The 54,338-nt window shown below is 64.1% G+C and carries 62 protein-coding genes and 2 tRNA genes (2 of these 64 only partly in view); 29 read left to right on the top strand and 35 right to left on the bottom strand.

Annotated elements, in window-relative coordinates; genetic code table 11:
• Positions 1-177: 177 nt before the first annotated feature.
• On the bottom strand, positions 178-417 hold the full coding sequence (locus KBY75_RS06770) for a hypothetical protein (RefSeq protein WP_254936241.1): 240 nt from the start codon (positions 415-417) through the stop codon (positions 178-180).
• Positions 418-551: 134 nt separating this feature from the next.
• On the opposite strand from KBY75_RS06770, the gene groL reads away from it, so the two are divergent.
• The gene (gene groL, locus KBY75_RS06775; protein ID WP_255023428.1) at positions 552-2,213 is read left to right on the top strand and encodes a chaperonin GroEL; all 1,662 of its coding nucleotides are present in this window, start codon (positions 552-554) and stop codon (positions 2,211-2,213) included.
• A gap of 11 nt (positions 2,214-2,224) precedes the next feature.
• Here groL and KBY75_RS06780 read toward each other — a convergent pair whose 3' ends face one another.
• From KBY75_RS06780 to KBY75_RS06805, 6 genes are read right to left on the bottom strand one after another with little or no spacing between them, the layout of a single operon-like run.
• Complete coding sequence (locus tag KBY75_RS06780) at positions 2,225-2,899, bottom strand: N-acetylmannosamine-6-phosphate 2-epimerase (protein WP_255023429.1); 675 nt, start codon at positions 2,897-2,899, stop codon at positions 2,225-2,227.
• Positions 2,900-3,325: a hypothetical protein gene (locus KBY75_RS06785; protein ID WP_255023430.1), complete on the bottom strand. Its 426-nt coding sequence runs from the start codon at positions 3,323-3,325 to the stop codon at positions 2,900-2,902.
• An 11-nt stretch (positions 3,326-3,336) separates the two neighbouring features.
• Positions 3,337-4,182, bottom strand: coding sequence for an ABC transporter permease (locus KBY75_RS06790; RefSeq protein ID WP_254935942.1), 846 nt, complete (start codon positions 4,180-4,182; stop codon positions 3,337-3,339).
• The gene (locus KBY75_RS06795; RefSeq protein WP_255023431.1) at positions 4,182-5,222 is read right to left on the bottom strand and encodes an ABC transporter ATP-binding protein; all 1,041 of its coding nucleotides are present in this window, start codon (positions 5,220-5,222) and stop codon (positions 4,182-4,184) included. The genes KBY75_RS06790 and KBY75_RS06795 overlap by 1 nt, the downstream gene beginning before the upstream one ends.
• Positions 5,223-6,206 (bottom strand): heme o synthase, encoded by a 984-nt coding sequence (locus KBY75_RS06800; protein WP_255023432.1) that lies wholly within the window; start codon positions 6,204-6,206, stop codon positions 5,223-5,225. It lies immediately after the preceding gene.
• Positions 6,199-7,161 (bottom strand): COX15/CtaA family protein, encoded by a 963-nt coding sequence (locus KBY75_RS06805; protein WP_315859067.1) that lies wholly within the window; start codon positions 7,159-7,161, stop codon positions 6,199-6,201. Before KBY75_RS06805 ends, KBY75_RS06800 begins: the two co-directional genes overlap by 8 nt.
• A gap of 195 nt (positions 7,162-7,356) precedes the next feature.
• On the opposite strand from KBY75_RS06805, the gene KBY75_RS06810 reads away from it, so the two are divergent.
• The 4 genes from KBY75_RS06810 (at position 7,357) to KBY75_RS06825 (ending at position 10,927) form a co-directional block, all read left to right on the top strand.
• The gene (locus tag KBY75_RS06810; RefSeq protein ID WP_255023433.1) at positions 7,357-8,199 is read left to right on the top strand and encodes a cytochrome c oxidase subunit II; all 843 of its coding nucleotides are present in this window, start codon (positions 7,357-7,359) and stop codon (positions 8,197-8,199) included.
• Between the two features lie 9 nt (positions 8,200-8,208).
• Complete coding sequence (gene ctaD, locus KBY75_RS06815; RefSeq protein ID WP_254935939.1) at positions 8,209-9,831, top strand: cytochrome c oxidase subunit I; 1,623 nt, start codon at positions 8,209-8,211, stop codon at positions 9,829-9,831.
• Positions 9,828-10,436, top strand: a complete 609-nt coding sequence (locus KBY75_RS06820) for a cytochrome c oxidase subunit 3 (protein ID WP_254935938.1) — start codon at positions 9,828-9,830, stop codon at positions 10,434-10,436. The genes ctaD and KBY75_RS06820 overlap by 4 nt, the downstream gene beginning before the upstream one ends.
• 125 nt (positions 10,437-10,561) lie before the next feature.
• Entirely contained in the window at positions 10,562-10,927 is a 366-nt protein-coding gene (locus tag KBY75_RS06825) for an AbrB family transcriptional regulator (RefSeq protein ID WP_255023473.1), read from the top strand.
• A 24-nt stretch (positions 10,928-10,951) separates the two neighbouring features.
• On the opposite strand, the gene KBY75_RS06830 is transcribed toward KBY75_RS06825, so the two are convergent.
• Together KBY75_RS06830 and KBY75_RS06835 are read right to left on the bottom strand one after the other, a co-directional pair.
• A complete protein-coding gene (locus KBY75_RS06830) occupies positions 10,952-11,527 on the bottom strand; it encodes an HdeD family acid-resistance protein (RefSeq protein ID WP_255023474.1) in 576 nt (191 codons plus the stop codon).
• Positions 11,528-11,576: 49 nt separating this feature from the next.
• Positions 11,577-12,242 (bottom strand): riboflavin synthase, encoded by a 666-nt coding sequence (locus KBY75_RS06835; protein WP_255023475.1) that lies wholly within the window; start codon positions 12,240-12,242, stop codon positions 11,577-11,579.
• A gap of 61 nt (positions 12,243-12,303) precedes the next feature.
• On the opposite strand from KBY75_RS06835, the gene KBY75_RS06840 reads away from it, so the two are divergent.
• Together KBY75_RS06840 and KBY75_RS06845 are read left to right on the top strand one after the other, a co-directional pair.
• Positions 12,304-12,873, top strand: a complete 570-nt coding sequence (locus tag KBY75_RS06840) for a bifunctional nuclease family protein (RefSeq protein ID WP_254935936.1) — start codon at positions 12,304-12,306, stop codon at positions 12,871-12,873.
• A complete protein-coding gene (locus KBY75_RS06845) occupies positions 12,857-14,008 on the top strand; it encodes an aldo/keto reductase (protein ID WP_255023434.1) in 1,152 nt (383 codons plus the stop codon). Before KBY75_RS06840 ends, KBY75_RS06845 begins: the two co-directional genes overlap by 17 nt.
• On the opposite strand, the gene KBY75_RS06850 is transcribed toward KBY75_RS06845, so the two are convergent.
• The 5 genes from KBY75_RS06850 to topA are packed head-to-tail and all read right to left on the bottom strand — an operon-like array spanning position 14,005 to position 20,042.
• A complete protein-coding gene (locus tag KBY75_RS06850) occupies positions 14,005-15,042 on the bottom strand; it encodes a twin-arginine translocation pathway signal (protein ID WP_255023435.1) in 1,038 nt (345 codons plus the stop codon). The two genes, KBY75_RS06845 and KBY75_RS06850, sit on opposite strands and share 4 nt — an antisense overlap.
• Before the next feature lie 10 nt (positions 15,043-15,052).
• Positions 15,053-16,186 carry a nicotinate-nucleotide--dimethylbenzimidazole phosphoribosyltransferase gene (locus KBY75_RS06855; RefSeq protein WP_255023436.1) on the bottom strand — a complete coding sequence of 378 codons (1,134 nt, stop codon included), beginning with the start codon at positions 16,184-16,186 and terminating at the stop codon, positions 15,053-15,055.
• A 21-nt stretch (positions 16,187-16,207) separates the two neighbouring features.
• On the bottom strand, positions 16,208-16,870 hold the full coding sequence (locus KBY75_RS06860; RefSeq protein ID WP_254935933.1) for a DUF2232 domain-containing protein: 663 nt from the start codon (positions 16,868-16,870) through the stop codon (positions 16,208-16,210).
• Entirely contained in the window at positions 16,870-17,325 is a 456-nt protein-coding gene (locus KBY75_RS06865) for a hypothetical protein (protein WP_254935932.1), read from the bottom strand. The genes KBY75_RS06860 and KBY75_RS06865 overlap by 1 nt, the downstream gene beginning before the upstream one ends.
• Positions 17,325-20,042, bottom strand: a complete 2,718-nt coding sequence (topA, locus tag KBY75_RS06870) for a type I DNA topoisomerase (RefSeq protein ID WP_255023437.1) — start codon at positions 20,040-20,042, stop codon at positions 17,325-17,327. Before topA ends, KBY75_RS06865 begins: the two co-directional genes overlap by 1 nt.
• 110 nt (positions 20,043-20,152) lie before the next feature.
• Here topA and KBY75_RS06875 point away from each other — a divergent pair, with 110 nt between their 5' ends.
• Together KBY75_RS06875 and KBY75_RS06880 are read left to right on the top strand one after the other, a co-directional pair.
• A complete protein-coding gene (locus KBY75_RS06875) occupies positions 20,153-21,712 on the top strand; it encodes an NAD(P)H-quinone oxidoreductase subunit N (RefSeq protein WP_255023438.1) in 1,560 nt (519 codons plus the stop codon).
• A gap of 36 nt (positions 21,713-21,748) precedes the next feature.
• The gene (locus KBY75_RS06880) at positions 21,749-22,423 is read left to right on the top strand and encodes an ABC transporter ATP-binding protein (protein ID WP_255023439.1); all 675 of its coding nucleotides are present in this window, start codon (positions 21,749-21,751) and stop codon (positions 22,421-22,423) included.
• 7 nt (positions 22,424-22,430) lie between these two features.
• Here the strand turns inward: KBY75_RS06880 and KBY75_RS06885 are convergent, their stop codons facing one another.
• The 5 genes from KBY75_RS06885 to KBY75_RS06905 all read right to left on the bottom strand — a co-directional run bounded on the left by KBY75_RS06885 (position 22,431) and on the right by KBY75_RS06905 (position 26,652).
• The gene (locus KBY75_RS06885; protein ID WP_255023440.1) at positions 22,431-23,552 is read right to left on the bottom strand and encodes a M23 family metallopeptidase; all 1,122 of its coding nucleotides are present in this window, start codon (positions 23,550-23,552) and stop codon (positions 22,431-22,433) included.
• 42 nt (positions 23,553-23,594) lie between these two features.
• Positions 23,595-24,302, bottom strand: a complete 708-nt coding sequence (locus KBY75_RS06890; protein WP_255023441.1) for a biotin--[acetyl-CoA-carboxylase] ligase — start codon at positions 24,300-24,302, stop codon at positions 23,595-23,597.
• Positions 24,299-25,492: an aminotransferase class I/II-fold pyridoxal phosphate-dependent enzyme gene (locus KBY75_RS06895; protein WP_255023442.1), complete on the bottom strand. Its 1,194-nt coding sequence runs from the start codon at positions 25,490-25,492 to the stop codon at positions 24,299-24,301. The genes KBY75_RS06890 and KBY75_RS06895 overlap by 4 nt, the downstream gene beginning before the upstream one ends.
• Positions 25,479-25,799 carry a thioredoxin gene (gene trxA / locus KBY75_RS06900; protein WP_255023443.1) on the bottom strand — a complete coding sequence of 107 codons (321 nt, stop codon included), beginning with the start codon at positions 25,797-25,799 and terminating at the stop codon, positions 25,479-25,481. Before trxA ends, KBY75_RS06895 begins: the two co-directional genes overlap by 14 nt.
• Positions 25,800-25,878: 79 nt before the next feature.
• Entirely contained in the window at positions 25,879-26,652 is a 774-nt protein-coding gene (locus tag KBY75_RS06905; RefSeq protein ID WP_255023476.1) for a PspA/IM30 family protein, read from the bottom strand.
• An 87-nt stretch (positions 26,653-26,739) separates the two neighbouring features.
• Between KBY75_RS06905 and KBY75_RS06910 the strand changes: the two genes are divergently transcribed.
• The gene (locus tag KBY75_RS06910; RefSeq protein WP_254935924.1) at positions 26,740-27,288 is read left to right on the top strand and encodes a DUF721 domain-containing protein; all 549 of its coding nucleotides are present in this window, start codon (positions 26,740-26,742) and stop codon (positions 27,286-27,288) included.
• Here KBY75_RS06910 and KBY75_RS06915 read toward each other — a convergent pair.
• From KBY75_RS06915 to KBY75_RS06935, 5 genes are all read right to left on the bottom strand, one after another.
• Positions 27,282-29,060: a glycosyltransferase family 39 protein gene (locus KBY75_RS06915; protein ID WP_255023444.1), complete on the bottom strand. Its 1,779-nt coding sequence runs from the start codon at positions 29,058-29,060 to the stop codon at positions 27,282-27,284. The genes KBY75_RS06910 and KBY75_RS06915 overlap by 7 nt on opposite strands.
• A 95-nt stretch (positions 29,061-29,155) precedes the next feature.
• The gene (locus tag KBY75_RS06920; protein ID WP_254935922.1) at positions 29,156-29,545 is read right to left on the bottom strand and encodes a type II toxin-antitoxin system VapC family toxin; all 390 of its coding nucleotides are present in this window, start codon (positions 29,543-29,545) and stop codon (positions 29,156-29,158) included.
• 8 nt (positions 29,546-29,553) lie between these two features.
• Positions 29,554-29,802: a type II toxin-antitoxin system Phd/YefM family antitoxin gene (locus KBY75_RS06925; protein WP_094559700.1), complete on the bottom strand. Its 249-nt coding sequence runs from the start codon at positions 29,800-29,802 to the stop codon at positions 29,554-29,556.
• A 59-nt stretch (positions 29,803-29,861) separates the two neighbouring features.
• Positions 29,862-30,938, bottom strand: coding sequence for a glycosyltransferase (locus KBY75_RS06930; protein ID WP_255023445.1), 1,077 nt, complete (start codon positions 30,936-30,938; stop codon positions 29,862-29,864).
• Positions 30,938-31,873, bottom strand: coding sequence for a DMT family transporter (locus KBY75_RS06935; protein WP_254935919.1), 936 nt, complete (start codon positions 31,871-31,873; stop codon positions 30,938-30,940). The genes KBY75_RS06930 and KBY75_RS06935 overlap by 1 nt, the downstream gene beginning before the upstream one ends.
• 58 nt (positions 31,874-31,931) lie before the next feature.
• Here KBY75_RS06935 and sppA point away from each other — a divergent pair, with 58 nt between their 5' ends.
• From sppA to KBY75_RS06990, 11 genes are all read left to right on the top strand, one after another.
• The gene (gene sppA / locus KBY75_RS06940) at positions 31,932-32,744 is read left to right on the top strand and encodes a signal peptide peptidase SppA (protein WP_255023446.1); all 813 of its coding nucleotides are present in this window, start codon (positions 31,932-31,934) and stop codon (positions 32,742-32,744) included.
• Positions 32,741-33,118 (top strand): chorismate mutase, encoded by a 378-nt coding sequence (aroH, locus tag KBY75_RS06945; protein WP_255023447.1) that lies wholly within the window; start codon positions 32,741-32,743, stop codon positions 33,116-33,118. Before sppA ends, aroH begins: the two co-directional genes overlap by 4 nt.
• 88 nt (positions 33,119-33,206) lie before the next feature.
• A complete protein-coding gene (locus KBY75_RS06950) occupies positions 33,207-33,800 on the top strand; it encodes a DUF2808 domain-containing protein (protein WP_254935916.1) in 594 nt (197 codons plus the stop codon).
• Between the two features lie 112 nt (positions 33,801-33,912).
• A complete protein-coding gene (rpmH, locus tag KBY75_RS06955; protein ID WP_006170261.1) occupies positions 33,913-34,050 on the top strand; it encodes a 50S ribosomal protein L34 in 138 nt (45 codons plus the stop codon).
• 5 nt (positions 34,051-34,055) lie between these two features.
• Positions 34,056-34,439 carry a ribonuclease P protein component gene (gene rnpA, locus KBY75_RS06960; protein ID WP_254935915.1) on the top strand — a complete coding sequence of 128 codons (384 nt, stop codon included), beginning with the start codon at positions 34,056-34,058 and terminating at the stop codon, positions 34,437-34,439.
• Complete coding sequence (locus KBY75_RS06965) at positions 34,436-34,843, top strand: PH domain-containing protein (protein WP_254935914.1); 408 nt, start codon at positions 34,436-34,438, stop codon at positions 34,841-34,843. The genes rnpA and KBY75_RS06965 overlap by 4 nt, the downstream gene beginning before the upstream one ends.
• A 53-nt stretch (positions 34,844-34,896) precedes the next feature.
• Positions 34,897-36,024, top strand: coding sequence for a membrane protein insertase YidC (gene yidC, locus KBY75_RS06970; protein WP_254935913.1), 1,128 nt, complete (start codon positions 34,897-34,899; stop codon positions 36,022-36,024).
• A gap of 3 nt (positions 36,025-36,027) precedes the next feature.
• Positions 36,028-36,567: a DUF177 domain-containing protein gene (locus tag KBY75_RS06975; RefSeq protein ID WP_254935912.1), complete on the top strand. Its 540-nt coding sequence runs from the start codon at positions 36,028-36,030 to the stop codon at positions 36,565-36,567.
• Between the two features lie 10 nt (positions 36,568-36,577).
• The gene (locus KBY75_RS06980) at positions 36,578-38,077 is read left to right on the top strand and encodes an AAA family ATPase (protein WP_254935911.1); all 1,500 of its coding nucleotides are present in this window, start codon (positions 36,578-36,580) and stop codon (positions 38,075-38,077) included.
• Between the two features lie 69 nt (positions 38,078-38,146).
• Positions 38,147-39,136: a hypothetical protein gene (locus KBY75_RS06985; RefSeq protein WP_255023448.1), complete on the top strand. Its 990-nt coding sequence runs from the start codon at positions 38,147-38,149 to the stop codon at positions 39,134-39,136.
• Positions 39,137-39,307: 171 nt separating this feature from the next.
• Positions 39,308-39,481 carry a hypothetical protein gene (locus tag KBY75_RS06990; RefSeq protein ID WP_254935909.1) on the top strand — a complete coding sequence of 58 codons (174 nt, stop codon included), beginning with the start codon at positions 39,308-39,310 and terminating at the stop codon, positions 39,479-39,481.
• On the opposite strand, the gene KBY75_RS06995 is transcribed toward KBY75_RS06990, so the two are convergent.
• On the bottom strand, positions 39,478-40,257 hold the full coding sequence (locus KBY75_RS06995) for a mechanosensitive ion channel family protein (protein WP_255023449.1): 780 nt from the start codon (positions 40,255-40,257) through the stop codon (positions 39,478-39,480). The genes KBY75_RS06990 and KBY75_RS06995 overlap by 4 nt on opposite strands.
• A 122-nt stretch (positions 40,258-40,379) precedes the next feature.
• Between KBY75_RS06995 and KBY75_RS07000 the strand changes: the two genes are divergently transcribed.
• Both KBY75_RS07000 and KBY75_RS07005 read left to right on the top strand, forming a co-directional pair.
• Positions 40,380-41,534, top strand: coding sequence for an aminotransferase class V-fold PLP-dependent enzyme (locus KBY75_RS07000; protein WP_254935907.1), 1,155 nt, complete (start codon positions 40,380-40,382; stop codon positions 41,532-41,534).
• A 71-nt stretch (positions 41,535-41,605) separates the two neighbouring features.
• Positions 41,606-41,926, top strand: coding sequence for a hypothetical protein (locus tag KBY75_RS07005; RefSeq protein WP_254935906.1), 321 nt, complete (start codon positions 41,606-41,608; stop codon positions 41,924-41,926).
• Positions 41,927-41,952: 26 nt separating this feature from the next.
• Here the strand turns inward: KBY75_RS07005 and aqpZ are convergent, their stop codons facing one another.
• From aqpZ to yidD, 4 genes are all read right to left on the bottom strand, one after another.
• Positions 41,953-42,681, bottom strand: a complete 729-nt coding sequence (aqpZ, locus tag KBY75_RS07010) for an aquaporin Z (RefSeq protein WP_255023450.1) — start codon at positions 42,679-42,681, stop codon at positions 41,953-41,955.
• Between the two features lie 132 nt (positions 42,682-42,813).
• The gene (locus tag KBY75_RS07015) at positions 42,814-44,304 is read right to left on the bottom strand and encodes a UDP-N-acetylmuramoyl-L-alanyl-D-glutamate--2,6-diaminopimelate ligase (RefSeq protein WP_255023452.1); all 1,491 of its coding nucleotides are present in this window, start codon (positions 44,302-44,304) and stop codon (positions 42,814-42,816) included.
• Positions 44,305-44,331: 27 nt separating this feature from the next.
• Positions 44,332-44,661 (bottom strand): glutaredoxin family protein, encoded by a 330-nt coding sequence (locus KBY75_RS07020; protein WP_255023453.1) that lies wholly within the window; start codon positions 44,659-44,661, stop codon positions 44,332-44,334.
• A complete protein-coding gene (yidD, locus tag KBY75_RS07025) occupies positions 44,661-44,924 on the bottom strand; it encodes a membrane protein insertion efficiency factor YidD (RefSeq protein ID WP_254936208.1) in 264 nt (87 codons plus the stop codon). Before yidD ends, KBY75_RS07020 begins: the two co-directional genes overlap by 1 nt.
• A 197-nt stretch (positions 44,925-45,121) precedes the next feature.
• Here yidD and rpsD point away from each other — a divergent pair, with 197 nt between their 5' ends.
• On the top strand, positions 45,122-45,730 hold the full coding sequence (gene rpsD, locus KBY75_RS07030) for a 30S ribosomal protein S4 (RefSeq protein WP_254935903.1): 609 nt from the start codon (positions 45,122-45,124) through the stop codon (positions 45,728-45,730).
• A gap of 207 nt (positions 45,731-45,937) precedes the next feature.
• On the opposite strand, the gene trpC is transcribed toward rpsD, so the two are convergent.
• The 5 genes from trpC to KBY75_RS07055 all read right to left on the bottom strand — a co-directional run bounded on the left by trpC (position 45,938) and on the right by KBY75_RS07055 (position 49,541).
• A complete protein-coding gene (gene trpC / locus KBY75_RS07035; RefSeq protein ID WP_255023454.1) occupies positions 45,938-46,825 on the bottom strand; it encodes an indole-3-glycerol phosphate synthase TrpC in 888 nt (295 codons plus the stop codon).
• A 5-nt stretch (positions 46,826-46,830) separates the two neighbouring features.
• Positions 46,831-48,321: a dihydrolipoyl dehydrogenase gene (locus tag KBY75_RS07040; RefSeq protein WP_255023455.1), complete on the bottom strand. Its 1,491-nt coding sequence runs from the start codon at positions 48,319-48,321 to the stop codon at positions 46,831-46,833.
• A gap of 38 nt (positions 48,322-48,359) precedes the next feature.
• Positions 48,360-49,181 carry an RNA methyltransferase gene (locus KBY75_RS07045; protein ID WP_255023456.1) on the bottom strand — a complete coding sequence of 274 codons (822 nt, stop codon included), beginning with the start codon at positions 49,179-49,181 and terminating at the stop codon, positions 48,360-48,362.
• A gap of 19 nt (positions 49,182-49,200) precedes the next feature.
• Complete coding sequence (locus KBY75_RS07050) at positions 49,201-49,449, bottom strand: hypothetical protein (protein ID WP_254935899.1); 249 nt, start codon at positions 49,447-49,449, stop codon at positions 49,201-49,203.
• A gap of 8 nt (positions 49,450-49,457) precedes the next feature.
• Positions 49,458-49,541, bottom strand: a tRNA-Leu gene (locus KBY75_RS07055).
• Between the two features lie 153 nt (positions 49,542-49,694).
• On the opposite strand from KBY75_RS07055, the gene murA reads away from it, so the two are divergent.
• From murA to KBY75_RS07080, 5 genes are all read left to right on the top strand, one after another.
• On the top strand, positions 49,695-51,011 hold the full coding sequence (gene murA, locus KBY75_RS07060; RefSeq protein WP_254935898.1) for a UDP-N-acetylglucosamine 1-carboxyvinyltransferase: 1,317 nt from the start codon (positions 49,695-49,697) through the stop codon (positions 51,009-51,011).
• Positions 51,012-51,023: 12 nt separating this feature from the next.
• Positions 51,024-51,105, top strand: a tRNA-Leu gene (locus KBY75_RS07065).
• Between the two features lie 41 nt (positions 51,106-51,146).
• A complete protein-coding gene (locus KBY75_RS07070) occupies positions 51,147-52,343 on the top strand; it encodes an aspartate aminotransferase family protein (RefSeq protein ID WP_255023457.1) in 1,197 nt (398 codons plus the stop codon).
• A gap of 7 nt (positions 52,344-52,350) precedes the next feature.
• On the top strand, positions 52,351-53,607 hold the full coding sequence (locus KBY75_RS07075; protein WP_255023458.1) for a folylpolyglutamate synthase/dihydrofolate synthase family protein: 1,257 nt from the start codon (positions 52,351-52,353) through the stop codon (positions 53,605-53,607).
• A 180-nt stretch (positions 53,608-53,787) separates the two neighbouring features.
• Positions 53,788-54,338 carry the 5' portion of a pentapeptide repeat-containing protein gene (locus KBY75_RS07080; RefSeq protein ID WP_255023459.1) on the top strand. It continues 1 nt past the right edge of the window, so 551 of the gene's 552 nt are visible here — the first part of the coding sequence; its start codon is at positions 53,788-53,790; its stop codon straddles the right edge of the window (only 2 of its three bases are visible, at positions 54,337-54,338).
• Positions 54,323-54,338, bottom strand: the 3' end of a protein-coding gene (locus tag KBY75_RS07085; RefSeq protein WP_255023460.1) for an FAD-binding oxidoreductase. 1,364 nt of this gene lie beyond the right edge of the window; only the last 16 of its 1,380 coding nucleotides appear in the window; its start codon lies beyond the right edge, outside the window; its stop codon occupies positions 54,323-54,325. The genes KBY75_RS07080 and KBY75_RS07085 overlap by 17 nt on opposite strands.

Below are 54,338 nucleotides of genomic sequence, written 5' to 3' on the forward strand. Positions count from 1 at the left end.
GTCTGCTTTTTGGCGGTGGTGAGCTCGTAATCAGAGAAGCCGAGCTGCTTGCCACCCATTACCTCAGTCCTGGTCAGCGATTACAGGGCCATTGTCCCGCGAATGGCACTGGTTCTCCAGAGTCTCCTTAGTTCAAGACTTGGCGGTTCAAAACTTGGTGGTTCAAGACTTGATAGTTCAAGAGTTTGTGAGCGGCTGAGCCAACTCCTCGCGCAGCCGGCGAATCCGTTGCAACAGGCGCAGGCGGCGACTGCGGGCGGTGATTGTCAAAAACAGCCTCACCGGCACATAAACCAAGGCCATCAACACCCCAGCCGCCGCCACGAGCACAAACACCATGGCGTTAGCAGTGGAGCCCGGATCCAGCGAAATGGCTTCGTCCGCGCTCTCCAGTGCTGTTTGCAGCAAATCCTCCATTGCTGAACCCTATCGAGGCTGGAGCGAATAAGTAACCCAAAGCAGCAGCTTGATTCGGCTTTCCCCACCCCGCTCCGTTGGCCTGGCGGTGGTCCGCTGTGGGACCCTGGCACAACTGAGTGTTCAACGTTTTCATGGCCAAGCTGATCAGCTTTTCGGATGCCTCCCGTGGCGCCCTTGAGCGGGGTGTAAACGCTCTGGCCAACGCGGTGAAGGTCACCATCGGCCCCCGCGGCCGCAACGTGGTGCTCGAAAAGAAATTCGGCGCGCCCGAGATCGTTAATGACGGCGTCACCATCGCCAGGGAGATCGAACTCGAAGATCCCTTCGAAAACGTTGGCGCCAAGCTGATGCAGCAGGTAGCCAGCAAGACCAAGGACACCGCCGGCGACGGCACCACCACTGCCACCCTGCTGGCCCAGGCGCTGGTCCGCGAAGGTCTCAGAAACGTGGCTGCCGGCGCCAGCCCGGTCGGGTTACGCCGCGGCATGGAAATGGCCACAGCCCAGATCGTGGCGGGCATCGCCGAGAGGGCCCAGCCCGTCGCCGGTGAAGCGATTCGCCAGGTAGCCGAGGTGAGCTCCGGCAACGACGAAGAGATCGGCCGGATGATCGCCGAAGCCATGGGCAAGGTGAGCGCTGACGGCGTTATCACCGTTGAGGAATCCACCTCCTTAGCCACCGAACTGGAGATCACCGAGGGCATGGCCTTCGACCGTGGCTACAGCTCCCCCTACTTCGTCACCGACCAGGAGAGGCGCGAATGCGTCTTTGAAAATGCCCTGATCCTGATCACCGACCGCAAAATCAGCACCATCACTGACCTGGTGCCCGTGCTGGAGGCGGTTTCCAAGGGCGGCAGGCCCCTACTGATCCTGGCGGAAGAAGTGGAGGGCGAAGCTCTCGCCACCCTGGTGGTGAACAAAAACCGGGGCGTATTGCAGGTTGCAGCAGTGCGGGCCCCTGGCTTCGGGGATCGCCGCAAGGCCATGCTTGGCGACATCGCCGTACTCACCGGCGCCACGGTCGTGAGCGAAGACCAGGCCATGACCCTGGACAAGACCGGCCTAGCCGAGCTCGGTCAGGCCCGCCGCATCACCATCACCAAGGACAGCACCACGATCGTGGCCAGCGGCGAGCACCAGGCAGCGGTAGCTGATCGGGTGGCCTCAATCAAGCGCGAGCTCGACAACACCGAGTCCGATTACGACCGCGAAAAACTGCAAGAGCGGATCGCCAAACTGGCCGGAGGGGTTGCCGTGATCAAGGTGGGTGCTCCCACCGAAACCGAGCTCAAGAACCGCAAACTGCGCATCGAAGACGCCCTCAACGCCACCCGCGCTGCGGTGGAGGAGGGAATCATTGCTGGTGGCGGCTGCACCCTGTTGGAGCTGGCCGAAGGGCTGAGCAGCCTGGCGGCTAGCTGCCAGGGCGACGAGCGCACCGGCGTCGAGATCGTCAAACGGGCCCTAGCCGAGCCCGTGCGCCAGATCGCCCACAACTCCGGTGCCGATGGCGCCGTGGTGGCAGCTGAGATCCTGCGGCTGGGCAAGGGCTACAACGCCCTCACCGGCGTCTACGAAGACCTGCTGGCAGCTGGCATTCTCGATGCGGCCAAGGTGGTGCGCCTAGCCCTTCAAGATGCGGTCTCTATCGCCTCGATGCTGATCACCACCGAGGTTGTGATCGCCGATAAGCCCGAACCCGAAGCAGCCCCCGGCGGTGACATGGGAGGAATGGGCGGAATGGGTGGCATGGGTGGCATGGGTGGCATGGGCATGCCCGGGATGATGTGATCCCAGGCTGCTCAGCCGGCCAGTACATCCCGTACATAGGCAGCAACCTGCAAATCGACCCCGGTGATTGCCGTGCCCACAACCACGGCATCAGCGCCGAGGTCGAGCGCTTGGCGAGCCTGCTGGGGGCTTGATATGCCGCCCTCGCAGATCAGGCTCACCTCGGCGGGTAATTGCTGCCGCAGCAGGGGCAATAGGTCCCAGGCTGGTGGCTTCTGGCCTGAGGTTGATTCCGTGTAGCCATAAAGGGTGGTGCCGACCCAGGTGCAACCAAACTCGGCGGCACGCAGGCCATTGGCAACGCTGTCCACATCTGCCATCAGCGCAGCACCAAGCTCGCGCTGGGCGCGGGCGATCAGACCCTCCAAATTTTCACCCCCGGGGCGATGGCGCTCGGTGGCATCAATCGCCACCACATCGGCACCAGCAGCCCAAACCGCACGAATCTCCTCCCACCCCGGGGTGATGTACACCGAGCTGTCTGGATAGCTGCGCTTCCATAGGCCCACGATCAGAGCGGTTGGGCAGCGCTGACGAACAGCGCCGATGTGCTCTGGACTTTCCAGACGCACCCCAGAGGCGCCATTGCGCAAACTGGCATCTGCCATGGCGGCGATCACATCGGGATCGCGCATTGGTGAGCCCTCGGGGGCCTGCACCGACACAATCAAACCGGAGGGTTTCACTCAGCTGGCCAGGGGAAGGGCAAAGTCATTGAGCTCTTCAGCATCCGGCAACCAGGCCCGCAGGGAAGCGTGGGCAAAGGGCGCAGGGGCGGCATTGCGCGCTGCCGGAGCCAGAGCATCCTGCACAAGGGCAAGCACAGCCCGTTGCTCAACTGGTTGCTCAACTAGTTGCATAGTTGGTTGCACGCTGGGCTGAAGGTTGGTTTCCAGGCCAGCCTGGGAGCGCAGCCACTCAGCCGCCCCTACTCCTTGGCCCACACACAGAGGGCCGGCGATCAGGGCTTCGAGGGCAGCCAGCCCCCGGCGGTGCGCCCACTGCTGCACCAGACGCTGGGCCATGGCCTGATCCCGCTCTGCAACCGCCGCCAGCAAGCGGTCTCCTAAGTCGGGACGATCGGACGGGGGGAATCTGCAGGGCTGCGTCACGAAAGGACTTGCTAGGTGAGCTTGCGATCCAGAAGCGGCCGAATCAGCAGGAACAACCCGGCGGCCAGCAAGGCGAGCACCCCTAGGCAGGTGGCGCTGCTGAGCTGGCCGTAGGGGGCCTCCAGCACCACTGCGGTGAGAGAGACCTGTCCCGCATAGGCGGCACGAATCGGTTCTATCGCGAAGGTAAGGGGATTAAGGGCCGCTAGCCAGCCCAGCCAGGCCGGCATGAACGACAACGGAGCCAAAGCGGTGCTGGCAAACAGCAGTGGCAGGTTGGCCACAAAGATCACCGCAATCAGCTCAATGTGGCCTGGCAGCGCAAAAGCAAGCCCCAAACTCAAGGCTGTTACTGCAAATACCAACAACAGCAAGGTGACTAATACCAGCAGCAGCCCAGCTGCACCAGGCCAGCCGTAACCCAGCAAAGCGGCAGTGCCCATGATCGCCAGGCTCTGCACCAAGCTCAGAGTGGTGATGTAGAGCACCGAGGCGAACACGATCGAGCTCCGCGAGCGCAGTGGCGCCACTAGCAACCGGTTGAGGAAGCCGAATTCGCGGTCAAACATCAACGGCAGGCCGGCGTTAAGGGCCGCACTGAAGGCCGTGAACACGATCACCCCTGCGCCAAGGAAGCGGCCGTAGCTGATGCCGCCAGGCAGCAGGCCCGCCGGAGCCTTGGCAAACAGGGCGCCAAATAACACCAGCCAGATCAGGGGCTGCAGAACCCCCGCCACCAAGGTGGAAGGCCGGCGCTGCAGCTGTACGAACAAACGACGCGTGAGGGCCAGGGTTTCTTGACTGATCTCGGCCAAGGCGGATGCCTCGGGTTGGGGGCCTGGAAGGGTTGTGGTCATCACATGCTTGCTTTGCGTTCAGCCTTGGGATCACGGCTGCCGGCCACCGCCAGCTCCGCGTCCATCAGGGTGCGGCCGGTGGCCTGGAGATAGACATCATCGAGGCTGGGGCGGCTCTGGGCGAGGGCGAAAACCGACAGGTCGGCTGCCGCCAATTGGCGGCGCAGCTGCTCGACAACGCCGTCGTGCTCAATCACCAGATTCAGGGAGTAGCCCTGGGCCCGGTTCACCACCACCTGGCGTACCCCGGCGCATTCGTTCAGCAAGCTGCGCACCCGCTCAGCCTCGTCGGCATCACTGAATTCGCGCACCCTCAAGGTCACTCGATCGCCACCCAAGGCGGCCTTGAGCACAGCAGGAGCGCCCTCGGCGATGACCTTGCCAGCCTCGATGATCGCCAGATGGTCAGCCAGGGCATCAACCTCCTCTAAGTAGTGGCTGCTTAGCAGGACAGTTGTGCCGCCATCGCGTAGCTGGCGCAACACAGACCAGATCGCCGCGCGACTCTCGATATCAAGGCCGACGGTGGGCTCATCGAGCACCAACACCTGGGGGCTGTGCAACAGGCCAGCGGCCAGATCGAGCCGGCGCCGCATCCCGCCCGAGTAGCTACCGCACCGCCGATCAATCCACTCGGCCATGCCGAGCAGCTCGATCAGCTCGTCCATGCGCCGGTTCCGGGCAGCTGGGGCCAGGTGATAGAGATCACCCTGCAGCTGCAGCAGTTCGCGGCCGGTGAGGATCTTGTCGATTGCCACCTCCTGGGCCACGTAGCCCAACAAGCGACGCACCGCCCGGGGCTCGGCCAGGGCATCAACGCCGCCTACCCGAACGCTGCCGCTGTCAGGGGCCAGCAGGGTGCAAAGGATGCGCAAGGCGGTCGTCTTACCGGCACCGTTAGGACCAAGCAGGCCATAGAGGCTACCGGCCGGCACTTGCAGGGAAAGGTTGTCGAGGGCAACGACGGCAGTTGCCGCCTTTTTGCCCCCGTAGCGCTTGCAGAGCTGCTGCAGTTCGATCACCGACTCAAGCCGCTCCAATCAGCCGACCAATGTAGGCAAGGCAGCAAAGGGGACGTTGAACAGTTGGGGGCCCAGCAGGGCTGCCTGCGGTAGGCGGGCCAACAAAAGCAACGCACAGATGCCGAATAAATAGAAAATCGACCAGCGGAACATGGCCTTGGCCCGTTGGGGTTCGTCAGGCTGGCTGCGTAGCTGGGAGCTCAGCTGCAGCAGACGGGCGTTGAAGGGCAGCACCATCAAGCCATAAAGCAAGCCGCCTGTTGGCAGCGCCACTATCCCAAGCAGGCTGAAGCCAACGGTGGCCCAGGCGTAATGGCTGATAGCCCGGGTCGTCACCGCCACGCCCTTGACCACCGGCAGCATCGGAATGCCCACGGAGCGGTAATCGTCCTTGAGCAGCAAGGCCAGGGCCCAGAAGTGGGCTGGCGTCCACAACATCACCAGGGAAAACAACCACCAGGAAGCCCAGCCAAGGGAGCCGGTGGCAGCGGCAGCTCCCACCAAGGGCGGAATAGCTCCGGCCACCCCGCCGACCACGATGTTCTGACTGGTGCGCGGCTTGAGCAGGGCTGTGTAAAGCAGCACATAGCTGCAGAGCCCCAGCAGGGAGAGGCTGGCAGCCAGCGGATTAACGCCCATAACCAGCACCACCACCGACAGGATGGTGAGGCCAATGGCTAGGGCAAAGGCCTGGCGCTGGGCGAGACGACCAGAGGGCAGGGCCCGGCGGCTAGTGCGCTGCATGCGCCCATCGAGATCCTGTTCCCAGAGGCAATTGAGCACACCGGCCGCAGCCGAAGCCAGGCTGCCCCCCACCAGGGTGCAGATGATCGTGCTGGCGGTGGGTGCATCGCCAGAGCTGAGGGCCATGCCACCGAGGGTGGTAGCTAGCAGCAGCGGTATGAGGCGGGGCTTGGCAACTTCAAGCCAAGCTGGCAATTTCACCGAGGGGCGGATCGCCGGGGCAACGGCGATTGGAGCTGTGATCGTTGCACTAACCATGAGCCACCTCGGAAGACATTGGAGACATGGGCAAGGTCTGGCCTGATTTGCCAAGGGAGCGGGCAAGCACCGCTGCAAGCAGAGCGACCAGCAGGGCCGCCAGCAGTTGGTGGCCGATCGTCACCAGCGGCGCCTGCAGCTGGAGCTTCAAGGTCCAAATGCCCAAGCTCACCTGGGCCAGCACCAACACGGCTGCTCCCTGGGCGAGGCCGGGCAGTTGCCCCTGACCTGGAGGCAAAAACAGTGTTGCTGCTGCCAGGACCAGCACTGCAACAGCTGCTGTCATGGCGAGCTGGCGGTGAGCCAGCAGCCAGCGGCAGCCATTGCCGGCACTAAAACACTGATCTGCCGCCCACTGGCTGGCCATGGTTCCACCCAGCAGGCACTGGGCGAAGACCAGCACCAGAGCCAAGCTCGCCAGCAGCTGCCACCAAAGCGGAGGGCTGTTCGAGGCCCTATTCACCATTGCCAGACGCTGGTAGATGCCACTTGTAAGTGCAACCAGCAGCAAGGCCGTAGCGAGATGGGCAGTAACTAAGGGCGCAGCCAGAAGCTGGGTGACGGTAAGAGCCCCCAGGGCCCCTTGAACCAACACTAGAAAAAGTGCCCCAGCAGCCAGCCAGGGCAACCAAGCGGGCAGGCGGCGCCGCCAGAAAAAACTCGCTGCCGTAAGAACCAGCAGGGCTACTCCCACCACGAAAGCGTCAAGGCGGTGAAACCACTCCAAAAACACCTGCAGATTCATCTGACGACCTGGCAGGAGGCGGCCGTAACAGAGGGGCCAGTCAGGACAGGCCAGACCCGCCTCCATCACCCTGGTGGCACCGCCGATACCAACCAATGCCACCAAGGCCACCACTAGGTGGGAGGCAAGCAGGGCGAGCTTCTGGGTCAGAACAGGGTCAGGCCTGCTGCGAAAGCTTGGGGCTAGAGGTGATTGGAGATTTGTCGTCACGGAAACGACCATCCCGGAGTCCAGAGAAGCTAACCAAGTTGTTCAAAACGAGGGACTCTTAATTGCCCAGATCACGAAGTGAAAACATCAGCCCTGCTTGCAAGCGCCTGAGGCGTTGATTTGCCAACTAAGGCAAGGATCGAGCCGCACATCGCAGCCAATGCCCATAGGCTGACCAGAAGCTCAAACAGCACCGTGCCAATTCGCACCGCCCTAGCTGTGCTCACGGCCACCACAGCCCTTGTGCTGACAGGGCTTTGGGTTGGCAACAACGTCAACGTGCTGCCGCTGGGCGCCAGCAGCAACGCATCCACCTACGACGATCTATTTAAGGTTTTGTTCAGCATTGGCACCGTGCTGTTTCTCGGCATCGTGATCCTGCTGGTTTACAGCTTGTTTCGATTTAGGCGCCGCAGCGGCGATGTCAGCGATGGTCTAGCAATAGAGGGAAATTTGCCGCTGGAGATCGTTTGGACGGCCATCCCAGCAGTAGTTGTTTTGTTTGTCGGTCTATACAGCTACGACATATATGAGCGGATGGGCGGTATGGCCACCCTCAACGATCACATGGCCATGGATCAAGGGGCCATGCAGCAGGTCAGCGTTAAGAAAGGCGATACAGCTGGCCGGGTTTGGGGTGGCATTGGCGTAGCCGGCATGGATGCTGCACCTTCCGGACCGGTTTTACCTGTGGAGGTAACCGCTATGCAATTTGCCTTCATTTTTCACTATCCAGGCTCAGACATAATTAGCGGTGAGCTGCATGTGCCCACAGGTCAACAGGTGGAGTTGCGCATGGAAGCCCGGGATGTAATCCATGCCTTCTGGGTACCCCAGTTCCGGCTCAAGCAGGACGTAATTCCAGGCCAGCCAACCGTGCTCTCCTTTACCGCCACTCGGGCTGGCACCTATCCGATCATCTGCGCCGAGCTCTGCGGCCCTTACCACGGCGGCATGCGCTCCAACGTTGTAGTGCACGAGCCCGATGCCTACGACAACTGGTTGCAGCAGAACACTCCCAACCGCACCACCACCTGACGACCAGCCATGACTCTCGCCAACCCAAGCGATTTCGACGGCAACCTGCAACCCCAGGGCTGGCTGCGCTACTTCAGTTTCAGCCTCGATCACAAGGTGATTGGCCTGCAGTATTTGATTTGTGGCTTCATCTTTTATCTGATCGGCGGGGCCCTAGCTGGAGTCATCCGCACGGAACTGATAAGTCCAATCTCCGATTTTGTCAGCCGTGAGACCTACAACGAGGTGCTCACCCTTCATGGCACGGTGATGATCTTTCTTTGGATCGTGCCAGTCGTCAACGGTGCCTTCGGCAATTATCTGATTCCCTTTTATGTGGGCGCCAGAGACATGGCTTTCCCCCGTCTCAACGCTGTGGCCTTCTGGCTGATTCCCCCTGCGGGCATTCTGCTTATCAGTAGTTATTTTATCGCTGGAGCTGCTGCCCAGTCTGGCTGGACCGCCTATCCACCCCTAAGTCTCACGACCCCAGCCGCAGGCCAAGTGGTTTGGATATTGAGCGTGCTTCTGCTTGGTGGCAGCTCGATTTTTGGCGGCATCAACTTCATTGCCACCATCCTCAAATTACGGCGACCAGGACTAAAGCTGATGATGCTGCCTATGTATTGCTGGGCAATGCTAGGCACCAGCATTTTAGTTGTGCTTTCAACCCCGGTACTGGCAGGCACCCTAATTCTGCTCAGTTTCGACATCATTGCCCACACCGGATTTTTCAACCCAACCATGGGTGGAAACGTAGTGGTTTATCAACACCTTTTTTGGTTCTATTCCCACCCGGCTGTTTACATTATGGTGCTGCCAGCCTTCGGCCTGGTCAGCGAAATACTTCCCATCCACGCCCGCAAGCCTCTGTTTGGTTACACCACGATGGTGTATTCGATCATGGCGATCGTTTTCCTTGGCCTGATTGTTTGGGCTCACCACATGTTCACCAGCGGCACGCCCCCCTGGATGCGCCTGTTTTTCACGATTGCCACCTCCTTTATCGCAGTTCCAACCGGCATTAAATTCTTCAACTGGTTGGCAACTTTATGGGGCGGAAAGATTGCTCTTAATTCGGCGATGTTGTTCTCATGCGCCTTCATCGTTAATTTTGTATTTGGCGGCATCACCGGCGTTGCCTTGGCTCAAGTGCCTTTCGATATTCACGTCCACGACACCTACTTCGTGGTGGGCCACTTCCACTACATCGTTTACGGGGGCACGGTGTTTGTTATTTTCGGTTCCCTATATCACTGGTATCCGAAATTCACCGGTCGCCTGCTCAACGAGGACCTAGGCAGGCTCCACTTCCTGCTCACCTTTGTTGGTTTCAATCTCTGCTTCGCCCCCCAGCACTGGCTCGGCTTGAATGGCATGCCCCGACGAGTTGCCGAATACGACCCCGCCTTCACAACCCTTAACCAGGTGAGCAGTGTGGGCGCCCTGTTGATGGCAATCAGCACCCTGCCACTGCTTATCAATGTTGTGGTTACGGCGATAAACGGCAAAGAGGCTGGTGACAACCCTTGGAATGCCCTTACATCTGAATGGCTCACCAGTTCGCCGCCACCGGTTGAAAATTGGCATGGCGAGGCACCACTAGTGACCGAGCCCTACGGCTACGGCCAGCACCCGGAGGTAAAAGCGTGACGAGCACCACACCCCTACAGGATTCAGTAGTCGTAGAGGCTGGCCACGGCCCAGCTGGCGAGGGGCACGGAGATTTCCGCCTATTTGGCCTGGCCACCTTCTTGGTGGCAGATGGCATGACCTTCGCCGGTTTTTTTGCTGCCTATCTCACTTTCCGGGCCGTGAATCCGCTGCCAGAAGGCGGGATCTATGAGCTCGAATTGCTGCTACCCACCATCAACACGGTGGTTTTGATCATCAGCAGCTTCACCTTTCATCGCGCGGGCAAGGAATGCCGGGCCGGAAAGTTGGGGGCAAGCCGCCTCTGGCTGGCAATCACTGGCGGCCTGGGCGCGATTTTCCTGGCGGGTCAGATGGTTGAGTATTTCAACCTGCCCTTCAGCCTCACCGACAACCTTTTTGCCAGCACCTTCTACGCCCTCACTGGCTTTCACGGCCTGCACGTGACTCTTGGGGTGATCTGTATCGCCATCGTTGCTCTGCAGACCCGCCCGGGAGGACGCATCAGCGCCAGCGACCATTTCGGCTTAGAAGCAGCTGAGCTCTATTGGCATTTCGTCGATGGCATCTGGGTTGTGCTCTACGGAATCCTGTATCTGCTCTGAGGCTCCAAGTCGTCAACCGCTGGCACGGATGGCGATTTCCGTGCACACCGGGCACAATTAGTTGATATATCTGCCTAGTGCAGGCGTTTCACATGGCGGCCAGGAGCGGCGACAGCCCCGCGGACATGCTGGAAGGCAAGGCCCTTCTTGATCGGGCCCGCGCCCTGAGCAACCGCCCAGAGGACGAAATCGCTCGGGGCTGCGGTTACGTGGGTCCGAGCGGACGGGTGCTGAAAAAAAGTTTTTATCGAGCTTTGGTGGCCGCTAAGGGCTACCCGGTACCAAACAGCGTTGGCCGAACCGCCAGCAGCGGCCAAGGCAAGGGACGGCAAGCTGATTTCCGCACCCGGGTGCATGGCAACGGAAACCTGCTGATCGGCCAGGCCTACACCCGCAGGCTGGGACTGGAGCCGGGCCAGGAATTTCGGATCGAGATCAACCCAGACAACGGTTCGATCAGCCTGCTACCGCTCGAACCACAAGATCCCTAGGCCCCTCTCCCCTGGCACTCCAGCTCAGTCGTCGCCATGGAAGCTGGCGCTGAAGGCGAGCAGGTCGATACCGCTGAACAGAAAGCTGATTCCAACCAGCACCCCAATCACCCAGAGCAGCCCCCAGGCCTGCATGGTCACTATCAGCAAGCCAAGAATCAGGGTGACTATGCCGTTGAGCAAGCCCCAACCCCAGCCACTGACCCGGGTGTGACCAAGGGCCACCAGCATCGAAACCAGGCCTTCAAGGATGAAAACGATGCCGATGGCAAAGGCCAGACTGGCCACCACCAGGCCGCCCTCGAGCGGACCGCCGCGGAACTGCTGAATCATCCAGGCCCCCACCACGATGAAGAGGGTGGAAATCACCAGCCGCGAAAAGCAATACCAGCGTCCCAACTGGCGGGAGCGGGCCAGGTTGCTTACCCAACCCACGATGCCGCCCACCAGAAAGCCCACCGCCACGATCACGGTGATCCAGGCGGAAGCCAGCACCGGGAAGATCAGGGCCAGCACCCCAAGTACCAGCATCAACACCCCCTCAAACAGGGTGAAGGCCTTCAATCCCTCGCCTTTGGACGAAAACAAACCTGAGCCCATCGCTATGGCAGCAACATCACCTCGACCGTAGGCACGCCAAGCGCAGACGTCAGATCCAGCCGTGATCAGCCAGCCAGGGGGCATTGATAGGCTCCGCCGCGCCGCTGGGGCCGCTGGCAGCCAACAAACGCTCGGTGTACTTGGCCAGTAGGTCGGCCTCCAGGTTGACCCCATCCCCCACCGCCAGCTGCGCCAGGGTGGTGCTTGCCCAGGTGTGGGGAATCACGGCAATCCAGAAGCCGGCGCCATCGGGGTCGCAGCCGGCCACTGTCAGGCTGATGCCATCCACAGCCACGCTGGCCTTTTCGCACACATAGCGGCCGTAGGCGGGGTTCTGCCAGGCCAGCTCCAGGCGCCAGGAGGCGGTCTGGCGGGCGATGGCTCGCACCACCCCGAGCCCATCCACATGGCCGCTCACCAGGTGGCCACCAAGCCGGTCGGCCAGGCGCAGGGCAGGCTCGAGATTCACCCTGCCGCCCCGGTCTGCCTTAGCGGCCAAGGTGGTGCGGCCCAGGGTTTCCTCACTGACATCGGCGCGAAAGCCATCGGCCAGCCGCCCAGCAACGGTGAGACAAACCCCATCCACCGCCACGCTGTCGCCTAGGGCCAGGTCAGCTGGGGTCCAGGTAGCCCCCGGGGCTGCAGCCCACTGCAGCTGAACCCCGTGGGGCGAGCGGCGAATCACGCCTGTGGCCTGCACCAGCCCGGTAAACATCTGCTGTCCAGCCCAGGCGGATACATCCTCGCCATAATCGGGCAAAAGGCTGCGCCTAGCCATGGTTGAAATGCGCGTTGCCGGAATTGCCCTCGATGCGGCCAGTCGCAGCCCGATTGTGCTGCTACGCGATCCATCGGGCCGGCGCCAGGTGCCGATCTGGATCGATCAGGCCCAAGCCCAAAATATCCTGGCTGGCCTCAGCGAAGAACCGCCGACCCGCCCCCTCAGCCATGACCTGATGGCCGACCTGATCGACGCTGGGGGTTTGCAGCTCGACCGGGTTGTAATCCACACGATCGAAGACAGCACCTTCCGCGCCGTGCTGAAACTCAGCCCAGCTAGCGATGGGGAAATTGGCTCGGCTGGCGACCAATCATCAGCCTCAAGCATCGAAATAGACGCCAGGCCTAGCGATGCCATCGCCCTAGCCCTGCGCACCGGCAGCAGCATCTGGATGCTCGAAGAGGTCGTGGCTGATGCCTCCATCCCGGTGGATGCGGAGGCCGACGCCCAGGAGCAGGACAATTTCCGCCGCTTCCTGGACAGCACCAGCCCTGCCGACCTAGTGCGCCACCTCAAACAGGCCCCCCCAGAAGCGGACCAATCTGGGGATGAACCAACAGCCTGAAAACCAGCTGCAGCGCCCCTACGGCGCCGGGCCGGCGGTGTCGGCCTTCAGCTTGGGCACGATGCGGGCTCTGGGCAGCCCCGCCCAAATGGAAGCGGTCCTTAGGGCAGCCCTGGCCGCCGGCATCAACCACCTGGAAACAGCCCCTGCCTACGGGCCTGCCGAAACCTTCCTGGGCCAGGCCCTGGCGGCCCTGCAACGGGACAACCTGGGCCCCTCAGACGGCTGGCGCATCACCAGCAAACTGCTGCCCGGCCCCGACCTGGCCGCCGGCCAGGGGCAGTTGCGCTCAATCCTGGCCCGCCTTGGCGTGGCCCAGCTCACCAACCTGGCCGTACACGGCCTCAACCGCCCCGAGCACCTGGAGTGGGCGCTTAAGGGGCCCGGCGCCGACCTGCTGACCTGGGCCAAAGACGAAGGACTGGTGGGCCAGGTGGGCTTCAGCAGCCACGGCACTCCCGAGCTGATCGAAGCCGCCCTGAGCTCGGGGAACTTCACGTTCTGCAGCCTGCATGTGCACCTGTTTGACCAGACCCTCCTGCCCATCGCCCGCTCCGCCCTGGCCCAGGGAATCGGCGTGCTTGCCATCTCCCCGGCCGACAAGGGCGGTCGCCTCTACGACCCACCAGCGGAGCTGCTGGCCGACTGCGCCCCGTTTCACCCCCTGGAGCTGGCCTATCGCTTCCTGCTCGATCAAGGGATCTCCACCTTGAGCCTGGGGGCTGAGCAGCCGGAAGACCTGGCCTGGGCCGCTGCCATCGGCGGGCCCTCGCCCTGGCTGAGTGCCGCGCAACGCTCAGCCCTGCAGCGCCTGGATGCAGCCGGCCGCGAGCGCCTGGGGGCGGAGCGCTGCGGCCAGTGCCGCGCCTGCTTGCCCTGCCCCAACGGCGTGCCGATCCCCGAACTCCTGCGCCTGCGCAACCTGGCAGTGGGCCACGGCATGGAGGCCTTTGCCCAGGAGCGCTACAACCTGATCGGCCGCGCCGGCCACTGGTGGGAGGAGCTCAACGCCGAGGCCTGCCGCACCTGCGGCGCCTGCCTGCCCCGCTGCCCCCACGAGCTGGCCATCCCCGAGCTGCTGGCCGACACCCACCGGCTCCTCAGCGCCGCGCCGCGCCGCCGCCTTTGGGGCTAGGGCCTGGGTGCGGCCGCATCCCAGAGGTTCTGCTGGGCCAATTGCTCGGGCAGGCTGAGCGGCGGCAGGCTCCAGCAGCGGCCCAGGAGGGCATCTCCCGGCAGCAGCAACGCCGCCATCGACGTGGGGAAACGCCGGGCCACCTGCGCCAGATCGGCCTGGGGCAGGGGTGGCACCCAGCCGCGGGCCAGCAGTTGCTCCAGCAGCGGCGGCTCCAGCACCGCCCCCAGCCACTCCAGCGGCGGCGGCACTGAAGAGGCACCACCTTCAGGCCGCAGCAGCAGCTGCCAGCTGAGCGGCGCGCCGCTGTCGGGCCAGATCACCGCCAGGCGCTGGTCGCGGCGCAGCAGGGGAATCAGGCGCTGCAGCGGCAGCACCGCCGCCTCAGCATCACCGCTGAGCAGCAGATTGAGGCCGTCACGGTCGTCGTAGGCGAGGGCTTGGGCCCGCAACCGCTCCAGCCGCGCAAAATCGCCGCCCATGATCTCCAGGCTGATGCGGGGGCTGGAGGGCAACACCAACCGGCCGCTCAGGCTGGGATCAAGCAGCAACTGCCAGCCCTCCTGGCGACGGGCGGCCAGGTCGGGGCGGCTGCGCAGGGCGATCACCCAGGGGCTGTAGGCCCAGGGGAAGGCCAGCTGCGCGTCACCCAGCGGGGCAAACAGACGAGCCACCGGGGCACTGAAGGCGGCCAGACGAGCCCACAGCCGCGGCGCCTCAAAGGGCTGAAGTTGCTGCCGGCTCAGGCCACTGGCCCAGCCGTCACTGAGAGACACCAAACCGGGGGCAACCAAGCCAGGGGCCGGTCGTTCGCCAAGCTGACGCACGGCTTTTTGCACAGCAGCTGCATCAGCTACTTGGCGTGTCCGCCAAGGGGCGGGCAGTTGCTTCAGCCAGGCGGCTGGCAGGTCTGCTTCTGCCAGCAGCAGCTCGGGGCCAGCGGCGGAGCGGCAAGCGGCCAGCAAGCCAGCGCCAGCGCCCACCCCTAGCTGCAGCAGGCGGCGACGGGAGAGCACAGCGGGCGTGAATGCCATGGCAGCGACCCTAGACACCGAGCTCCAACCGGCAGGCTGCATCGCAGGCCTCCGCCAGGGCCCCTGGCTGCCGGCCCGCCAACTGCCAGAGCAGGGCCAGGCCCCCGGCCCCGACCCCCTCCTTTACGTAGCCGCGCTCGTAGTCGCGTAGGGCGGCGCTGATGCAGCCATGGAAGCGCAGGGCCGCCACCTCCAGCCGCGGCCGCACCTGCCAGCGGCCACCTATGCGCTCCAGCAGCAGGGCCAGGTTGCTGCCAGCTTCCTCGGCCACCCAGGCGGTGGTGGCCACCACCAAGCGATCCGCCAGGGCTAGCCGCTGCTCTGGCTCAGCCAGGGCTAGGGCCAGGGCCAGCACCGCCGCCATCTGGCTACCACCGGCCAGCAGCACCGGCGTACCGCGGGCCGCCGCCGCCCCCACCAGCCCAGCAGCGAAGGCCTGCATTGGATCCCCCAACGCCGCCAAAACGTTTAGGGGGTCCGCAAATGCTAGGGGGTCAGAGACTGCCGCCAGCTCTGCCGCCTCAAAACTCGCTGCAGCCAAACCCTGAGCCACGAGGGCCGCCTTCAGCCCGTGGGCCGGTTGGCGCAAGCTGCCGCTCACTAGACCCGCCGCCGCCACCCCCAGGCCCTCGAGCACCGCCAGGGCCGTGGTGGTGCCCCCTGGCACACATTCGGCCAGCAGCAACGGCTCGGCCGGATCCCAGCGCCTGCCCCAGGCGCGGCCGCGCTGCACCAGGGCCGCCACCCGGGCTGGGGCAAGGGCCTGGCCCGTGCTGAGGCAGCGGGCCGGGCCGGCACTCTCCAGCCCCGGCAGGCGCAGGTGCGGCACCGCCGCCGCGATCGCACAGCCCAGATCGAGCACCCGGGTGCGCTCCAGCAGCCCCAGCTGACTCAACACCACATGGCTTATCAGGGCCGGGCTGACCCCAGCCGGCAGGGGCGGCAGGGCATGGCAGCGGCGACCACCGGGGCCGAGCAGCAGCAATTCGGCATCGGCGGCCGCCGTGCCCAGCCGGGCCTGGGGAGAGGCCCCGGCAGCGGAAATCCCAGGCACCGCAGCCGTATCGGTGGCCGCGAGCAGCAGCAGAGTGCGGCTGCGGCGCCAGCCCTGCTCCAGGGCCTGGGTCCAGGAATCAGGGGCCATCAGGCCGCTCAGAGGGGGGCATCAGAGGGGGTCAAGGGCCACCAGGGCCCGAAGGGCATCCGGTGGCTCTGGGATGGGGGAATGCAGGCGCGGAAAAATCCAGTAGGCCACCGCATGCAGGGCCAGCACCACGATCACGTTCTGCACCCACACCAGCGCCAGGGCAGCCAGCTGCACCTGGGCCAGCTCGATCGATGCCGCCAGGCCCAGCCAGCCAGCCAGCTTCTCCAATAAACCAGCAGCAGCCGTGGTGATCAGCACCCAAAGGTTCTCGCCCACCAAAACCGAGAGCACCGCCACCCGCACCAGGAAGCCAGCTGCACCGATCAGGCTGCCAACGCCCCAGCTCAGCCACCAACTGGAGCTCCAACCGGCCCTGGCCCGCCAGCACCAGCCCAGCCACAGCGCCAGCAAGCCATAGGGGAAAACAACCAACGGCCCCCGGATCGGACCCATCAAGGCGACCAGCAATAGGGCGGTCACAACCAGGCCCTCCACGGCACAGCGCCAGCCATGACGCAACTGCAACAGGGCTAAGGGCAGGGGCAGGGCCAGCCGAAATAGGGGGCTGCCCACCGGCAGGTAATAGAGCGCCACCCACAGCAGGGCGGTGGCGGCGGCGAGATAGGCCGTATCCATCAACTGGCGGGCCTGGCCGCGGTTGAGTTGGCGCCGGGACGACATCAGCGCGGTGCCGGCGCCGGCGTGACCGTGGGGGCAGGCGCCGGCGTTGCAGCAGCTCCGACCCGCTCAATCATCTCCACCTCAAAACTGACCCCCGCCGCCCGCAAGGCTTCTGTGACCGCTTCAGCCGGGGCAGCGGGATCGGCGGAGGGCAGCTGGATCGTGATGCGATAAGGGGCTGGCTTACTGGGATTGACGACTGCTGGCTTGGCTTCTACGGGCTTGGGCTCAGCCTTTTTGGGGGAGGCAGTAGTGGGGGAGGCCGTAGTGGGGGAAGCAGCTTTGGAGGCGGGCGTGGCGGTCGCTGGATTAGGGGCAGGAGAGACCGGCTGAGCGGGCTGGGCCGGGGGCGCTGAGAAGCTGCGGGCCAGCTGGTCGCCGAAGCGGGTGCCACTGCAGCCAGCCAGCGCTAGGGCGCAAAGCAGCGACCCAAAGGTGCGGCCGGCGCCTGCCATCAGCTGTCCGCCGCCCTGATCACCCGCACCGCGCTGGCGCGCAGCCGGCCGGTCTTGGTGGTGCTGGGAGCTTTCTTTGCCGCAGGAGCCTTAGCTGCAGGTTTTTTAGCTGCTGGCTTTTTAGCTCCCGGCTTCCTGGCCGCAGCTTTGCCAGTAGCTGCCTTAGCGGCCAGCAGCTCAACCGCCTGCTCCAGGGTGATGGTGTCGGCGGTGGTGCCCTCCGGCAGCGAAGCATTCACCTTGCCCTGCTTGACGTAGAGGCCGTAGGGCCCGTCAAACAGTTGGATCGCCTCCTCGTCGCCCTCGGGGACACCGATGTCCTTGAGGGCCGTGCGGCCGCCACGGCCCTTCTTGGGCATGGCGAACAGCTCCAGGGCTCGGTCAAGGCCAACCACCAGTACGTCGTCCTCAGCCTTGAGCGAGCGGTAGTCCTTCTCGCCTTTGCCCTTGTGGTGCACCACGTAGGGGCCAAAGCGACCCAGACCCGCCTCCACCCGGCCGCCCTCCGGGTGGTCGCCAAGTTGACGGGGTAGCCGCAACAGGGCAATTGCATCCTCCAGGGTCAGCTCCTCGGGCTTGGCGCCTTTGGGCAGCGAAGCTCGCTTGGGCTTGGGGTTCTCGTCACTCACCTGGCCCCGCTGCACGTAGGGGCCGTACTGGCCAAACAGCATATACACCTGCTCACCGCTTTCCGGGTCATCACCAAGGGGCTCAGGCCCATCGGCCTTTTGCCTCAGGATCAACTCCGCCTTTTCGGCATCGAGATCGGCAGGGGTGATCTCCTGGGGCAGGGTGGCCTTGAGCAGCTCCTCGGTGCCGTCTTCAGCGACGCGCTTGGTTTCCAGGTAGGCGCCGAAGCGGCCGATGCGCACCACACAGGGCAGGCCCTCCAGCTCAACAGTGCGGGACACGCCGGGATCGATATCGCCCTCCCGCTGCTGCACCTGGGTTTCCAGGCCCTTTTCACCCTTAAAGAAGCTCTCCAGGTAAGGCAGCCACTTCACCTGACCGTGGGAAATCTCATCGAGGGTGTTCTCCATCCGGGCCGTGAAGCTGGTGTCCACCAGATCCGGGAAGTGCTCCTCCAGCAGGGCCGTCACAGCAAAAGCCGTGAAGCTGGGGGTGAGGGAGTTGTTGGCGAGGGTGGCGTAGCCGCGATCGACGATCGTGCCGATGATCGAGGCATAGGTGGAGGGGCGACCGATACCCTCCTTCTCAAGCATCTTCACCAGGGCAGCCTCGCTGTAGCGAGCGGGGGGCTGGGTTTGGTGGCCGAGGGCCTCCACCGCCTTGCAGGCGGGTCTGTCGCCCACCTTCAGGGCCGGCAGCAACAGCTCCTGACCTTCAAGGGCCGCATCGGGATCGTCGCTGCCCTCGACGTAGGCGCGAAAGAAACCGGCGAAGTCGATGCGCTTACCCGAGGCCCGGAACTGGGCTGGGCCCAGGGAGCCACCATCGGCCTGCAATTCCACAGCAAGCATGGTGAGGCGGGCATCAGACATCTGGCTGGCCACGGTGCGCTTCCAGATCAGCTCATAGAGGGCCAGATCCTTGCCATCAAGACCTGTGGCGTTTGGGGTGCGGAACGCCTCACCGGCTGGGCGAATCGCCTCGTGGGCCTCCTGGGCGTTGCGGGCCTTGGTGGAAAACTGGCGGGGGCTGGGGCTGAGGTAGTCCTTGCCGTACTTCTCGCTGACGCAGCTGCGGGCAGCATTGATCGCCTGGTCGCTGAGGTGCACCGAGTCGGTGCGCATGTAGGTGATGAAACCGCGCTCGTAGAGGCCCTGGGCCGTGCGCATGGTTTCCCGGGCCGAGAGTCGCAGCTTGCGGTTGGACTCCTGCTGCAGGGTGCTCGTGGTGAAAGGCGGCACGGGCTTTCGCACCGTGGGCTTCTCCTCTACGGAGGCCACCTGCCAGGGGTTGGCCTGGACCTCGACCTGGAGCTGGCGGGCCTCGGCCTCGCTCAGCAGCCTCACCTTGCTGCCGGCCTTAAGGGCGCCGGTGCTCTCATCGAAGTCGGAGCCTCCGGCGATGCGCTCCCCTTTCAAATGGCTGAGCTTGGCCTCAAAGCCAGCTTCTCCCTGCTCCAGCCGGGCCTTGAGGTCCCAGTAGCTGCCACTGCGGAAAGCCCGGCGGGCCCGCTCGCGCTGCACGAGCAAGCGCACTGCCACCGATTGAACCCGGCCGGCGCTCAAACCCCACGCCACCTTTTTCCAAAGCAGCGGCGAAAGGGTGTAACCCACCAACCGGTCGAGAATGCGCCTGGTTTCCTGGGCATGCACCAGCTCCATATCGAGGTCGCGGGTGTCCTCGAGAGCCCGGCTGATGGCCTCTTTGGTGATCTCGTGAAACACCATGCGCTTCACAGGCACCTTGGGGCTAAGCAGCTGCAGCAGGTGCCAGCTGATCGATTCCCCCTCCCGATCTTCGTCAGTGGCCAGCAGCAGCTGGTCGGCGCCCTTCAGGGCATCCTTGAGCTCCTTGACCACCTTTTTCTTGTCCTTCGGCACCACGTAGAGGGGCTCGAAGTTGGCGGCGGTGTTGACGCCGAGATTGGCCCACTTCTCACCTTTGTGAGCCGCCGGAATCTCACTGGCGTTATTGGGCAAGTCGCGGACGTGCCCCATCGAGGCTTCCACCTTGAAGTCCTTGGGAAGGAAGCCGCGGATGGTGCGGGCCTTCGTCGGACTTTCAACAATGACCAGGGTGTGACCCACAGACCAGCGACTTACCGCTTCCCTCTTTATCGCATCAAGCGCCCAAGTTGACAGCCAGGCGCCGCTACAGTCCTCCACATCACAGCTCCCACCTCGCGGTCCCCTCGCTGATGTTCCTGCTGGGCGCCCTCTCCTCCGTGGCCGATGCGATCGGCAGTGGTGCCGGAACGGCAGGATTAAATCTCCAGCTCAACGCTGGCGCCATCGCCCCGGAGGCGGCGGTGCTGATCGCGCTGCTCACCTGCCTGCTGGTGGATCTCGCTGGCGAGAAGGCGGCGAGCCGCTGGGTACCACCGATTTGTTACGCCGGCCTGGGCAGCGCCTTGGTGTTGCTTGCCCTGCAGTGGAACACCCCCGACCTGCAGCCCTCCTTCGTGGGCTCCTTCCTGGCGGACAACCTGGCGATTGCCTTCAGGGCCGTGGTGGCGGCCTCCACCTTGATTTCATTGCTGGTCAGCTGGCGCTACGTGGAGCAGAGCGGCACCCCGGTGGGTGAATACGCCGGCATCCTGCTGGCTGCCACCCTTGGCGCCATGTTCCTGTGTGGTGCCACCGATCTAGTGACCATTTTCGTGTCGCTGGAAACCCTTTCGGTATCTAGCTACTTGCTGGCGGGCTACATGAAGCGGGATGCCCGCAGCTCCGAGGCAGCGCTCAAATATTTGCTGGTGGGTTCGGCCGCCGCGGCCGTATTCCTGTATGGCGCTTCCCTTCTATATGGCCTCACCGGCGGTGCCACCGGCCTCGACTCCGTAGCCCTAGCCCTGCGCACCAGCGCCTCCCCCGTAACAGCCCTGGCCCTGGTTTTCGTGCTGGCCACGGTGGCCTTCAAGATCGCGGCGGTGCCTTTCCACCAGTGGACCCCCGATGTCTACGAAGGCTCGCCAACCCCGGTGGTGGCCTTCCTTTCGGTGGGCTCCAAGGCCGCCGGGTTTGCCCTGGCCCTGCGCATCCTGGTGGGCTGCTTCGAGAGCTTTGATGCCCAGTGGAAGCTGCTGTTCACCGTGCTTGCGGTGCTCAGCATGGTGCTGGGCAACGTGGTGGCCCTGGCCCAAACCTCGATGAAACGGATGCTGGCCTACAGCTCCATCGGCCAGGCCGGTTTCGTGATGATCGGCCTGGTGTGCGGCACCGAAGACGGCTTCGCCGCGATGGTGCTTTACATGGCTGCCTACCTGTTCATGAATCTGGGCGCCTTCGCCTGCATCATCCTGTTCTCGCTGCGCACCGGCTCCGACCGCATAGCTGATTACGCCGGCCTTTATCAAAAGGATCCGCTGATCACCCTTGGTTTAAGTCTCTGCCTGCTTTCCCTAGGTGGCATACCGCCGATGCTGGGCTTCTTTGGCAAGATTTATTTATTTTTTGCCGGCTGGGCCGACCACCAATACCTGCTGGTGGTGGTGGGTCTGGTCACCTCGGTGGTGTCGATCTACTACTACATCTCAGTGATCAAGATGATGGTGGTAAAAGAGCCCCAGGAAGCCTCAGATGTGGTGAAGGCCTACCCGTCAATCAATTGGTCTGTGGCTGGCCTGCCCGCCCTGCGCACCGCCCTGGTGGGCTGCGTGATTGTTACCGCTGTGGGTGGCATTCTCTCCAACCCCCTATTCACCTGGGCCAGCCAGGCTGTTACCGGCACGCCGATGCTGGTTCAGGCCATTGGTTGAGCACAGGTCATTTGCAAAGAACAGGGCAGCGATTTAATGGGCGATCCCGTTGCCCAACTTCAGGGCGTCGACAAGGTTTATGGCAGCGGCGAGATGGCCGTTAAGGCCCTCGATGGTGTGGATCTCACCGTCAATCGAGGTGATTATTTGGCCGTTATGGGGGCGTCCGGCTCCGGCAAAAGCACGGCCATGAATATTCTTGGCTGCCTCGACCGCCCCTCCAGCGGCAGCTACCGGCTCAACAACACTCCGGTGGAAGAACTTAGCGATGACCAGCTCGCTGATTTGCGCAACCGCGACCTGGGCTTTGTGTTTCAGCAGTTCCATCTGCTGCCCCAGTTGAGCGCCCTCGACAATGTGATCCTGCCGATGGTTTACGCAGGGGTGCCTGCGGCTGAGCGGCGCCAACGGGCCCGGGCGGCCCTCGAGCGGGTGGGGCTGGGTCAGCGGCTTAACAACAAGCCCAATCAGCTCTCGGGCGGCCAGCAGCAACGGGTAGCCATAGCCAGGGCGATCATCAACCAGCCCGCCCTACTGCTGGCCGACGAGCCGACCGGCGCCCTGGATTCCCAAACCACCGCCGAAGTACTCGACATCTTCGATGCCCTGCATCGCGGCGGCATGACCGTGGTGATGGTGACCCATGAAGACGACGTGGCAGCCAGGGCCGAGAAGATCGTGCACTTCCGCGACGGCCGAATCCTCAGCTAACGGATCCTCAACTGACGGTGCGGGGCCGCTCCAATCTCTCTAAAAGCTGCCCCATCAACAGGGCGATGGCATCGCTGCCAGCGGCACCCTTGCCCGGATCTAGATCACCAGGATCCACCGCCACCCAGCCGCCGTCGCCGGGAAGACGCAGCTCGAAGTGCAGATGGGGTCCGCTGCTTAAGCCCGTGCTGCCGACCCGGCCGATTACCTCGCCCTGGCGCACCCGGTCGCCCTCCTTGACGTAGAGCTCGCTGAGATGGCCGTAGAGGGTGCGGCGCCGCGGCCGGTCGTGTTCGACCTCAACCGCTAGGCCGTAGCCCCCGGCCAGGCCACTGCTCACCACCAAGCCGCCTAGGGCTGAAACCACTGGGGTGCCCTCTGGAGCCGCTAGATCGCGGCCCGCGTGCATCAGCCAGCTGCCCAGGATCGGGTGCAGCCGGTAGCCGAAGTTGCTACTGGTGATCGCCGAGCCAATAAGAGGGAACAGCAGCTTGCGGTTGCCATTGCCACCGATCGGAGCCGGGCGGGGCGTGACCCCAAAGACATCGGCAAGGCGGAAGCTACCGCCAGCGCCAGCCAGCAGGGCCGAAACCGGCACCGTGAGCGGCGGCAGCAAGCGACCTTCGCCGTCATAGCGGCCAAATTCAGGGCCAGCATTACCAGTGCCTGCGCCGCCGCCATCTACGCCGTTGTTGGTACGGCCGCGCCAGCGCACCACCACACCACTGCTGCACTCCTGCTGGGAAAGGGCGCCGCTGCTGCAGGCCTGCTGGTGGGCCGGCACGTTGAAGGGGGTCGTGCCGGAACCCGAACGAATCCGGGCCCGCTCCACCGGACTAACCACCCCATCACGCACCAGCTCATCGAGGGAGGCATCAAAACGGGCCGGCGGCCGGCTCGGCAGGGCAACCGGATCGGGACGCAGCGGCTGGGCCAGGGGCTCGGGCGGTGGCGAAGGGGCAATTTCAGGACTGAGCTGGTCTTGCCCCCAGACCAGGCCCACTCCCAGCAAGGGCGCGGCAACAAGGGGCAGCATCGCCAGCAGGGCTCTGCCCCGGCGCCGGGGGCTTGGGGCAGCAGGATTTAGGGGGGCTTGCCCCGGTGGCTGGCGATCGCGCATAGGCGTCATTGTAAAAATCCTGCCTAAACGCGCCCTTGCCGAAGAGCGGCCTCAGAAGTGGCGCTGCAGGGCCAGCTCCCGCCCCTGCCGGCTGAGGCGCAAGCGGCCATCGGCATGCAGACCCAGCACCTGCCAAAGCTCACCGTCGTGCAACCAGCCCGCCGGTGGGCGCCACAGCCGGGCCTCCGCGGCGGCGCGCACCTCGCAAGGCTGCTGGGCATGGGCCGCAGCCCACTCCAGGCCAGCAAGCACCCTGGGCAACAAGCGCTCTGGCCGCGCTAGGGGGTGGCCCTGCCGGCAGCCGAGGGCCTCTGCCACCGACAGGGCTCCAGGCGGCACCCGGTTGCAACCATTAAGACCCACCCCAACCTGGGCAGCGCGGATCCGCTGGCCCCGCAAGCGCAAGCGGGGCAACAACCCCGCGATTTTGCGATCCCCCACGAGCAAATCGTTGGGCCACTTGAGTTGCACCGCAAGCCCCAGGGCCTCGAGCTGCTGGGCCAGCCCCACCGCCACCGCAAGGCCCAGGGAGGCCGTTCCAGGCAAAGCCCCAGCCCAAGGAACGGCCGCACTTAGCCAGAGCCCACCCGCCGGCGACAACCAGGGCCGCCCCTGCTGACCGTGGCCAAAGCGCTGGCGCCGAGCTGTTACCGCCAGCCGCTGTAGCGGCAAACCCGCGACCTGGCGCTGCTCCAGCCAGCGAGCAAGTTCGATCTCGGTGCTGGCACACACCGGCAGGCGGCGCAGCTGCCAGCTCAAAGGGTGGCCAGCCAGGCGCCGATGCGGGCCGCACCAGCCTCGAGCTCGGCCACCGGATGCACCAGGGCAAGGCGCAACCAGCCCTCGCCTCCGGAGCCAAAGCCATTGCCAGGGGTCAGGGCCACACCGGTGGCCTCGAGCAGTGCTGCACAAAATTCTTCGCTGCCCCAGCTGCGCTCACGCGCCTGGGGCGGCAACTCCAACCACAAATAAAGCGCCATTGAGGGCCGCCGCACCGGCCAGCCCACCGCCTCCAGGGCGTCAGCCATGCGATCGCGTCGCTGCCGGTATTCCTGCCGCAACTGACCAGGCCAATGGGGAGCCTGCTCAAGCGCCGCAATCGCCCCGGCCTGCAGCGCAAGGGACTGATTGAAATCCACCACCCCCTTGAGCTGCCGCAAGGCGCTGATCAACCACTCGGCACCGATGGCGAAAGCCAACCGGTAGCCCCCCAAACACCAGCCCTTGGAAAAGGAGAAAAACTCAATGCCGCAGTCGCGCCAATGGGGTGCTCGCAACAGGGCCGGCGCCTCGCCATCGAGGGCCAGATCCACGTAAGGGTTGTCGTGGGCCAGCACCAGCCCATGGCGAAAGGCCCTTTCCGCCGCTTCATCCAGCCAGACCTGCTGGCCCGTAGTAGCGGTGGGGTTGTGGGGGTAGCCGAGCACCATCAACTTCAAGTCGTCCCACTGCTCAGGGCTGAGGGCATCAAAATCCGGTCGCCAGCCCGCCTCGGGATCGAGCGGCAAAAACACCGGCTCAGCGGAAGCCAGGTGTAAGCCACCCAGGTGGGACGGGTAGCAGGGATCGAGCAGCAGGGCCCGATCACCCGGGTTGAGCACCGCCAGGGGCAGGTGGGCCGTGCCCTCCTGGGAACCGACCAGCAACAGCACCTCCGTCTCCGGATCGACCTTCACCCCAAAGCGACGCTGGGCCCAATCGGCCACTGCCGAGCGAAAGGGCAGGGTCGCTGCGTGAAGGCAGTAGGAGGCGCTGGCAGGCTGACCAAGTTGGGCAGCGATCGCCTTGATGGCCACCTCGGGCGGCTGGAGGTCGGTGGAGCCGAGTGAGAGATCGAGCAGTGGGGGCAAGCCCCGGCTGGCGGCACGGGATGCGTAGGCCGATTTGCGCTGGTCGTTGCGGGCGAAAACGCCGCTGCCAAGACGGGACAGGCGCTCAGAGATGGGCATCCACAAAAGCCTGTAGCTGCGGTTTGGCCATGGCACCCTCGTGGCGAGCCAGTTCCTTGCCATCTCGGAACAAGATCAGGGCGGGCAGTCCCTGGATCTGCAAGCCATCGCGAATGGCTGGGTTGGCGTCTGCCTCGAGCTTGCCCACCACCAGACGACCCGCATATTCAGCAGCAATCCACTCCATCATTGGAGCCATCAGCCGGCAGGGACCACACCACTCCGCCCATACATCCACCAGCACGGGCGTAGAACAATCAGTCACCTCAGCTTGAAAATTGGCATCGGTGAGATGAACGACAGACACGACAGCAGCCCTTAAAAACGTATGCGTACGGCGATTGTATGGAGCAGGGCAGCCGGCCGGAGACGAACTGCCAAGCCGCTCAGAGTTTGTCGATCGAACGCTTGAGCTCCTCAAGCTCCGGGTCTACCTCGCTCACCTTTACCGGCTCGAGCTGGGCAGAAGCTGAGTTTGCCAGGGGCAGGGATACCGGTGTCCCACCGGCCAGGCGATTTTTCAAAGCCGCCAATTCATCGTCAACCTCCGGGGCCCCTTCAAGCGCCGCAAACTGACTCTCCAGATCTGCTCCAGCCAGCTCAGCGGCGGCCTGGCTGCGAGCCTCCAGGGTCTGCACTTTTTCCTCCATGCGCTCAAAGGCGGCCATGGAGCTGTTGGTGCCCAAGCTGCCCACGGCGCTCTGCAGCTGCTCCTGGGCCTGGGCCGCCTGGGCGCGGGCCTTGAGCATGTCCTTTTTGGTTTTGGCCTCGGCGATCTTGCTCTCAAGTGACACCAAGGTCTTTTTGAGCTGCTCCACCTGACCCGCCTGGCTCTGCAGCTGAGTGTTGAGGGCAGTGGCGGTGTCCTGGCAGGTTTTGCGGCGCCCTAAGGCTTCGCGGGCCAGGTCTTCCTCACCCTTCTTGAGAGCCAGTTCAGCGCGCTCGTACCACGTTTTAGCCTGAGAATCGGCCTGCTCCGCCTGATTCTGGATGCGCTTTTGGCTAGCGATAGCAGTAGCCACCGCCTGGCGCAGCTTGATCAGGTCCGACTGCATGTCGGCCACCGATTGATCCAAAATCTTGGAAGGGTCCTCCATCGCGCCGACCGCCGCATTGGCGTTGGCGCGGATCAGGCGGCTGAGGCGGTCAAAGAAGCCCATCGGAGGCTGCAGGGGCAAGGCTTGAGGTTAGCCAGGGTTTGGCTTGATTCAGCAGCGGGATTGCCGCACCGCCGATAGGGTCAAGTGATGGCCAAGGCCCCCCGGCAGCAAACCCGCCAACTCGGCAATCTGAGCCTGCTGATGCCGCCACCCCGGCAGCCCGCCAGCGCCCTGGCCAGCTGCCTGCGGGAATTGGAGCAAAGCTGGCAGCAGGGCGGCCACCTGGCAGCCCTATGGCAGGCCTGGCCCCGCATCGCCGGCGCCCAGCTGGCACCCCACTGCCGGCCCCTGCGGCTGCACAGCGGCCTGCTCACCGTGGGCGCCGCCCCTGGCCCCTGGCTGCAAGCGCTCCAATACAACCGCCATCAACTGCTGGGGGCCCTACGCGCCAACGGCTTCACCGTGCGCGACATACGCCTGGAGCAGCACCACCCCAGCGCCGCCGTGCCCCCCGGCCGCCAGCAGGAAGAAGAAGTGTGGAGCGTCCATCCCAGCCGGGTGGACGTCCACGGCATGGCTAGCTGTCCCCGCTGCACCAGCCCGGCCCCCGCCGGTGAGATGGCCCGCTGGGGCCATTGCAGTTTCTGTCGGCAAAAGCAGCTGACCCAGTCATTAGAAGACGCGCAGCCTCAGTAGCGCTCGGGCCTCGGATCGCGCCAATCGGGGCTCAAACCCTTTGCGCGCAGCTGGGCCGCCCGCTGCTCAAGGCGACTGCGCTCCAGGCGCCAGAGGGCGTAGATACCGCGGCGACTCAATAGCTGGGGTTGAAGTCCCTGCCAGTGGGGCTGGGCGGCGGTGCCGGAATCAATCACCACCAACACACTCGGCTGCTGCGCCGGCGTGCTGGCGGCTTGGCCTGGGCGGCTCTCATGCCGCAGGCGATCGGCCAGGTTCACCAAATGCTGGGGCTCATCACCCTCGAAGATCACCACCCGGCGGCTGTAGTAGTGCAGCGAGGGTTTGAGCATGCCGAGCATCGCCAGGGGCTCACTGGGCCGGCCGGCGGAGCGGGCCTCAGCCGCGAGCTCCCGCACCGGGGCGGCCCGCAGCCGATCCCCCAACTCCACCAGCGGCAGCAACACCGCCGGCACAAACGCTGCCAGCGGCAGCTGCAGGGCCAGCAGGCCCGCCAGAGCGTCCTTGCGCCAGCCCGCCCAGGCTCCCAGCAGCAGGGCCAAGGCCCAGAAGGCCGCACCTAGGGGCACCCAGGGCGCGGCCGACAACTCAGCCACCAGGCTGGGCATCTCGGGGGCCTCAATCAGCGGCAGCCACAGGGGGCCTGCCGCCAAGCCCCCGGCCACCACCGCCGTTAGCAGCACGCTCAGCCCCCAGGCCCAGCGACCGTTCCGCTGGGCCGCCAGGGCCACCAGCAGGCCCGCCGCCGGCGTGGCCGGCAGCCAGTAGCTGGGCAGCTTGGTGGCAGCCGCCGTAAAAAACAGCAACACCGCCAGCAGCCAGCAGGCGGCGAAGCGCTGCAGGGAGAGCTCGGGAGCCAGGGGCTCGGCCGGCAGCCAACGCCAGCGCAGGCGCCCCAGGCCCTGGGCCAGCCCCAGCAGCAACAAGGGAGTGACCGGCAAGCTGGCGATCACCAGCACCGGCCCGAAGAACCACCAGGGCGCCAGGTGGTTGTTCACCACCGCGGTGAAGCGCTGCAGATTGTGGTAACCAAAAAAGCTCTGCCAGAACGGCTCCCCCTCCACCAGCAGCGCCAGGCCATACCAAGGGAGCGCCACCAGGGCGGTGAGTGCCAGCCCGGGCAGGGGCCGCAGCCGCGCCCACAGCCCGCCCAGATCCGCCTGCAGCCAGCCAAATAAAAGGAGCGTGAGCCCGAGCAAAAGCACCGCCACCGGCCCCTTGGCCAGCACCGCCAGCCCCAGCACCAGCCAGGTCTGCCACCAGCGGCGCCCGCCTGCGGCGTAGCAGCGCCAGCTCAGCAGCAGGCTGAACCCCAAACACCCCGCCAGCAGGGCATCACTCACGGCAATGCGGCCCCAGACCAACGCCAGGGGCGAAAGGCCGTAGGCCAGGGCGGCCGCCAGCGCCGTGGCTCCTGGGGCCCGGGAGCGTTGGGGCCAGCGCAGCAGCGTGTGGGCCAGGCCCAGCATCAAGGTCACGCTGGCCAGGGCCGAGGGCAGCCGCGCCGCCCAGGTGCCCAGGGGGTTCCAAGCCTGCTGCCCCGGCAGGGCATAAAGGGCCCCCATCAGCCAATACACAAGCGGCGGTTTGTCGTAGCGGGGCAGGCCGTTGACGCGGGGAATCAGCCAGTCGCCCGTTTCAGCCATCGCCCGCGCCGAGGCGGCGAACAGCGGCGGTGTTTCATCCACTAGCCCGGTGCTGCCGAGCTGCCACACGAAGAGCAGCAAGCCGATCGCCAGGGTGCAGAGCAAGACCAGGCGATGGCGGGCCAACGTCGCCGGTGGGGGCTCAGCGCTTGGCAGTTCTGGCGTTAAGCGCTGTGGCAGAGGGCGTTTTGCCGAAGCATTCAACGTACTGAAGCGCCCATTCAGCCCATCAGCCGCACCGGCCCCGGATAGGCCGCAAGTTGCTGATCGGCAGTGATCAAAAGCAGGCCATCAGCGCTGGCCTGGGCCAGCAACAGACGGTCAAAGGGATCGCGATGCAGGAGCGGCAGTGCGGCCACAGCCAGAGCGTGATGGGCCTGGATCGGCAGTTCCTGCCAACCGCCATCAAGCAGGGCTCGGCGCAGCAAGGCTGGCTCCACCCGGAAATCCGGCCGCCCCAGCGCCTGTTTGATCACCAGCTCCCACAGGCTGGCCACACTGAACACAGGCGTATTGGCGGGATCCTGCAGCATCGCCGCTAGGGCCGCTGACAGCCGCTCGGGCGAGCCCATCGCCCACACCAGAAGATGAGTGTCGAGCAATATGCGCATCGCTGGCCTCAGGCGCCTTCAAACAGATCGGCGATCTCGGCGGCGCCCAGCTGATCAAAGTCGTCGGGCACCTGGCACTGGCCGGCCAGCAGGCCCAGGCGCCGCAGTGGTGCCGCAGCAGCGCCTGCCTCGCTGAGGGGGGTGACGCGCACCATGGGCCGGCCGGCCTTGCAAATCACAAACGGCTCCCCCGCTGCTGCCTCATCAACCAGCCGCGATAGGTGGGTCTTGGCCTCGTGCATGTTTACCTGCCGCATGGCTGTAATCCGCCTCCCAGATTTGACCAGCTTAGTCGACTAAGAATCCATATCGCCTTTCACAAACCCAAACCAGCCAGCAACCACGCCTCCACCCGCTGCGCCAGCACCGCCCGCGTGGCGTTGGCCTCCACCCAGGCCCGGCAGGCACGCCGCTCGATCGCGCCCACCTGCGCCACCGCCGCCACCAGGGCCGTCACGTCGTCCGGCTCCACCAGCAGTCCGGTGAGACCCGGCTGCACCAGCTCGCCAGGGCCGCCGCGGCGATAGGCCACAACTGGCACACCGCAGGCCAGCGCCTCCACCACCACGTTGCCGTAGGCCTCATTCCACTTGGGGGTATTCAGCAGGGCCTGGCAATGGCCCAGCTGCTGCTGCAGCTGATCGGTGGGCAAGAAACCCCGCCACTGCAGGGTGCCAGCCGGCACCGACGCCTCCACCGCTGCCGCATAGGCCTGGTCTTCCACCAAACCCCACACCGCTAGGGGTAACCCCAGCTGGGCCGCCGCCGCCGCCGCGTCCTCCAGCCCCTTCTCCGGCGCCACCCGGCCGGCCCAGCCGAGCAGCGGCTCAGGCTCGGCGCAGAAGCCATAGGCGTCTAGGTCAAAGCCATTGCCCAGCACCACCGGCGCCTGGGGCAAACAAAAATCCTCCGCCTGAACGCGCGTATGAAAAGCAAGGCGCCGCTGATCCCAAGCCGCCAGCTCGGCAATCGCCAAATCCATCGCCTCACTCACCGAACCCATGCTCACCAGGTGAAACAGGGGCAGGGGCGCTATGGGCGTCAACCAGAGAGGCAGCCAGTCGTAGGCCAGGTTGATCACCGCCTCAACGCCGGCCCCAGGCCCCTCCAATAGCGCCCGCCGCCAAAAGGCCTGCAGCAGGCCATCGGCCGGCATCGTGATCGCGGCATTGCGCTGCTGGTGCTGGGCGCTGGTCTGGGAGCTGCCGCTACTGGTCCAAAGTTCGGCGGCGAGGCAGGAGCTGGGCAACACCGACCCCTCGGCCGCCAGCACCTTCACCCGGTGGCCCCGCCCCAACAACCCCGCCACCAGGGCGCAGGCCGTTAGCTCCACACCACCGCCGCGGCCACTGCCCAGGGCTCCCACCGGAGTACTCACCACCAGGATCCGCATCAGGGCTGCTCCAGCAGGGAGGTGCCGCGCCAGAGCTGCTGGCGCCGGTTGATCAACAGCACCGACACCAAGGCCAGCAGGGCCCCGAGCCACTGCAGCGGCTGCAACTGCTCACCAAGCAGCCAAACCCCACAGAGCAGGGCGAAGACGGGAGTTAAGAAGGTGAGAGCGGTGAAACCTGTGAGGTCACCACTGTTGGCAAACCAGAAAAAGAGGCCATAGGCCAGGGCGCTGCCGAGCACGGTGGCATAAGCCATTAATCCCCATTCTCCCAGGCTCCAGCTGGGCAGCAGGGGCCCCTCCCAGGCGACCCCGCCCAGCAGCGGCAGACCACCAAGCAGAAGGTGCCAGCCGGTAATTGCCACCGGATCGCTCTGGCGGCTGGCGTAGCGACTCAGCACCGTGCCGATGGCCATCGCCGCCGCAGCCGCCAGCATCCACAGCTCCCCATGGCTCCAGGCCTGTTCGCCAAGGGCGACCGGACCATCGAGCCACCAGTGGCGCAGCACCGGTGCCGGCAAACCCAGGCAAAGAATGCCTAGCAACCCCAGCAGCAGACCCACCCAGCCCACCGGATTGATCGCCTCCCCAAACAAACTGCGGGCCAGCAGAGCCACCAGCAGGGGCTGAGAATCAATAAGTACCGAACCGAGGCCCGCCCCGGTTTGGCCCAGGCCCCTAGCCAGTAGCCCCTGGAAGAGGCTGCCGTCCACCAGGGCAAAGGCCAGTAACCAGGGCCAATCAACGGCAGCCACCCGCAGCGAGCGGCCCAGCAACAGGGCGGCCAGCAGCACCAGAACCCCCGCGGGCAGCAGCCGCAGGCTTGCCACCTGCAGGGGACTGCCGGATTCCAGCAGGGGCCGCATCGCCGCCATCGCCGTGCCCCACAGCGCAAAAGGGAGCAACATCAAGGGCCATCGCAGGGCCTGGGGCATGAGCTTCCTGGCCGGCGAAGGCTTTGTTTTTAAGATCCAACCACTTCACCTATCCCAAATGCCCTGGCCCTGGCGCCGCAAGACCCGTCGCACCCTGGCGCGCATTGCCATCGAAGGACCAATCGCCGGCCCCACCCGCAGCCGGGTGATCAAGGCCCTGCGCCAGGTGGAGCAACGGGAGTGTCCCGCTCTGTTGCTGCGCATCGATAGCCCCGGCGGCACCGTGGGCGACAGCCAGGAGATCTACAGCGCCCTACTGCGCCTACGAGAGAAGGGCTGCAAGGTGGTGGCCAGCTTCGGCAACATTTCCGCCTCAGGCGGGGTTTACATCGGAGTTGCCGCCGAAAAAATTGTGTCCAACCCAGGCACGATCACCGGCTCGATCGGCGTGATTCTGCGGGGCAACAACCTCTCCAAGCTGCTGGAGCGGCTGGGCGTGAGCTTTGAAACCGTCAAGAGCGGTCTCTACAAAGACATTCTTTCGCCGGATCGCTCTCTCAGCGAAGGGGAACGCAAACTGCTGCAGAGTCTTATTGATTCGAGCTACCACCAGTTTGTGGAGGCCGTAGCAACGGGAAGGGGGCTTAACCAAGAAACGGTGCGCGGCTTCGCCGATGGACGGGTGTTCAGCGGCGCCCAAGCCCTGGAGCTGGGTTTAGTAGACGTGCTAGGTGACGAGGAGACGGCCAGGCGCCTGGCCGCCGAGCTGGCCGGCCTCGACCCTGAGAAAACCCGCCCAATCACCTTTGGCACCCGGCCCAAACGCTTTGGAGGTGTGCTGCCGGGCCGCAGCCAACTGCGCCAGCTGATCGAGAGCTTCAGCCTGGAACTGGCCTGGAGCGGTCAACCCCTGTGGCTATACAGGCCATGAACGCTGGTTTTGTGCTGCGGGCCCTGCGCGGGGCCACCACCGCCGAGCTGAACAGTCTCGAGGCGATTCAAGCCTGCGTCAAGGAGCTTGTGGATGCCCTGATGGAGCGCAATGGACTCCAAGGCGAGCAGCTGGTGTCGGTGACCTTTTCGGTAACCCGGGATCTCGATGCCTGCTTCCCAGCGGCCATCGCCAGGCGCCAGCCAGGCTGGGACCAGGTGGCTTTGCTCGATTGCCAGCAAATGGAAGTAGCCGGCGATCTACCTCGCTGCATCCGACTGCTGGCCCATGCATGGCTGCAACCGCAGCAGATACCGGTGCACCCCTACCTGCGCGAGGCAGCTGGCCTGCGTCCCGATCGGGCTCAGCCATAGGCCCGCCGCCACCTTTGGGGCCGGCCACCTCAGGCACCGGGGCAGCAGCTCCCTGCTGAGAATCGAATCACTTAATGGTGCAGCCCTGATGGGTTTCCCTCGCCTTCGCCACCAACTCGCTCTCCCGGCCCTGGCCGCCAGCGCCGCTCTCGTTACTGGAGCAGTTGCCCTTAGCACCGGTATCCAGCCGAGCCTGGCCCAAGGCACACCCAGCCTGATGGAGTTCCGCTGGGATAACACCAAGGACTACCGCAAGCTCTACTTCTTCATGACCGACACCCAGCGCCTCAAGCGCTCGGAGTACTACTTGATACTTAGACCAAAAGATCGCAAAACCGCAATTCTCAAATTAAGCATAACCATCCCAAGCTATTTCGACGCCAAAATTGACCCCAAGCGAATCCAGCTATGCAAGATGAGTGAGGGCGGCATGATGTCTCGCACCAGGTGCAAGGAGACCATTCCAGCCACGATCGAAGTAGCAGCCAACGGCAGCGCTATTGAGATTTTCCCAGACACCCCCATACCAGACACGGGCACCATCGGGGTGTACATGAACATCTTCAATCCCTTCAACATCGGGATGTATCAGTTCAATGCCTTAGCCCAAGCCCCCGGCGACGTGCCGATGGCCGGCTACCTGGGCAGCTGGCTGATTCAGATCGATCCACCTAACAACTGAGCTGAGCCGGTACTGAGTAGGGGCGGTACTGACTGGGGGGGGTGCCAACCCCGCCTGATAGGTTGGCCCTTACGCCCATTACCGACGCAATAAGCGCAGCGAAGAGCCAGCCATGACCAAGCGCACCCTGGAAGGAACAAGTCGTAAGCGCAAGCGCGTATCTGGTTTTCGTGTGCGCATGCGCAGCCACACAGGCCGCCGCGTAATCCGCACCCGCCGCCGCCGCGGCCGGGCCCGCCTCGCCGTTTAAGAGCCTTGGCCTTGCCCCAGTGCCACCGGCTCAAGGGGCAACGGGTGTTTGACCGTGTGTATCAGAAGGGCCGCAAAACGCACGGCCCTTTTTTGTTGCTCCGCGTTTTGGACGCCCTGCCCCAACTCCTACCTACAAAGCAGCAGTCAAGTCCCCCCAGCAGCTGGCGCTGCGGGATTGTGATTAGCAGCAAGGTGCACAAACGATCCGTGCGCCGCAATCGCCTGCGCCGCCTGCTGCACGAGCACCTACTTGCCCAGCAAATCGGCGATGGCCAGCGCTGCCTCTGGCTGCTACTCAGCCTCAAACCCGGCAGCGCTGAGCAATGCCCTCAGGCCTTGCTGGGAGAATGCAGTCAACTTCTTCACCAAGCAGGCCTGACGCGATGAGTACTGCCCCCACCGCCTCCATTCAGGAAAGCGTTTTCTACGAAGGCGGGCCCGCCAAGGGAGATCTGATCTTCAATTTGGTGCTCGGGCTCACCCTCATCGGCATTCCTTTCGCCGTTGGAGCAATCGTGAGGGCTCTATGGCTGCGTTTCCGGATCACCAGTCGCCGCATTGAGGTGAATGGTGGCTGGCTGGGGCGCGACCGCACCCAGGTTGTGTACAGCCAAATCAGGGAGGTGCGCAGTGTGCCCCGCGGCTTCGGCCTCTGGGGCGACATGGTGCTGGTGCTCAACGACGGCTCCAAGCTCGAGATGCGCGCAGTGCCAGGGTTCCGGGAGCTCGAGGCCTACATCGAGGAGCGCCGCCAAGCCAAAAGCTCCACACCCAAGGGCATGGCCGCCTAGACCATCAGTCACACTGAGCCCACGCTCCCCCCTACCTCGAGAGCCCCTCTGCCGTGATCGGCTACATCTCCGACAACCTGCTGCTCCCAATCCTCGATTTCTTCTACGGATTGGTGCCCAGCTATGGCCTGGCAATCATCGCCCTCACAGTGGTGATCCGCCTCGCCCTGTTCCCGCTCAGCGCTGGCTCGATCCGCAACGCCCGCCGCATGCGGATCGCCCAGCCCGCTATGCAGAAGCGGCAGGCCGAGATCAAGGCCAAATACGCCAGCAACCCCCAGAAGCAGCAGGAGGAGCTGGGCCAACTGATGAAGGAGTTCGGCAGCCCCCTGGCTGGCTGCCTGCCCCTGCTAGTGCAGATGCCGATCCTGTTTGCCCTGTTCGCCACCCTGCGGGGCTCACCTTTCGCGGATGTGCCCTACACCCTCAACCTCAAGGTTTTGCCCGCTGAGCAAATCGCCGCAGTCGAGCCCAAGCCCTTCAACAGCGCCAGCCATTCGATCTTCGTTACCGAAACCACCCACGTGCCGGTGATCGCCAGCCTCGAAGGCGGCACCAAGCTGGGGGTGGGTGATTCGGCCCAGGTGAAGCTGCACACCAAAGACGGCTCGAGCTTTGCTTCGGTGTTGCAGGGCATCGACCACGGCGACGCCTACACCCCCGCCTGGAGCGTGACCAAGGGAGAAGGCGTCGTGAGCGTGGCAGCTGATGGCACGATCACGGCCCTAGGCACCGGCGACGCCACCGTGGAGGCCAAGATCCCCGGTCTGGCAGCCCGCAGCGGCTTCCTGTTCATCAAGGCCCTCGGCCAAGTGGGCTTTATGACCGACGGCGCCGTGAACTGGGACATCGCCATCTTGGTGGCAGGTTTCGGCGCCAGCCTTTTTGCCTCCCAGATCCTTTCTGGCATGGGCATGCCCGCCAATCCTCAGCAATCCACCGCCAACAAGATCACCCCGGTGATGATCACCGGCATGTTCTTGTTCTTCCCCCTGCCGGCTGGGGTGCTGCTCTACATGGTGGTGGCCAACATCTTCCAGGCCCTGCAGACCTTCCTGCTCAGCCGTGAAGCCTTGCCCGACAACCTGCAGGCGATCCTTGACCAGCAAATGGCGCAACAACCCGTGACTGTGTCTGCCAGCGGCGGTCGCCTGCCCTTCGAACCCAAGGGCAAGAAGTGACCCGTGTCCAATTCACCTCGGCCAGATCAATCTGAGCAGATTGGCGGGGAGCGGCTTAGACCTGTTCCCATCTCGGATCTGCGGCACCTGGAAGCTGGGCGCCATTGGCAGATTGACCAAACCATCGAGGGTCTAGCCAGCCTCACACCGGTTCGCGGCCAACTGCACGCCAGCCATCGAGGCAACGTGCTGGAGGTGGTGGGCAAAGCAGAAACGATCGTCACCCTCTGCTGCGACCGCTGCCTCCAGCACTTCAACCATCCCCTGCGCGCCAGCAACCAGGAACTGCTTTGGATCGGCGAACCCGCCCCAATCCCATCCGACTCGATGGCAATGGAGGGCGAGGCTGACGACAGCGGCCTGATGGAGCAGCTCGATCCCAGGGGCAATTTCGATCCAGAACACTGGGTATTTGAGCAACTAAACCTGCTGCTACCGATCGTTAACCACTGCGGCAGAGACTGCCCTGGTCCAGCCACCTGGAGCAGCGACGGCGACGGCATCGATTCCCGCTGGAGCGCCCTGCAGGGCCTGAACCCCTGAGCCTCCCTCCGTGACAGACAGCTGGGCCGACCAACTCGATCTACTGATCCGGGCCCGCACGCCGATTCTGTGGATCCGCAGCCTCGAGGAGGAACGGGTTGATGGCCTACTGGAGCAAGCCGCCCAACGACTGGGCGGCCGCACCCTGCTGCGCTGGGACTTCATTGATGGCTTGAGCGGTGCCCCAAACCGCAGCGGCGAGGCCACTCGCAACCCAATGGCTGCCCTGGCCTGCCTCGATCCCCTGCCGCCTGAGCAGGGGGCCCTGCTGGTGCTGCGCGATTTTCACCGCTACTGCGAAGACGCCGGTGTCTGCCGCCGGCTGCGCAACCTGGCCTCGAGCCTGCGCCAGGCACCCCGCACCCTGGTGATCACAGCCCCCGACTGGGCCATTCCCCGGGAACTGGAAGACAGCATCACCTTGCTGGACCTACCCCTGCCTGATGCCGAAGAGATCCGTCAACTGCTCAGCACTATTGCTGGCGCCAGTGGCTACCCGATGGCACCGGCCGTGTGCGAACAGCTCACCGCCGCTTGCCACGGCCTTAGTGAGCAGCGGGTGCGCCAGCTAGCTGCCAGGGCCCTGGCGCGGCGCGGCCAACTCGGGGAGGCGGATTTAGCCGAGGTGCTGGAGGAGAAACGTCAGGCGATCGCCAAGAGCGAGCTGCTGGAGTACTGCCCAAGCGAGGCCAGCCCCGCCGATATCGGTGGACTCGAAGCCCTCAAGCACTGGCTAGAGCAGCGCCACATGGCCTTCAGCGAAGAAGCGATGCGCTACGGCCTGCCCCTACCCCGGGGCGTGCTGCTGGTGGGCCCCCAAGGCACCGGCAAATCGCTCACCGCCAAGGCGATAGCCCACAGCTGGAGCATGCCCTTGCTGCGCCTGGATGTGGGCCGGCTATTCGCCGGCTTGGTTGGGGCTTCAGAGGCCCGCACCCGCGACATGATCCAGCGGGCGGAGGCGATGGCGCCCTGCGTGCTCTGGATAGATGAGATCGACAAAGGCTTTGGGGGAGATTCCCGCAGCGATGGGGGCACCAGCCAGCGCGTGCTGGGCACGGTGCTCACCTGGATGGCAGAGAAAACCAGCGCCGTGTTTGTGGTAGCCACTGCCAATGGGGTCGACAAGTTGCCAGGCGAACTGCTGCGCAAGGGGCGCTTCGACGAGATTTTCCTGCTGGATCTGCCCAGCGCTGACGAACGCCGCTCCATTCTCGATCTGCAGCTGCGTCGCCGCCGGCCAAAGCACACCATCACCCTGGAAGTGCTGGTAGATCGCACTGCGGGATTCTCAGGCGCCGAACTGGAGCAGACCGTGATCGAGGCCATGCACCTGGCCTTCGCCGAGCAGCGGGAATTCGGCGAAGCCGACCTCATCGCAGCCGCTAGCCAGGTGGTGCCCCTTTCGCGCACCGCAAGGGAGCAACTGGAGGCGCTGCAGGCCTGGGCTAGCGGCGGCCGGGCTAGGCCCGCTTCCCTGCCCAATGGAATAGCCAACAGCCAGGGCTAGCCAGTTTCACAACGGGTATGCCCATCAACATGAAGGCCGTGGGTCGTAGCTAGATCAGTAGCAGAGTTAATGCAACACCTAGCCAACGAGGAGACAACCATGGAATTCCCATTCCTGCCGATCTCAAACAATCGCCTCGCCGCTCCTTCCCTGGCGATGGCCCTACTGATGGCCAGCACAGGATCTCTACCGGTTTTGGCAGCTAACAGAGCCAGCGCAGAGGCAACCACCTCAGAATCTGGCGCATCTGGCTGGCAAAGGATCGCGAACCAGGACGCAGACGCAGACGAAAAGAAAAAGAAAAAAAATCAACAGGATAAGCAACAAAATTCAGGCAAAGACAACAAACAAGGTCAAAATATAAATCAGAAAGAACGAGAGCGCATCTATCAAGAGGGACTGGAAAAGGGCAAGAAAAAGGGATACGAAAAAGGCACCACGAAGGGCTACGAGGAAGGCCTTAAATATGGCAAAGAGAAAGGCAAGGAAAAAGGCTACGAACGCGGCTATGACCAGGGCTGGGACGATCGAAGAGCTAAAGACAAAAACCAGTGGAAAGACTGGAATAGCAATAACTGGCGCGAATACAATCGCAAGAATCGCGACATCTGGACCCGACGAGTTGTTGTCAACAACAACTACTACAACAACCCAGGCTGGGCAAGAAGTTCAGGTTGGTACAACAACAGGCCATGGGGTGGCAGTTGGTATGGAGTGTCCAGCTCGCCGCCCTGGGGCTGGTGGCTTGGCCAATCCGTTGTATGGGGAGTCACCGCCCTAACAACGGCAGCCATAATAAATAGCGCCATTGATCGAGCTATTGCTCGCCAGCAGGCCTACGTTCTTGTGCCGAACACCAATTGGCAGTTGTATTACGGCAGTGTTCAGCCCATGGCGCAGTCCGGGGTGAGCTTCGCCGTCAATAATGGCTATGGCACTTACCAGATGGAAGCCGATTGCCAGCAAGGCTTGCTTAATGGCGGCGTACCCACCACCCCTGCGGAAGCTCAGCTGATCAATGCCGCTTGCCAGGTAACTTTTGGTAGCGGAGGGATTTGACATTGAAATCAAGCCCCTACCGATTCAGCAGCGGTTTACCAAGAAGCGGCTTACCAAGAAGCGGTGATGTCGGCGAGTAACGAACTCCGACACTAGGTAACAAGCTCGGCGCCAACCAGGGACGTAGAGGGAAATCACCTCTACGTTCTGGCCCAAGCCGCCCGAGCATCCGTGAGCCCCACTCCAAACAGCCGCCCTGAAGTGCTTAACCAACTGGCGGTGGCCTGTCTTGGGGCAGGGATTGTAACCACCGTGGCGGTGGCTCAGGGACAGAACCCGCTCACCGCCTTGGGTATCACGCTTTTTTCAGCAATCGCCGCCGTAATGGTTGGCCAGGTGCTCTAGTTAGCGCCCATCGCCAGCGGAATCCTGGGCACGGGGAAGCCATTGGCACCGAGCACGTCGATGATCATGCGATTGGTGTCGAAATACACCTGCCAGTAGTTGTTGGTGTGGGTGTAGGGACGCACCGCCAACCGGGGACCACGCTCACTGAACTCGAGCACCTCGACGTCTGCTTCCATGCCAGCAAACTGATTAGGCACCTGCTTGATGCCTTCTTTTAGCAGGGCAATGGCACGGCCTACATCAGCGGAATTGTCGAGCTGGGCCACTAGCTCAACACGACGGTAACCATGGACCGAATAGTTCTGGATGGTGTCGCCAAACAACTTGCCATTGGGGACGATGTTGCGGACATTGTCTGGGGCTAGCAGCGAAGTCACAAACATGCCGATTTCCTCCACTGTGCCGGTGATGCCAGCAGCTGTGATGAAGTCACCAACACTGAAAGGGCGGAAAATCTGCAGAAAAACACCAGCCGCAAAGTTACCGAGCATGCCACTCCAGGCCGCCCCGATGGCTACGCCGGCACCAGCAAGCAGGGCAGCAAAGCTGGCTGTCTGAATACCAAAGAAGCCGAGTATCGCTACCACCAAGATCACTCGCAAAACCGCAGCGAGGATATTGATCAGATAACCAACAACCGTCACATCCAGGCTGCTATGACGCAAACTTTTGCGCATAATGCGCATTGCCAACTGAATCAGCCAGCCACCAGCGATCCAAAGGGCTACTGCCCCCACCAATTTCAAAATAAAGGGAACAATCGTGGAGGCCACGAGCACTGACAGATCTGGAATTGGCATTGCCAACAATTCATAGATTGAACTAACTGGATCTTCACGGATCAATCGACCGATCGTCAATGCAATGCCAGGATCCGAGCAAATAAACGCTCCTGATGCCAACTGATTTCCGCGCCCAGCTACCAGCGCTAGCCAACAAGACCTACTTCAACTACGGCGGCCAGGGACCCCTGCCGAGCTCGTCCCTGGAGGCCATCACGGCCGCTTGGCGCACAATCCAGGAGCTGGGGCCGTTTACCGGAGCGGTGTGGCCTTTTGTGGAACAGACCACCAGCCAGCTGCGTCAACACCTGGCTGGCTGGTTTGGCGTGCCGGCGCACCGGCTGGCCTTCAGCGAAAACGTAACCAGTGGCTGCGTACTACCGCTCTGGGGCCTGCCCTGGCAGGCAGGCGACGAACTCCTGATCAGCGACTGCGAGCATCCGGGGGTGGTGGCCGCCTGCCGCGAACTAGCCCACCGCCAAGGGCTTGTGCTCACCACCTTGCCGGTGGCGGATCTGCGCGGCACTGCCGATGACACAAACGAGCAGGTGCTGCAGCGATTGGATCGCCAGCTCAGCCCCGCCACCCGATTGGTTGTGCTTTCACACCTGCTCTGGAACACGGGCCAGGTGATGCCGATTGCAGCGGTAGCCGGCCAGCTCAGCTCACACCCCAAGCATCCCTGGCTGCTGGTGGACGGGGCCCAATCCCTTGGGGCCATCCCCATCGAAGCCGGTGCAGCCGCCGCTGACATCTACGGCTGCACCGGCCACAAATGGTGTTGTGGCCCCGAGGGACTGGGAGCAGTAGCCCTATCGGAGCGGGTGGTGCGCGAGGCCAGACCAACTTTGATCGGCTGGCGCAGTCTCAGCCACGAAGCCAGCGGCCAGAGCGAATTTCACACGGACAGCCGGCGCTTTGAAGTAGCCACCTCCTGCATACCCCTTTGCGCTGGTCTTGAGCAATCCCTGCACCTGTTGGAGGCGGAAGGCACCGCCGAAGAGCGCTTGGCCCTGATTAAGCGGCGCAGCGGCTATCTCTGGCAAGGACTGCAGGCAAACCCGCGCGCCCGCACGCTGTTGGAGGTGCCGCCACCAGCGGGGCTAGTCAGCTTTGAAATCAGCGGGGAAGATCCGGAAATGGTGGTGAAGCGCCTAGGTGAGCAAGGCATCTGGCTGCGCAGCCTCGACGATCCCCACTGCCTGCGGGCCTGCACCCACATCACCAGCACCGAAGCTGAGATTGACTACTTGCTGGCAAATCTCTAAAAGTCCGCACGGAAGGCACGATGCCAATAGGAGCAGTTCTGGCCACTATGTAAAAGCCCTAGAGCCAATTGATGGCACCCATCCCTTCCCTACGCCAACTACTGCTGCTCAGCGCCTGCAGCGCCGGACTGAGCTGCACCGCACTTTTCAGTACTCCGTTATCTGCACCTCAAGCCGCCGAGGCGGCAACCCCAGTCCTGGAGAAACTCCAGGGCACTAAGGCAGCCGGCAGTAGTAAGGAATCCCCCTTTGCTGGTGCCAAAGAAACAGATGCCGCCACCAGAACAGACCTACGGATAGACCGAACCAGGCTCTGGTGGCTGTTGCTCCCCGTTGGGCTGGCCGCCATTAGCTACGGCGCCCTGCGCTCCCAAGAAGGTTCTCAGGACTGAGGGTCACTGGTCTAGATGGTTTCGCCTCAAGCTCTGGGGCGAGACCCATCCAGCAGCTGCCTCTGAACCCAGCCCGCCAATAGGGCACCAACAATTGGTGCTAGCCAGAACAGCCAAAGCTGGCCCATGGCATCGCCACCAACCCACAGGGCCACGCCAGTGCTTCGGGCAGGGTTCACTGAGGTATTGGTAACTGGGATGCTGATCAGGTGGATCAAGGTCAACGACAGTCCGATAGGCACTCCGGCCATGCTGGCAATGGCATCTCGATGGGTGGTGCCGAGAATCACCAGCAGGAAGATAAAAGTAAGAACTAGTTCGATCAGAAGCGCTGAAACCAGGCCATAACCCCCAGGGGAATGGGCGCCGAAGCCGTTGGTAGCCAGGGGGTTGGAGCCGGACAGCTCAAAACCAGGTCGACCGCTGGCAATGCCATAGATCAGCCCCCCTGCAAGGGTGCCACCAAGTACCTGGGCCACGATGTAAGGCAGCAGATGGGATCCAGGCATACGGCCACTTGCCCACAAGCCAAAACTCACGGCTGGATTGATGTGGCAACCAGAAATATGGCCGATGGCGTAGGCCATGGTGAGCAGGGTGAGACCAAAGGCCAGGGATACCCCGAGGAAACCCAGTCCCAGGGGATTGGCATCGGCCTGGGCGTAGGGGAAAACCGCAGCCAGCACCGCGCTGCCGCAACCACCGAACACCAACCAGAAAGTACCGATCAGCTCGGCTAGGAATCGCCTAGACATCGGTTGTGACTGGGTCATCGCTGAGACAGGGTGGAGACAGATGGCAGGCCCAAGGTATCTAGCTGGCCTGACTGGAACCAGACCAGCGTCCGAGTTTGTTGGTTTACGCCCACCAACTCAGCCGCGCGTCGCTCAGACCCGCCGGCGGCGCAGGGCTTTCTCCGCCTCTTCCCGGTCGTCGAAGTGAACCTTGGTGGTGCCGAGGATCTGGTAGTCCTCATGGCCCTTGCCGGCAATCAGCACCAAATCCCCAGGTGCTGCCGCGGCGATGGCGGCAGCGATCGCTATCGCCCGGTCGGCCTCCACCTGCATGGATGCTCCAGGGGCAATGCCGGCAGTCACATCGGCCAGGATTTGCTGGGCGTCCTCGGTGCGGGGGTTGTCGGAGGTCACATAGAGCTGGTCAGCGAGCTGCGCGGCGATCGCTCCCATCTGGGGCCGCTTGCTGCGGTCGCGGTCGCCGCCGCAGCCAAACACGCAGATCAGACGCCCCACCGTGAAGGGGCGGCAAGCAGCCAGGGCGTTGGCCAGGCCATCGGGGGTGTGGGCGTAATCCACCAGCACGGCTGGATCACCGCCGCCGTCGCCCACCACCACCCGCTCCATGCGACCAGGCACGCCGCGGAAGTTGGCTAGCCCCTCCAGCAACTGGGGCAGGGGGACGCCCTGCTGGACCAGGGCCCCAACCGCCTGCAGCAGGTTCATCAGGTTGAAGCGCCCCAGCAGGGGTGAGTGAAATGCCCCCTCCCCAGCCGGCGTCTGCAGCACCCCGCGGACGCCGCCTGCCCCCAGCTGCAAATCGCGGATGAACAGCTCGGCGCTGGGGTCTTCCAGGGAGCTGCGCCAACAGGCCTTACCTAGACGGCTCACCAGCTGGGCACCCCAGGGGTCGTCGCCATTCACCACCGCCCCACCAGCCAGCAGCGGCTCCGCAAACAACCGCGCCTTGGCTTCGAAATAGGCCTGCATCGACGGGTGATAGTCGAGGTGATCCTGGGTGAGGTTGGTAAACACGGCGCCGGAGAAGTGGCAGCCAGCTACCCGCTGCTGATCAAGGGCATGGGAGCTCACCTCCATGGCACCGATCTGGGCACCGGCCTCAACGGCCTGGGCCAGCTGGGCCTGGAGCAGATCAGCGAAGGCCGTGGTGTGCTGAGCCGTCACGCTGTGGCCAGGCCAGCGATTCACCAAGGTGCCAAACAGGGCCGAAGGCCTGCCTGACGAAACGGCCAGATGCTCGATCAAATAGGTGGTGGTGGTTTTGCCGTTAGTGCCAGTTACGCCAATCAGGGCCAGCCGGCGACTGGGCTGGGACCAGAAGGCAGCCGCCAGCTCTCCGGCCCAGCGGGTCAGCGGCTCAGGCGCTACCAGCACAGCATCGCCTGGTCCAGGCGGCTGAAGGGCCGCCGCGGCCTCACTAATCACCGCAGCTACCGCACCGGCATGCAGGGCCTGGGGCCAGAAGCGGCCCCCATCCACCTGGGTGCCAGGCAGGCCCACAAACAAAGTGCCCCGCCCGATGCGGCGGGAATCACAGCTGATGCCGCTCAGCTCCCCGTTGGGCACGCCCACCGGCACCTCCAAACCCACCTGCTGCAGGACTGGGTGGAGCAGCTGGGTCATGGCACCGGCGAGGCAGTTGGCGCCTTTCTAAGCGTCCTGGCTGGAAAAACCGTGCTTCTGCAACCAAACCTGCAAGCTGGCGCCAGCCAGCCGGGGCGGCACCCTGGGCAGCTGCCGCTCTCCCTGGCCGGAGCGCACCTGCAGCACCGGCACCTCCAGCCCAAAACGGGCCTGCAGGGCGGGATCACCATCCACATCGATCAACTCCAGCACCAGCGGAGGATCGATGGCGCGCAACTTCTGCTCCAGTCCCTCGCACAGACAGCACCCCTTGCGGGTTAGCAGCAGCAAAACCGGAAGCCCGGGGGAGGGGGAGGGCGAAGTGGGAGAGGGCCAAGAGGGAGTGGAGGAGAGCATCAATCGGGCACGGGATCGCAACCGCAGGCGGTGAAGGGATGACAACGCAGCAGCCGGCGCAGGGTGAGCCAGCTGCCCCGCCAGGGCCCATGGCGGCTGATCGCCTCGAGGCCGTAGGCGCTGCAACTGGGAATGAAACGGCAGCGGGGCCCCAGCAAGGGCGAAATCCACTGGCGATAAAAGCTGATCAAGGCGAGCAATAGTGCCGCCAGGCCACTAGTAAGCAATTGGGTCGGCAACTGGGTTGACTGGTTGATCGGCAGTTGGGGTGAAGCCCCAAGCTCGGCCTGTTGCAGCGAGGCGAGGCCAGGCTCTGGCTGGAGATCGAGGCTGCGCGGCCCAACCGATAGGATCGATCGTTGGCGCGGCACAGCTCGAGTTAGCGGGTTCATCCCAGCATGCTCGATACCGCAGCGCCTTGCCTCCCAAGGGAGGTACTTCGTCCTTTGAATTTGTTTTCATGTCTCGCTACCGCGGCCCTCGTCTGAGGATCACGCGGCGCTTGGGAGACCTTCCCGGTCTCACCCGTAAGTCCGCCAAGCGGTCTTATCCCCCCGGTCAGCACGGCCAAGCCCGTCGCAAGCGCTCCGAATACGCCATCCGCCTCGAAGAGAAGCAAAAGCTTCGCTTCAACTACGGCATCTCCGAACGTCAGCTGGTTCGCTACGTCAAGAAAGCCCGGGCCCAGGAGGGTTCTACGGGTACCAACCTGCTGAAACTGCTCGAGAACCGTCTCGACAATGTTTGCTTCCGTCTGGGTTTTGGCCCCACCGTCCCCGGCGCCCGCCAGCTGGTTAACCATGGCCACGTGACCGTGAACGGCCGCGTCGTGGATATCCCCAGCTACCAGTGCAAGGCCGGCGATGTGGTCGCCGTGCGCGAGCGCAAGCAGAGCAAGCAATTAGCTGAAGGCAACTTGGCGTTCCCGGGTCTGGCCAACATCCCGCCCCACCTGGAGCTCGATAAGAACAAGCTCGTCGCCAAGGTGATCAGCAAATGCGAGCGCGAATGGGTCGCCCTTGAGATCAACGAACTGCTGGTGGTTGAGTTTTACTCCCGCAAGGTGTGAGCGACTGGCTGCTGCGGCAGCCCCGCACTCCCCAAGCCCTCGCCCTGTGGCGGGGGCTTTTTGTTGCATTCATTTTGTGGCGTCCGCTGTGGAGGCTGGCGTGGCGACCGGCGCGGCGGCTGGGATGGCGGCCGGAATGGCGGCAGTGTCCAACCTGCGCGCTACCTAGCTAAACCATGGCTTAGCTAAGTCTTGAAAACACAAACATCAGTCGCTGCCGATCAAGGTCTCCAGGGCGGCGGTCACATCGGCCTGACGCATCAGCGCTTCGCCCACCAGCACCGCCTCGGCGCCAGCACCCAGTACCCGGTCGAGGTCGTCGCGGGTGAACAGGCCCGACTCGCTCACCAGCAGGCAGCCCTTGGCGCGGATGCGTTCGCCGTAAACGGCAGTGAGCTGCTCGGTGGTGGCCAGATCGGTATGGAAGCTGGCTAGATCGCGGTTGTTGATACCGATAAGTTGCACGCCATCAAGGCCCAGCACCCGCTCTAGTTCCTCGCCGTCGTGCACCTCCACCAGCACGGCCAGGCCCAGAGCCCTGGCCACCTTGAGCAGGTAAGCCAAATCCTGGTCGCTGAGAATCGCAGCGATCAGCAGGGCAGCATCGGCCCCGGCGGCGCGGGCCTGATAGAGCTGATATGGGCTCAGGATGAAGTCCTTGCAGAGCAGGGGCAGATCCACCGCCTGGCGCACATGCACCAGCACCTCAAAGCCACCCTGGAAAAACTGCTTATCGGTGAGCACCGAGAGGCAGCTAGCGCCACCGGCGGCGTAGCCCTTGGCAATCGCTTCGGGATCGAAGTCCTCGCGAATCACGCCCTTGCTGGGGCTGGCCTTTTTCACCTCGGCGATCACCGCCGGCTTGCGGCAGGAGGCCCGCAGAGCCGCCAAAAAATCCCTGGTCGCCGGCAGCTCAGCCACCTGCTGTTTGAGCTTCTCCAAGGGCACCCTCTCCCGGGCGGCCGTTATCTCCCGATTCTTCTCCCAGAGGATCTGCTCAAGAATGTGACGTGGCTCGCTGTCCTCGTGACGGATGGCGTATTCAAGAAAGGCCACCTTCACCTTGGGGTTGGGCGGCCGGCGACGGATCTCCATGGTGCTCAGCCTGCCACCGCCATGGCTGCTTGCTTGTAGGCCACTTCCACCACCTCGCTCAAGGTCGGATGGGTGTGCACCTCCGTGGCCAGTTGCACCACGCTCTGGCGGCGAGCCACGGCGTTAGCGATCTCCTGGATTAGGTCCGCCGCATGCAAGCCAAAGATGTGGGCGCCCAGCACCTCACCACTGGCTTTGTTGAACAGCAATTTCATCAGGCCTTCGCCCTCGAGTTCAGCCAGGGCCTTGGAATTGGCCTTGAAGTAGCTGCGCACCAGGCCCAGCTCAAAGCCCTCTTGCTCAGCCAAGACTTTTGCGTCGGCCTCGCTCAGGCCCACCGAGCTGATCTCCGGGTGGGTGAAGGTGGCCGCTGGGATTGAGCGGTAGTCGATCTGGCGGCTGTGGCCAAGAATGTTGTCTACCGCCACGGTGCCTTGGGCGGCGGCGGTGTGGGCCAGCATCATCTTGCCGGTCACATCGCCTACGGCCCAAAGGTGCGGCACCGGCTCACCTCCCACCAACACCCGCATCCGCTCGTCGACTGGCACGAAGCCCCGCTCGGTTTCCACACCAACGGCAGCCAGGTTGAGCTCGGCGCTAGAGGGCACCCGCCCAGTTGCCACCAGCACCGCATCCACCTCCAGGGTTTCCACCAGCTCCTTGGTGGCCATGTCTGCCAGCTCGATCTTCACCGGGCAGCCGGGGGTCACCTTGCGGGCCAGCAGGCCGGCGCGGGCATCGATGTCGCGACCGTCGATCAGCTTGCGGGCGGCGAGCTTGGCGATGTCGGGATCGAAGGTGGGCATCACCCGATCCAGGGCCTCGATCATCGTGACCTCGCAGCCTAGGGCCGTGTACACATCGGCAAATTCCAGGCCGATGTAGCCGCTGCCGATGATCGCCAGCCAGCGGGGCAGCCACTCGAGGTTCACCGCCTCATCGCTGGTGAAGACGGTGCGGCCATCGGTCTCGATGCCGCGGGGCACGAAAGGCTCGGAACCGGTAGCCAGAATCACATCGCGGGCGCTGATGGTGCGCTCGATGCCACTGCCGCTCTCGCGCACCGTGACCTGCTGAAGGCCGGCCAGGCGGCCCTGCCCCCGCAGGATCGTGGCACCGGCGCGCTCCAGGGTTTTGGTGAGATTGCTGCGGATAGTTGCCACCAGCTGGTTTGCATGGTCGGCGATCTTTTGGCGCTCAAAGCGCACTGGGGCGGCGTGGATGCCGAAGCCCGCCAGATGCTCGGCGTCGGCCAGCTCCCGCACCCGGCCACTGGCCGCCAGCAGGGCCTTGGAAGGCACACAGCCCCTGTTCACACAGGTGCCACCCATGTCGCGCGACTCAACAATGGCGACCCGCAGGCCATGGTCGGCAGCGTGCTTCGCCGCATCGAAGCCGCCATAGCCGGCACCGATCACGATCACGTCGTAATCGAAGCTCGAACCATCAAAACGCAATCCGTCAAAACGCGATCCGTCGAGGGGGGCGTCGCTCACCGGGCAGCACTGCGGTTGTTGACGGGCATTCTCCCCCGTCAAGCTCCTGCCTGCTGGCGCAGACGCTCGAGCAGTAGCGGAGCTGCCGCCACGGCCACATTGAGGGATTCCACCACTGGGCTGTGGGGAATGGTGACGCGCTGGCTGGCCAGGGCCTGGAGCTCCGCTGACACCCCGGCCCCCTCGTTGCCAAGCAGCAACAGCGTGGGCCGGGTCCAATCGAGCTTCCAATAGGGAATAGGTGCCGAAGTAGCAGCCACCGATCCGGTCTCAGGGCGCACCGCAACCACCAGCTGCAGGCCGGCGGCCGTTGCGGCCTGCAACCGGTCCGCCAGTTCCTGCCTGCTCTCTCGCACCAGGGGCAGGGCCAAGGCAGCCCCCGCCGAGGCGCGCAACACCTTGGGTTGAAAGGGGTCAGCCCCATCGGCCAACCACAGGGCCCCAACCCCCGCTGCCAAGGCAGTGCGCATCAAGGTGCCGAGGTTGCCGGGATCCTGGATCCCATCAAGGGCCAGCACAAAGCTGGCCACGCCTGGAGCGGCTGCCGTCGGAGGCAGCAGGCTGGCGACCACTCCGTCGGGATGCTGGGTAGTGGCTATGGCCTCCAGCACCTCAGCACTCACCAGTCGCCAACTGCAGCCTGGAGGCAGGGCTGCCACCAGCTCGCCATGGTCAGCCAGCCAAGCGGCGGTAGCCAGCACGTCCCTGGGCTGAAGCCCTAAACGGACCGCCTCCTGCAGGAGGTGGGTGCCTTCCAGCAGCAGCAAACCCTGCTCGCGGCGACCGCGAGACTCGTGCAGCAGACGCAGCTGCTTTACCAGCGGGTTGCGGCGGCTAGTGAGCGGCTCAGCAGCACTCAAGCCATCGCGATGGATCACTTCAGAAAGCCTGGTGACGGCGCACACTCAAACCGTCGTGCACTACGAGCTCCTTGCCGTCTAAATCGAGCCCACGTACTGAGGCAACCTCACCCTTCAAGCCTTCGGCATGCAGGTTTTCGACCAATTTCTTGAGGACAATGTCCTCGATCGTGGATTGATCAAGGCTGTCGGGAGTAAGGCTCTCAAGGAATTTGCCTAACTTCGAGGCCATCACCTCGGAAGCGTTTGAGATCTTGAGAACTATCATGAGAAGAGTGCGGATGGGGAGACTTGAACTCCCACGACATTGCTGCCACTAGTACCTGAAACTAGCGCGTCTACCAATTCCGCCACATCCGCGTGGCTGTCGCTAGAGCTGGGCTCGTTGCAACGATGAAAACATACGCCATCGGCAACCCGCACCAGCGGTCGGAGCCAGTTCCGGCGGCGGCCGTCTAGACGGTCTCACCTTTTGTTGTCAATATGCTGCGACGTGAGCCGGGCAGTCGTTCCATGGGTCTGATCGCTGTCCAGCCACCTAACAAGACCCGTTCTCTTCAAAATCCTCAGCTGGAAATCCGAGGCGGCCGGCGCCTCTCCGGTGAGCTGCAGGTGAGTGGTGCCAAGAATTCAGCATTGGTGCTGATGGCTGCCTGTCTGTTAACTAGGGAAACGATCCGACTGAGAAACGTCCCTCCGCTCACCGACATCGCCGCCATGAGCGAAATGCTCAGCAGCCTTGGCGGCCAAGTGCACCGTGATGGTGACGCGCTGGAATTAAAGGGCGACTCAATCAATAGCTCTACAGCCCCCTATGAGCTGGTTAACAGCCTGAGGGCCAGCTTCTTCTGCATCGGCCCCCTGCTGGCCCGCACTGGCATGGCCAAGGTGCCCCTGCCAGGCGGCTGCCAGATCGGCACCCGGCCCGTTGTTGAGCATGTCAAAGGTCTAAAGGCCCTCGGTGCCCAAGTCACCATTGAGCATGGGGTCGTTACCGCGGTGGTACCGGGCAGCGGCCATCGCCTCACGGGCGGCCGCATCCATATGGACTGCCCCAGCGTTGGCGCCACCGAGACATTGATGATGGCGGCGGCGCTCGCCGATGGCGAGACGGTTATTGACAACGCCGCACTAGAGCCAGAGGTTGTTGATCTGGCTGGCCTGCTGATCGCCATGGGTGCCAAGGTGCGCGGCGCCGGCACTTCCACGATCACAATCGTGGGTGTGGATCGCCTGCATGGCGCCGACTACGCCGTAATCCCAGATCGCATCGAAGCGGGCACGTTTCTACTGGCAGCGGCCATCACCCGCTCCCATTTGCGGGTAACCCCAGTGATCCCAGATCACCTTGGCGCCGTGCTCACCAAGCTTGAGGAGGCGGGTTGCACCTTGGAGCACGACGGCGTCGGGCTCACCATCAAGGCCGACCAGATCAATGCAGTCGACCTGCGCACCCAGCCATTCCCTGGCTTCCCAACAGACCTGCAGGCCCCTTTCATGAGCCTGCTGGCCACGGCCCGGGGTACCAGCGTCATCACCGAAAACATCTTTGAAAATCGCTTGCAGCACGTGGGCGAACTGCAACGCATGGGTGCGGCCATCCGCATGCAGGGCAACACCGCCTTTGTGGAAGGGGTGGCCCGCCTCAGCGGTGCTCCAGTGCAAGGCAGCGACCTGCGCGCCTCCGCCGCCATGGTGCTGGCCGGCCTAGCCGCCGACGGCATCACCAGCGTGCGCGGCCTGGAATACCTAGACCGTGGCTACGCAAATCTTGAGGGCAAGCTCAATGCGGCCGGTGCCAGCATTGAGCGTGTCAGCTCGGCGGCTTAAGCTCTCAACTGCGGGAGCGTGCCGGAATTGGTAGACGGACTCGACTCAAAATCGAGCGCCTTCGGGTTTGTGGGTTCGAGTCCCACCGCTCCCATCTCGCCCATCACCCCCTCAGGCATATCTGCCTCAGCCGTGATGGACACCTATGCCCGCTTCCCGATCAGCCTCACCCGGGGCCGGGGAGTCTGGGTTTGGGATAGCAATGGCAAGCGCTATCTCGACTGCGTAGCCGGCATTGCCGTCTGCACCCTCGGTCACAGCGACGGGCGCCTGAAGCGGGCCCTAAGCCGCCAGCTGGGCAAGCTGCAGCACGTATCCAATCTGTATCGAATCCCCGAGCAGGAGGAACTCGCCGCTGCAATCACCGCCAGCAGCTGCCTGGATCGGGTTTTCTTTTGCAACTCCGGCGCTGAGGCCAATGAGGCCGCCATCAAGCTGGCCCGTAAGCACGGTCACACGGTGAGGGGCATTGCCACTGGCGACGGCAAGGCGCCCCTAATTCTCACCGCCCAGGCCAGCTTCCACGGCCGCACCCTGGCTGCGGTTACGGCCACGGGCCAGCCCAAGTACCACCAGGGCTTTGAGCCGATGGTGCAGGGCTTCCGCTACTTCCCTTACAACGACACGGCCGCCTTTGAAGCCCTGCTCGCCACCTGCGAAGTTCAGGGTCCGCGGGTGGCCGCCGTGCTGCTCGAACCAATTCAAGGCGAAGGCGGCGTGCATCCAGGCAACAGGGCCTTTTTTCAGCGGGTGCGCGAGCTCTGCGACGCCCACAACATCCTGCTGATCTTCGATGAAGTGCAGATCGGCGTCGGCCGCAGCGGCCAGCTCTGGGGCTACGAGCAGCTGGGCGTCGAGCCCGATGCGATCACCCTGGCCAAGGGCCTCGGCGGCGGCATCCCGATCGGTGCCCTGGCGGTGAAAGCCTCAGTCGATCACTTCCGCCCCGGTGAACACGCCAGCACCTTCGGCGGCAACCCCTTCGCCTGCCGCGCCGGCCTCACCGTGCTGGCCGAGCTGGAGCGCCGCGACCTGCTCAGCCACGTGCAGGGGATGGGCGCACTGCTGCAAGAGCTACTGGCCCAGCTGGTGAGCCGCCACCCCACCCTGCTGGAGGGGGTGCGGGGCTGGGGGCTACTGCAAGGCCTGGTGCTGCGCGAAGAGGCCCCAAGCGCTCCGGACATCGTCAAGGCGGCCATGGAGCAGGGGCTGCTGCTGGTGCCCGCCGGCCCACGGGTGGTGCGCTTCGTGCCCCCTCTGGTAATCCAGCCCCGCCACCTGCGCCTAGCCGTCGACCGCCTCGAGCGCGCCCTAGTCAGCCTTGGGCGCTGAAACAGCCTTGGTCGCTGAACCCGACAACTTCGCCGACCTGATCGAGCCCTTCAGCCGCCGCGGCGTCGACCTGGGACTCGATCGCCTCCAGGCCGCCTTGGCTGAGCTTGGCAACCCCGAGCGCCGCATTGCCGCCGTGCAGGTGGCGGGCACCAATGGCAAGGGCTCAATCTGCACCCTGGTGCACCAGGCCCTGCTGGCCAGCGGCATCCACGCCGGCCTCTACACCTCGCCGCACCTGGCGAGCTGGACCGAGCGGATCCGGCTGGGCCATGACCCAATCGCCGCGCCATGCCTGCGCCGCCACCTGGAAACCGCCACGCCGGTCGCCCAACGCCACCAGCTAACCCCTTTTGAGCTGGTCACCGCCGCCGCCTTTCTGGCCTTCGCAGAGGCGAACTGTGAGCTGGTGGTGCTGGAGGTGGGACTTGGGGGCCGGCTCGACGCCACCACCTGCCATCCCCACCGGCCCGTGATCGGCTTTGCCTCGGTGGGGCTCGACCACGCTGAGTTCCTCGGGCCGGATCCAGCCACGATTGCCGCCGAAAAAGCCGGCGTGCTCCAGCCGGGAGCCGTGGCAATTAGCGCTCCCCAGAGCCCGGAGGTGGAGGCGGTGCTGGTGGAGCGGGCTGCCGCGATGGGAGCCGAGCTGCGCTGGGTGCAGCCCCTGGACCTCAACCAGTGGACCCTGGGGCTTTCAGGAGCAGTGCAGGCCGCCAATGGCGCCGTCGCCCTGGGCCTGCTGCGGGCCTTAAGGGAGCGGGGCTGGCCGGTCAACGACCCAGCCATACGCCGCGGTTTCGCAGCAGCCCGCTGGCCAGGCCGGTTGCAACAACTGAACTGGCACGGCCTACCCCTACTGCTCGATGGCGCCCACAACCTGCCGGCCGCCCTCGCCCTACGCGCCGAACTCGACGCCCATCCCGCGCGCCACGGCCTGGCCCCCGGCCCGCGCTACTGGCTGCTCGGCATGTTGGCCAATAAGCAGGGGCCTGAGATAGCCGCGGCCCTGCTGGCCCCGGACGACCGGGCCTGGATCGTTCCGGTGCCAGGGCACGCCTGCTGGAGCCTTGAAGCCCTTACTTCCGCCTGTCCCAGACTCGCTAGCCAGCTGCACAGCGCCCCCAGCCTCGAGGCCGGGCTGGCCCAAGCGGGAAGTGGTTTGCAGCGCGTGGTAGTCGCTGGCTCTCTCTACCTACTCGGCCAGCTAGCCACATCAGAGCAAGCCCCAGTTGCAAGCCCAAAGACTTCTGAGTTTGGTTAATTCATCTGCTGCTCATCGCCACCAGCACGGCTCGAGCCACCCCCCCCCCAATCAGGCTCAAGCAGGTTTTTGCTTATTGGTTTAGCTAAGGCCAAGTCAAGTCTTAAAACGCGCACCTACTCCCCCCCTGCTGCCACCGCACACCATCCAGGCCAGAGTGAGGTCCCGCGGCCCATCCCCATGGCTCCCCTCGTCGAGCTCCTCTCAGCGGCCCTGTCAGGAGCCAAATCAGTTGCCAAATCAGTGGCGGAATCAATAGCCCTTTCCCTAGCCCTGGTGCTGCTGCTGTCTCCACTGCTTTCTCCACTGCCGGCGGCGGCCGACTTCTCCGGAGTGGACTACACGCTCACCAACCAAAACGAGCAGGATTTCAGCGGCCAGGATCTAGCCAATACCTCCTTCGCTGGGGCCACGGGACGGCACGCCAACTTCAGCGGCGCCGATCTGCACGGGGCGATTCTCACCCAGGCGGCCTTCCCCAATGCCAATTTCGCCGGCGCCGATCTCAGCGGCACCCTGATGGACAAGGTGGACCTCTCTGGAGCCGATCTCAGCGGGGCCATTCTCACCGGGGCAATCGCTTCAGGCAGCAGCTTCCGCGGCGCCAACGTCACCGATGCCGACTTCAGCGACGCCCTGATCGACCGGGTAGACCAGCGCTCCCTCTGCCGCGATGCCGAAGGCACCAACCCGATCACCGGCGCCGACACCCGCCTCAGCCTGGGCTGCTG

Origin of the sequence: Cyanobium sp. T1G-Tous, from assembly GCF_024345455.1 — a bacterium.
Classification (GTDB): Bacteria; Cyanobacteriota; Cyanobacteriia; order PCC-6307; family Cyanobiaceae; genus Cyanobium_A.

Bases quoted from the DNA above. Each gene is read 5' to 3' on its own strand.
- KBY75_RS06770 (WP_254936241.1), bottom strand. From the start codon at position 417: ATGGAGGATTTGCTGCAAACAGCACTGGAGAGCGCGGACGAAGCCATT.
- groL (WP_255023428.1), top strand. From the start codon at position 552: ATGGCCAAGCTGATCAGCTTTTCGGATGCCTCCCGTGGCGCCCTTGAG.
- KBY75_RS06790 (WP_254935942.1), bottom strand. From the start codon at position 4,182: ATGACCACAACCCTTCCAGGCCCCCAACCCGAGGCATCCGCCTTGGCC.
- KBY75_RS06800 (WP_255023432.1), bottom strand. From the start codon at position 6,206: ATGGTTAGTGCAACGATCACAGCTCCAATCGCCGTTGCCCCGGCGATC.
- ctaD (WP_254935939.1), top strand. From the start codon at position 8,209: ATGACTCTCGCCAACCCAAGCGATTTCGACGGCAACCTGCAACCCCAG.
- KBY75_RS06825 (WP_255023473.1), top strand. From the start codon at position 10,562: ATGCTGGAAGGCAAGGCCCTTCTTGATCGGGCCCGCGCCCTGAGCAAC.
- KBY75_RS06830 (WP_255023474.1), bottom strand. From the start codon at position 11,527: ATGGGCTCAGGTTTGTTTTCGTCCAAAGGCGAGGGATTGAAGGCCTTC.
- KBY75_RS06835 (WP_255023475.1), bottom strand. From the start codon at position 12,242: ATGTTTACCGGGCTGGTGCAGGCCACAGGCGTGATTCGCCGCTCGCCC.
- KBY75_RS06840 (WP_254935936.1), top strand. From the start codon at position 12,304: ATGGTTGAAATGCGCGTTGCCGGAATTGCCCTCGATGCGGCCAGTCGC.
- KBY75_RS06845 (WP_255023434.1), top strand. From the start codon at position 12,857: ATGAACCAACAGCCTGAAAACCAGCTGCAGCGCCCCTACGGCGCCGGG.
- KBY75_RS06850 (WP_255023435.1), bottom strand. From the start codon at position 15,042: ATGGCATTCACGCCCGCTGTGCTCTCCCGTCGCCGCCTGCTGCAGCTA.
- KBY75_RS06855 (WP_255023436.1), bottom strand. From the start codon at position 16,186: ATGGCCCCTGATTCCTGGACCCAGGCCCTGGAGCAGGGCTGGCGCCGC.
- KBY75_RS06860 (WP_254935933.1), bottom strand. From the start codon at position 16,870: ATGTCGTCCCGGCGCCAACTCAACCGCGGCCAGGCCCGCCAGTTGATG.
- KBY75_RS06865 (WP_254935932.1), bottom strand. From the start codon at position 17,325: ATGGCAGGCGCCGGCCGCACCTTTGGGTCGCTGCTTTGCGCCCTAGCG.
- KBY75_RS06875 (WP_255023438.1), top strand. From the start codon at position 20,153: ATGTTCCTGCTGGGCGCCCTCTCCTCCGTGGCCGATGCGATCGGCAGT.
- KBY75_RS06880 (WP_255023439.1), top strand. From the start codon at position 21,749: ATGGGCGATCCCGTTGCCCAACTTCAGGGCGTCGACAAGGTTTATGGC.
- KBY75_RS06885 (WP_255023440.1), bottom strand. From the start codon at position 23,552: ATGACGCCTATGCGCGATCGCCAGCCACCGGGGCAAGCCCCCCTAAAT.
- KBY75_RS06895 (WP_255023442.1), bottom strand. From the start codon at position 25,492: ATGCCCATCTCTGAGCGCCTGTCCCGTCTTGGCAGCGGCGTTTTCGCC.
- KBY75_RS06905 (WP_255023476.1), bottom strand. From the start codon at position 26,652: ATGGGCTTCTTTGACCGCCTCAGCCGCCTGATCCGCGCCAACGCCAAT.
- KBY75_RS06910 (WP_254935924.1), top strand. From the start codon at position 26,740: ATGGCCAAGGCCCCCCGGCAGCAAACCCGCCAACTCGGCAATCTGAGC.
- KBY75_RS06920 (WP_254935922.1), bottom strand. From the start codon at position 29,545: ATGCGCATATTGCTCGACACTCATCTTCTGGTGTGGGCGATGGGCTCG.
- KBY75_RS06925 (WP_094559700.1), bottom strand. From the start codon at position 29,802: ATGCGGCAGGTAAACATGCACGAGGCCAAGACCCACCTATCGCGGCTG.
- KBY75_RS06930 (WP_255023445.1), bottom strand. From the start codon at position 30,938: ATGCGGATCCTGGTGGTGAGTACTCCGGTGGGAGCCCTGGGCAGTGGC.
- KBY75_RS06935 (WP_254935919.1), bottom strand. From the start codon at position 31,873: ATGCCCCAGGCCCTGCGATGGCCCTTGATGTTGCTCCCTTTTGCGCTG.
- sppA (WP_255023446.1), top strand. From the start codon at position 31,932: ATGCCCTGGCCCTGGCGCCGCAAGACCCGTCGCACCCTGGCGCGCATT.
- aroH (WP_255023447.1), top strand. From the start codon at position 32,741: ATGAACGCTGGTTTTGTGCTGCGGGCCCTGCGCGGGGCCACCACCGCC.
- KBY75_RS06950 (WP_254935916.1), top strand. From the start codon at position 33,207: ATGGGTTTCCCTCGCCTTCGCCACCAACTCGCTCTCCCGGCCCTGGCC.
- rpmH (WP_006170261.1), top strand. From the start codon at position 33,913: ATGACCAAGCGCACCCTGGAAGGAACAAGTCGTAAGCGCAAGCGCGTA.
- KBY75_RS06965 (WP_254935914.1), top strand. From the start codon at position 34,436: ATGAGTACTGCCCCCACCGCCTCCATTCAGGAAAGCGTTTTCTACGAA.
- KBY75_RS06985 (WP_255023448.1), top strand. From the start codon at position 38,147: ATGCAACACCTAGCCAACGAGGAGACAACCATGGAATTCCCATTCCTG.
- KBY75_RS07000 (WP_254935907.1), top strand. From the start codon at position 40,380: ATGCCAACTGATTTCCGCGCCCAGCTACCAGCGCTAGCCAACAAGACC.
- KBY75_RS07005 (WP_254935906.1), top strand. From the start codon at position 41,606: ATGGCACCCATCCCTTCCCTACGCCAACTACTGCTGCTCAGCGCCTGC.
- aqpZ (WP_255023450.1), bottom strand. From the start codon at position 42,681: ATGTCTAGGCGATTCCTAGCCGAGCTGATCGGTACTTTCTGGTTGGTG.
- KBY75_RS07015 (WP_255023452.1), bottom strand. From the start codon at position 44,304: ATGACCCAGCTGCTCCACCCAGTCCTGCAGCAGGTGGGTTTGGAGGTG.
- KBY75_RS07020 (WP_255023453.1), bottom strand. From the start codon at position 44,661: ATGCTCTCCTCCACTCCCTCTTGGCCCTCTCCCACTTCGCCCTCCCCC.
- rpsD (WP_254935903.1), top strand. From the start codon at position 45,122: ATGTCTCGCTACCGCGGCCCTCGTCTGAGGATCACGCGGCGCTTGGGA.
- trpC (WP_255023454.1), bottom strand. From the start codon at position 46,825: ATGGAGATCCGTCGCCGGCCGCCCAACCCCAAGGTGAAGGTGGCCTTT.
- KBY75_RS07050 (WP_254935899.1), bottom strand. From the start codon at position 49,449: ATGATAGTTCTCAAGATCTCAAACGCTTCCGAGGTGATGGCCTCGAAG.
- murA (WP_254935898.1), top strand. From the start codon at position 49,695: ATGGGTCTGATCGCTGTCCAGCCACCTAACAAGACCCGTTCTCTTCAA.
- KBY75_RS07070 (WP_255023457.1), top strand. From the start codon at position 51,147: ATGGACACCTATGCCCGCTTCCCGATCAGCCTCACCCGGGGCCGGGGA.